The organism is Acinetobacter sp. YH12235, from assembly GCF_013417705.1.
GTDB lineage: Bacteria > Pseudomonadota > Gammaproteobacteria > Pseudomonadales > Moraxellaceae > Acinetobacter.
Map to the genome: position 1 here is coordinate 1 of NZ_VPDL01000023.1, position 56,745 is coordinate 56,745.

Below are 56,745 nucleotides of genomic sequence, written 5' to 3' on the forward strand. Positions count from 1 at the left end.
TGAATCAATTGCTGGAGTGGAGAGAAAAACCGTTAGTGATCCGATGCGATAATGGTCCCGAATTTATCAGTCACGAATTTGTGCGCTGGGCTACTGAGCACGGTATTCGTATTGAATATATTCAACCGGGTAAGCCACAGCAGAATGCGTATATTGAACGCTATAATCGGACTATACGTTATAGTTGGCTGAGCAAGCATTTATTTGATACTTTGGATGAAGTACAAGATTATGCAACAAACTGGTTGTGGCATTACAACCATGAAAGACCACATCAAGCTAACAAAGGAAAGCCACCTCTAATGGCTGCTTAACCTCTACTTTTAACTTCGGTTATTTATGGGAGGATTACCGATCACCTGAAATATTTAATACAGACAAAGGCAGTCAGTTCACGAGTGATGCATTTATTGATGTATTGAAATCAAATGGCATTCAAATCAGTATGGATGGTAAACTTGCGCAGTATACTGCTCATAGATTGATAATGTGATGGTTGAACGATTATGGCGGAGCGTTAAATATGAAGAGGTGTATCTCAAAGCTTATAGCAGTGTCACAGATGCAAAAAAGCAATTGAGTGCATATTTCAAGTTTTATAATTTGAAACGACCTCATTCGAGTCTAGACAAAATGACACCCAATGAGTTTTACTATGATCAGCTACCCCAACAAAACAAGGTGGCTTAACTAGAGCGGAATATCACTTATAGAAGTTGTTCAAATTTCCGGATCCATCTCTTTATTTACCGTTTGGACGTGAAGAAGCGAATCTGTTCTTTAACGTGATTGCCAAGCGTTATGAAAAAGGCAGTACGATATTGACGAGTAACTTACCCTTTAGCCAGTGGTCCAAATCCTTTGCAGATGATGTCACGTTGACCGCTGCGATGTTAGATCGGTTATTGCATCACTGTCATGTGGTACAAATATCGGGTGAGAGTTATCGTTTGAAGGATAAAAAAAGAATTGGGATTCAGCCCCAGGTTGAAATTTAATACGAGATCAAAGGGGTCAATTTTACTTTGCCATTTGTAAGGTGAAAGGGGTCAATTTTAGAATGCCGTTGACAACTTAAATAAAAAGTCTCCGACAAACCTGGTACGGTTCAGTCTGGTGAATTCCAGCAGTTGTTCATGGGTCAGTTGGCTTAAGTCAGGCAGCGTATTCATGACCGCAGTATGCCTGAGGTCATGAGAAGAATGAAATAGAACGTTTGGAGGATGGCAGAATGGTCGAGCTTGGTTTAGAGCATATTCACCACTTGCTGCAATCCAATTCTCTGCCAGGGCAAACCTTGGATCAGTGCCTGTAACTGTTCCGGGCTGAGGGCCACGGTTTCACCTTGGTGAACTTGAGCCCAGTGAAATTTGCCCTGTTCCAGCCGCCGGGCACACAGCCAGATGCCCAATCCATCATGTACCAACACTTTCATGCGATGGCCACGTTTATTACAGAACAGGTAAGCACAATGCGGTTTGATGTAGCCAAAGGCTCTCACCACCTGAGCCATGGTCGTATCCATACCTGCACGCATGTCCATGGGCTGAGTAGACAACCAGATTTCATCAATGCGGATCATGTTGCAAGTGCCTTGAGTAATTCTGCTAAAGCAGATATTTTCGATACTTGCCATTTTAGCTGAATATCATTATTCGTATGAGGCACGGTGATACACAACGTGATCCTCTCATCAATAGGTTGGCTGATTGCAGCAGTGTAAGGCAAAGCAATAAATGCTGGATTCACATGAGTAGGATCCTGCACGGCACCATCATGATGGCTGAAGATCCTGATCCAACGACTGACAAGGTTGGCATTAATACTATGTTGCAGTGCGACCGAAGCGATCGAGGTATTAGGATTTTTACAGGCATTGACAATACTGAGTTTGAATTCTTTGCTGTATGTTCTGCGTTTTTTAGCAACAGGAGGTGTTGCTGAATATATATCCATGTTCATGGATTAAGTCCCCACTTGTTTTTAGGTGGGAACTAAATTAAGGCTTATAGGATCGCTTGGTAAGGCTGTGTTAGCCGGATGCTTACCACTTACTACTCACTTGCCTTGTACCATTTTATGGCATTAAATGGCCTTAACAAGATTGAGAGGTGTTAAATGTCTAAGCTAATAAAAAAGAGAGTTCAATATTCTGTGGATGAGGCTATTTCTGAATCAGCAGAGTACATTATTAAAAAAGTTGGGCTAACCCCTGCATCTGTTTTTAGTATGGTCATGGCTGAAATAGCCAAAACAGGTCGAATCCCTGTAAGCAATCAAATAAGTGATGATGATTTTAATACAGCACAGCTCATAGCTCTTAGCCATAATATCCCAAGTGTAAAAGTATCTAATACAAAATCTGCTCAAGCATTTTTAAACGATGATGGTGGGTACTAATGGCACAGGATTTGTATTGGGCTTATGTTGGTTTGACAGATATAGTAGATGGCAAAACTCGCCCTGTTTTATATATTCGACAAACAAAAAAAGACTACATCGTATTCCGTTTAAGCAGTCAATATGACAATAAATCTGATTTTATTAAACGTAAATATATTGAAATTATAGATTGGGAATCGGTTGGACTAAGTAAAAAATCATGGATTGATACCGTACAGACATATCAGTTGCCAATTGATAAAACAAAATTAACTTACATTGGTAAACTTTCTAAAAATGACTATGAGCGATTAATTAATCATCTTAAAGAACAATAACTGTTTGTCCAATTAGCCGAATAATATCTGTCCAAGTTAGCACAAAATTTAATGATCATTAAATAAGAATTTGCACTTGGATCGCAGAATCCATAAATTGGCTGCAATCATCCAGGAACGTAGTGTTTCCACTGAAATATCGAATCCATGAATGGTAGTGAGCTTTTCATGAGCCAAGGTAGATCCAAATCCCAGCAGATGTTCAGAAATAATGGAAAGACATTTTGATTTTAATAAATCATCATGGCGACGATGGCCAGGTTGACCACGACTGGCATGCGCCATACCTGAAACACCATCTTGATTGAGCTTCTGTAATAACCAGGTAATTTGACGGGTTGAAAGATTAAGGATTTCAGCAGCACGGACTTGGGTAATACGATGATCTCGAACGTCTTGCAGAACAGCAAGACGTTGAATTTCTTTGTCAGACATAGTGATCAGCATCTATATTTCATATCCAGTCCATGATGTTTAAGCCATCATAAACTAGACATTTTTATTGGTGAGAATATAGACATTTTGAATGGGTTCTAACATGCCAATTGCGTATAATATAGATTATGTTAAATTAAGTACATAGTACTTTAAGTTCATAACTCTCTGTGTTTATAGATAAACAATATATAAAACAATGACTTATTAAAAAAATAATTCTAGGCTAATTTTATTTAAGTCTATATAGTGTTTACTTCATTTAGTTCTTCAATTGTGTAATGTTCTTCTTAAAGACAATCAAACTCTCAAAAAAGCATTCAACTCAAAATCGAATTGTTGTGCTGTTCAATGCTTCGACTACAACGGCATGTCTTTATCCATTACTCTATTCTTTATCTGTTTTGAGATTTCAAAGTGTAGCTACCCAACAATCAGATATGCTGTTAGCGGCAGTGTAAAAATGACCCCCTAATGGCATTTAAAAACTGACCCCCTTGGTTAATATAGCGGTCATTTTGGACTGCTCAACATGTTAACTTTGGAGCAAGCAGTGACAATCCAAATACTTCATCAACAAGGTAAATCTATTAAAGCCATTAGTCGTGAACTGGGGGTGTCCAGAAATACCGTACGTAAATATTTACGGCAAAACACCACACCTCAGTATCAGCGTATACAGCCTAGAATAAGTATCCTTGACCCATATAAACCCTATTTACTCCAACGTGTAAACGCAGCTCATCCTGAATGGATTCCTGCTGTTGTGCTCTACCAGGAAATTTTAGGGTTGGGATATCCAGGAAAGATCAGGATCTTGAGGGAATATCTTGCAACATTAAAACCAGTTGCTCAACCGGAACCGATCATTCGTTTTGAAACCCAACCTGGCCAACAAATGCAGGTAGATTTCACGACAATTCGACGCAACAACACGACTTTAAAAGCCTTTGTCGCAACATTAGGGTATTCCAGAGCGACTTTCGTGAAATTTTATGATCATGAACGTACGGATGCATGGATCGATGGTCTAGAAAATGCATTTCAGTTTTTTGCAGGAGTACCTCAAGAAATCCTGTTTGATAACGCTAAAACGATCATGATTGAACGGGATGCCTATCAGGAGGGGCAGCATAAATGGAATCCCAAACTGCTCGACTGCGCCAAGAAATACAGCTTTCGTCCTCGCGTATGTAAGCCCTACCGTGCACAGACCAAAGGCAAAGTTGAACGCTTTAATGGATACCTCAAATCAAGCTTTATTGTGCCATTGAAAGCAAGCCTGAAGACTTCGGGTTTACTGTTAGATGTTGATGTCGCCAATGCCCACATTGGCCGGTGGCTGCATGAAACCGCCAATCAGCGGATTCATGCCACCACGCAAGAAAAACCGGCTGTTCGACTGCAACAGGAGCAGCAAAAATTTACGCCATTACCGCAATCAGATACAGGTTCTAGCACTGTACCTGTTGCAGCAGCACAGCATGTCATGCCCTACGAGAGTTTGCAGCATCCCTTATCGGTATATGACCAGTTGCTGGGAGTTTCCTGATGAATCTGCAATACGACCGTATAGAGCAACTTTGCCAAAAGCTCAATCTGCCTGCCATCGCATCACAATGGTCACATCATGCACAACAAACATTAGGTCAAGATGGAAGTTATGCCGACTTTGTTGAAGCTATCTTGACGCATGAATATGCTGCCAGGCAACAGCGCAGCCAGCAGGTCCTGATGAAACTCTCAGGCCTGCCTCAAGTGAAAACGCTGGAAGGTTACGATTTTAATTATGCACTGGGTGCTCCCAAATCACAGGTGGTCGAGTTGTTCAACCTGAGCTTTATTGCTAGAGCAGAAAATGTGGTGTTTCTCGGGGCTAGCGGTGTAGGGAAAACGCACTTATCTATGGCATTAGGCTATAAGGCCATCATGAACAATGTCAAAACCAAGTTTATTACCGCCGCCGATCTCACGCTGCAACTGAGTACAGCCTATCAGCAAGGTAAATTGAAAACCTATATGCAACGTGCGGTACTGGGACCAAAGTTACTGATTATCGATGAAATTGGTTATTTACCGTTTGGACGTGAAGAAGCGAATCTGTTCTTTAACGTGATTGCCAAGCGTTATGAAAAAGGCAGTACGATATTGACGAGTAACTTACCCTTTAGCCAATGGTCTAAGTCGTTTGCGGATGATGTTACGTTGACCGCTGCGATGTTAGATCGGTTGCTGCATCACTGTCATGTGGTACAAATATCGGGTGAGAGTTATCGTTTGAAGGATAAAAAAAGAATTGGGATTCAGCCCCAGGTTGAAATTTAATACGAGATCAAAGGGGTCAATTTTAGAATGCCGTTGACAATGCTCGCACTTAAATTTTGGTATGAATTCTGGTTCCAGAAATTGAACCGTACCGGGTTTGTCGGAGACTTTTTTATTTAAGTTAGGCCACCTGACCTAACGGGTTAATCTTATCATAGTACATTGCTTCAAACTCAAAAGGCGATACATAACCCAGTGCACTGTGTACACGCTTTTTATTGAACCAATCTACCCTGTTTAGTGTCGCAAGTTGTACATCTGCTAAACCTTGCCAATCTGCTTTTAAATATTCAATCACCTCTGTTTTGTATAAGCCATTCACCGTTTCAGCCAGAGCATTATCGTATGAATCACCAGTTGTACCGACTGATGCTCGTAAATTTGCAGCTTCTAAACGATTGGTATAGCGAATAGAAAGATATTGCACACCTCTGTCGGAATGATGAATCACATTCTTTGGCATGCCTCGATCATGCAATGCTTGCTCTAATGCATCGAGCACCATATCTGTATTCATTCGTGTAGATACTTTCCAGCCAACAATTGCTCGTGAGAACACATCAATAATAAAGGCGGTATAGACCCAGCCTGAATTTGTTTGAATATACGTAAAGTCACTGACCCACAGTTGGTCAGGATGATCAGCAGTAAAATTACGTTTCACTAAATCATCTGCTCGTTTTTGGTCATCTCGGCTACGGGTGGTTTGTTTGTTCTTACCTCGCCAAACACCTTGTATACCTAGCTTTTTCATTAATCGAGCAACAGTACAGCGTGCAATAATATAGCCTTCACGTTTCAGTTTTTGCCAGACTTTACGTACACCATACCGACCTGAACTTTCCTTCCAAATTCGTTTAATCTCCTCAGCATGATGCAAGTCATGTAAATCTCGCTTTGCTCGATGTTCTGGATTTTCGCAGAGATCTAGAGTCCGGTAATAGGTTGAAGCTGCGATCGGTAAAATCCTACAAATCGCATCAACACCATATAAGTCTTTATTGTTATGGATGAAATCCACCATTATTTGTGTGGGCGGTCGAGCTCCGCCTTGGCGAAAAAAGCGGCTGCTTTGCGTAGAATTTCATTGGCACGCTTTAATTCTTTAATTTCACGTTCCATTTGCTTCATTTTTTCTTGGTCAGATATCTGTTGTACTTTAATAGGATTTTGCTGATCTAAATGCTTTTGATGCCAGGCACGAAGTGTTTCAGGAGTACAACCAATCTTAGGCGCAATTGCTGTGATTGCAGCCCAATTCGATGGATAATCTTTCTCGGATTCAATCAATAATTGAACCGCTCTTTCTCTGATTTCAGGGGTATATTTTAATTTTGTCATCGGGATAGTCTCTCAGAATATTGACTCTCCGACAAACCCGGTACGGTTCATTCAGTTCTTTGGACAATTCCCTTTTAGATCAATAATAGAGACTAATATCAATTATCTTATACATGGTATGTGGTTGATTCCATTAATAGTCCTTGGATTTTTTTTATTCACTGGTATTAAAATTCATCAGAAGAATATTAGTAAAATATCTAGATATTAACAGCCTAAAAATATTATCTAGCCCTATGCAAAGATATGCATAGGGTTATTACTTATTTAGAAATTAACGTAGTATCATTTTTTTTGGGAGTTTCAAAAGAGATTTTTTCAAAAATTATTAAACTAAAGATTAAGACTCCGATTAAGCCAATTAGTCCCATAATTAAGAAAGTTGCTCTAAATATCAAGCCATAAGTCAAAATTTTACTTAAATATTTTTTTCCCATATTAGCTCTAATAAGATTACTTTCTTCATTACAAAATATTCCAATATCAATTGAAGAATTTCTTTCTAATCTTTTAAAGACTTCTTCAGATTGTTTGATTAAAAAAGATGTTCTTTGATCTAGCTTCCAGAAAACAAATGCCGTAATACTTAAGAAAATGGATAAAAATATTCCTATGTAAGCAAAGGTACTTGAGGACTGAATGGAAACACCTATAGCGGTTCCTAATCCAGCAATGATAAAAAGAAAATAATTGAACATTGTTATTCTTTGGTTGGAATGTAATTCAAAGTACTTCCAGGCATGTTCAACAGCTTGTTCAGAATTAATCCTATTTGTCATATTAATATTACCCAATTGAAAATTATATGAATTATATAATTTATTCAATTGAATAAACTAATCTAAATAATTCTGCTTGATACTTTGCATCGTGCAAAGCATTATGATCTCCTTGTAAAGTAGGATGTACATATTTATCTATTGAACTTGACTTTGTATCGTACCAGCTACATTTTGTGGCTCCCATAAAAAGAGCTTTGATATCTATAGCTGATATACCAAAAGGATTTCTATTTAAATATTTTAGAAAATAAAAATTTATAAAAGACCAATCGAAAGGCGCATTAAGTCCTACAAATATAGGTCTAGAGTCCTCTGGTAAATACTTGAGTATCCAACTTTCAAATTGAGACATTGCTTCTATGGGGGGAATACCTTTCTTTCGTGCTTGGTCTAAAGTTATTCCTGACACTTTTAAAGCTTCTTCAATTGCTTGATCACTGATTGGTTGGAGCATTATTGTAAATTCTATATCAGGGTTATATACGAAACATGCTCCTATAGTCAGCATACTGTGTTCACCTACTATAGGACCTGCTGTTTCAATGTCTACAGAAATATAAACCTCTTTTTTATACATTCTTATGCTCCTTCCAATTAGAATTATGTTATCCAGCCATTATAGGTGAAGGCTTTAGCTTACTAAGAGCCTGATGGAAGTGTGAGATTTTTAATTCTGAATCAGGAAAAGCTAAAGAAACTGCCGTTGGATATAACCGTGTACGAATATCTGAATAAGTCCAACCTGGTTCTGCTCCGTGAGGAGCAGTTGCACTTACTAATTCGGCAATTTCATCTTCCGAAAAATCGATGTCAGACAAATCTTTAGTAAAAAGCTCATGTCGTTCTTCATTAGATGGGCGAACAAACTCTTCTACAATGGAAGCTCTACGCAAAACAGCTGCATCTAAAGCAGCTAATCGATTAGTACATAAAATTGCAAAGATACGGCCACCATGTTTTCTTAAATCATCTATTGCTTGAATTAAAGTATTCACACCAACTTTATCTTCATGATGACTATTTTCTTGACTTCGAGATGCTCCAAGCGAATCACCTTCATCAATAATAAGAAAAGCTCGACCATTTCCATGTCCAATAGACCGAGTGATTTCATCGAATGCTTGTGCAATGAGAGTACCCATTTCACCAACTTTACCAGTTCCTCTGACTTTATTACTAAGCTTAAATAGCAAAGCATCTTCTATTTTCGCATCACGAGCTAATCTATTAACAATTGCTTCAGCATTTGCAGTTTTTCCAGTACCTACATCACCATGAAAAATAGCTAAAGGATATTGATCGACAAGAAGATCAATAACCGCTAGTTTTTTCCCATGTTTTTGTTTACTCCATTGTTCTAACTCATCAGCCTGAAGCAAAAGTTGTACTTGTTTCTTAATACGGGAATATCTAGATTCAAAACCGAGTAATTTGTCAGCTAAATCATCAAATTGTTTAATTGGTAAATCTGTCTTAACTTCAAAAACTGTTGATTTACTCATGAGTAGTCGCTCCTATTAGCTCCATAACCATTACTGCTATAACCTCGCTCCCCTGATGCAGAAAGGCTACTGTGAGTGGTACTTTCTGTTGTTGAGACCCAAGTTATTTCCAATGGTAATTTGGAAGCTTTTTCTGATTCATTACGATATTTATCGGTATGTGACAATATAATTCTAATTCGTCCATCTGGTGTGTGGGGCCACATTACTCCGCCAGGTCTTTCAGTACCAGATGCACCTTCAGTTTGAAATATGTACTTAATAGCTCTAACTTCTGAACCATAGGAAGATATCAAAGTTACATCAACTTTAGATAAATATTCATTTTTTGCTAATAGTTCAATATCATGGGCATATTCTTTCGCTTTATCTTCAGTCATCGCTCTTGTGCTACTAGCGATCATAATTAAATCTGCTTTAATACTACGTACAACTTTTTCAACATCAGCTACAGTGTAAGTACTCGAATAAGTACTTGAGTATGATGAACTCATGCTTTAATCCTTAATTTTAAATTTATTACCGAATATTTCTTTCCAAATGTCGTTATCATCTTCTACTGATGCATAATTTGCAGTTTCCCAAGCTTGTAAGGCTATTTTGACGATTTGTTCTTTCTCTTCTATAGTTATTCGAGACGCTACATTATTTTCATGGTTAGCAGGATCAATAATTACAACAGGATCTGAAAAATATTTCTGCACCTTAGCCGAGTTCTCAGGGAAATCAATACGCTCATTTAATTCACTTTGAGCTATAAATCCTAAAAATTCTCTAAAACGTTGTTCAATATTTTGTGTTGGTCCATCACGATCTTGTAAATAAGCTAGTATCAACTCTAGATGAAAAGATTTAAGGCCCGGAGGGCACGCAAAATTTTTCCATCGTTTTGCCATACGCACTAAAGTGCGGTAATGCTTATCTGAATTTTTTCTATCACGAATAAATTGAATATGACAAGGAGCACAAGTTAGGTTTTTTTCTTTAGTTTTTAGATCATATTGCCAACCATGGTTTGGTTCTTGGGCATCTTGAATTACAGGAACTACATCTACACTCAGCCCACTTTTGACAAAAGTTACTGTAGCTGCTCTCCGTTGAATCTCAAAATCTTCAACAGCTTTAGTTGGATAAATTTTTGTGAGTAACGTGTAAATTAAGTCATTAAGATTGTCTAATGTCGAATCATCTACATTTTTATTACTGATATAAAATACAATATCTACATCGATAGGATCATCTACAGTTTTCTTCAAAATTGTATACTTTGCAAAAGAACCGGCTTTAACTACTTTTGCTATTTTTAAGTCAGAGTTTGAAGTGATATGTTTGCGTAACTCTGTTATTAAATTATCCACTTGTGCATGATATTCTGTACGTTTTTCTGAAGGTAAACGAAGTACATTACCATCATAATATTGAAGATCTGAATTTGTAAGTGACATTCTGATGTGTTTCCCCAAGTTAGTTATTAAGTGTTAAGCCATGAGTAATATAATCTGCTGTTACTGCAGCAGCTGCTTTTGCGGCTAAGTCATGAAAGCGATTGTCTTTTGTGGAATCACCAAAGTCACTAATTCCTCTAATCATTAACACGGGTTTTTTATGTAAAGCACAAGCCGCAAATACTCCTGCACCCTCCATTTCAGCAACTTCAATTTTTCCATTAAGTTCTTTTAAGGCTTTAAATTTTTCAGGATCTCGAAGAAGCTTCTCACCACTTCCAATAGTGACTGTTTTAGGCATAACACTTTTAGTTACTGGGCCAATTTCAATACTATCTGGAAGTATGATTTCTAAGGCTTCATAGCTCTTTATTAAGCGACTTTCTAAAGAACTTTTGTTAGATAAATATGTGCTAACATCCTGTCTAACTTTAAGATCTAACACTGTGCTTTTAGGCCGGTGTTCTGTAGCGCCACCTTCAATGAGAGCTGCTCCTTCGTATGCAACGACTTGTTCAGATAAAACAACTTCGCCTAAAGCACATTTTTCGCGCATTCCCGCAGCAATACCTAACATGATTACATTTTTAGGTTGTAATTCAATTAGTAATGTGGTGGTGATTGAAGAAGCATCTACATTTCCAGCGCTAGAAAAACATGCTATTGCGCAATTAGCCCGTATACCATCATTGCGAATTATTTCTGTTTTCCATACATGGAGACCCGTACTTGTAACTATAGGCTGTACACCTTCATTAATATTTAATGCTTGCCTTGCAGCTGATAATTCAATTGGTAAAGCTGTCAAGACTAATACATCTGGCGGAAGAGCTGCGTGTCTAGCTTGTTCCTCTTTATAAAAGATCGTAATAATTCTCTTTGCAATTTGAGAAAATTCTAATACAGGTTCTTCTAAAGAGAGTGCTGAAATACTTTTTACCACAGTAGAACCGGTATTTTGCAAATAAGTTTGAGGAGTGTCTCTAAATTTTTTTAGCAATCCTAATGCACCATTTCCATCTTCTTTATTTGATCCGATTTGTAGATCTAAAGGCAAAATAGGCAACCCTTTTTTTACCATTTTGTGAGCTCTATCTAATACTCCTTTACCACCACCTAGTGCAATCATTGCTGTAGCATGCTCAATTTGTTCTTCACCTACATTGCTACCTGTTAAGATTTCGTCATCAATACAAATATGTTCAGCAACCCCACGAGCAATCATGCTATTTAAAAGCCGTCGCTGTTCGGAATTGGTTTTGCATTGCAACCGATCATTTGATGCAACAATCTTAAGAAAGATTTTGTTTTCTATCCCTTGAGTTAGTTCGTTTATTTTTCTAGCAATAGTCCAATCAAAAACTAAAGATTTTTGAGTTTGATTTACAGGCTCTGCTGAAAAATAACCGATAAAGCTGCCTCCAGCATTAATAACTTCTGTTACAAGAGCTTCAACAAATGAATGAGCCTTATCGATTTGGTCATCATTTGTAGTAAGAGAAATGCTACCTGCAAGGAGAATACAACTATTTGAAAGAGAAACTGGATTACTCATTCTCCCCTTACCCCCTAAAAAATATAATAATTTTTAATAGATGAAGGTTACATTAACTATTGCAAGTGTTCTTTGAAAATTTATTTAGCTTTGTAATTTTAGTATGCAAGTAGTTTAATTGTTCACTCCTCCAGGTATCACTGCAAATATGGCTGTACAGTGGTAAGAACCCTACAAACGCGATTGAATGAGATAAAGTAATATACTGTAGTACCAGCTGTTAAAAGGAAAAACCACCAAAACACCTAGATTACTAATTGTTACTGAAGGAATATCCATAATTTTGGAAAAAGTTGTCTAGATAGAAGAAGAACTCCTAATAAAGTCGCAATTATTGCACGAGCATGCTGAGAAAGGCGGCACTCAAATCTACAGTTGCTATGTGAGTTGTGAGTTATGACCCGGCAAATATGATAACTCCAATAAAATCATTAATCTAAACATTTGCTGAATCTTCATTAAATTACTAACCACTGAATTAGATGGATGAAATGGTAAATATATAGTTGTGAAGGGCTTTGTTGCACAAACCTATCTGTAAAGGCTTTTTCAGCGATATAATTTTCAAATGAAGAAGCCTACACACAAAATCTACCGCACAACCAATTGGCCCGCATATAACCGAGCACTCATGAGTCGCGGAAATATTGTCATTTGGTTTGATCCTGCTACGCAATGGTATGCTCCATCAAAAGGCAAACAAGGGCGAAATCAAACCTACTCCGACGCAGCTATCCAATGCTGCTTAATGATTAAATCCTTATTCCGTCTATCTTTACGTATGGTCACTGGCTTTGTGCAAAGTCTGATTGAACTTTGCGGATTAAATTGGACCGCACCAGATTACAGTACGCTTTGTAGAAGACAAAAGCATATTGATATTGCAATCAGCTACCAAAAAAGTAGCGATGGGCTGCATCTACTCGTAGACTCTACAGGCATGAAGTTTCTAGGTGAGGGCGAATGGAAACGCAAGAAACATGGAGCTGAATATCGTCGCCAATGGCGTAAACTACATATTGGTATAGATGCCAAAACCCTACAAATACGCGCTATTCAGCTCACAACCAATAATGTCAGTGATTCACAGGTGCTTGGTGATTTACTTAATCAGATTCCACAAGATGAGCAGATTGACTCTGTTTATACCGATGGAGCTTATGACACCAAGCAATGCCGTCAGGTCATTGCAGATCGGCAAGCACATGCGGTGATTCCACCTAGAAAAAATGCGAAACCATGGAAAGATACAAAGATCAGCTCGCTAGAGCGAAATGAATTACTTCGAACAGTTAAACGTTTAGGCAGGACATTATGGAAAAAATGGTCAGGCTATCATCGCCGCAGTTTGGTGGAAACCAAGATGCATTGCATCAAATTATTAGGCGATAAATTAATGGCAAGAAGCTTTCCTAGTCAGGTGAATGAAATTCATGCACGTGTAGCAGTCCTCAACAGATTTACGGAATTAGGTCGACCACTTACCCAAGTTACGCCTTAAATTTGGCTCAATTAGGGGCGCTTTGCATTTCAAATCTTTGTGCAACAAAGCCGATGGAAAGTATCTACACGGATGAATACAGATATGGTGCTCGATGCACTTGAGCAAGCATTGCACGATCGAGGCATGCCAAAGAATGTGATTCATCATTCCGATAGAGGTGTTCAATATCTTTCTATTCGCTATACCAATCGTTTAGAAGCTGCAAATTTACGAGCATCAGTCGGTACGACTGGTGATTCATACGATAATGCTTTGGCTGAAACAGTGAATGGCTTATACAAAACAGAGGTGATTGAGTATTTAAAAGCAGATTGGAAAGGTTTAGCGGATGTACAACTTGCGACACTCAACTGGGTAGATTGGTTCAATAAAGAGCGTGTACACAGTGCATTGGGTTACAAGTCGCCTTTTGAGTTTGAAGCAATGTACTATGATAAGATTAACCCGTTAGGTCAGGTGGCCTAACTTAAATAAAAAAGTCTCCGACAAACCCGGTACGGTTCAGTCTCAATTTTCACACTTCATGCAACAGAGTCGTTTTTATCCTAAGGTCCTTACCACTTGTATTCTTTACGAACATATATCAAAAAAAGTGTAGCAAGTTGCTACACTTTTCGCTAGATCAACTCTTTACCAAAAATATCATTCAGTCTTTCACGAATACTATGGACGAATTCCGGATTACTTTTAAGTTTATGCTTCATATTTCGTTTAAAGTCATTCAACCCCATACCAATTTCAGCAAAATCCATTTGGAATAAAGTGTCATTAATGACAATATTTGCTTGAGAGTCAGTGAGGCATCCTACTTTTTTAAACCACTTCTTGAACTGCTGATAATTTTCATCATTATTAAAAATATACCAAGAACGTACATTCATATCGAATTTAGCCCCTAATTCTTTTACGGATGCATTGTCTTCAAATGGAACATCAAGATAGATTTTTTCAATCACTGCAAATTCATCCAGTGCCTTATCAGCAATCCGATGATGCAGTTTAAAATTCACACCTACAATTGGACGGCCTTTCTTAACGGTTTCATACTCTAATTGTAGATCTGTATTTTCGTTAATTTCTGCCACTATTTTGTCTAATACATAGCGTCTAAAATCTACCCAGCGATCATATTTGGTTTCATTAATATCAATCAGTGCTTTCAAGTTTTCTAAAAGTAATGGCACTTCATAACTCTTTTGATTGGCGTACTTAAATTCATTTTTAATGAAATAAGTATAGAGACTCATACTGGCAACAGAATCTAGGGCAAAAAGATGTTTTAGCTGATAGGTAGTAAAATTACCCCCAGCCAGTTGAGTGAAATACGGCAACACCTCACTGGTAAAACGAATCTGAATCGCATTTTTAGAATCATCTTCCCATCTTAACTCACGGATAATGGGAACGACAGAATGTACTTTTTTAGTCTTTCTTTTACCATTATCAGCAGGCTCCTCAATAATAAAATGAGCTACCCGGGATGAAAGCTCTTTGTAGATCCGATCTATTGCAACATTAATTGAATTACGTTTATTTAATCCTAGTAAATCTGCCAAATCATCCTTATACAAATAAATATAAGTTTGTTCGGTAATTTCACCATCTACCCTATTTTTCTCACTATAATTCGCAACCGCCATTGCATATAGAAGTGCCTTATATTCATTGGCTGATAATTCGATTGGGCGAATTAAACGGTTACTGGTACTGACAACGCCATTATGGCGAATGTTGCCTATACAGTAAGGAATATAATTCGATTCTTCTTGCAATGGTTCAGATTCTGTCATAACCGTGATATTTATAATTTAACTTAGTTTTTATATACAAAAGTGGAAAAACTTTCAAGACTTTCACCACAAGATTCTAAAAGTGGAAAGTTTGTCATCAAAAAGAAGCATTTTAGCCGGTTTTCTGCATTTAAAGTGGAATTAATTATAATCTTTCCACCCTATGATGACAGACCTTCCACCTTTAGTCTCGAAATTACAGTTCAGAAGGCCTATTTTTACTTTTTTCATTCAGATCTAGTTAGGTTAAGTCAGATAAAAACCCTGATGTGACAAGGCTTCCACCTTTTTGTTAGATTTAAAAGGTATAACTGCACATATAATCATCAGGAAATATCCAATAAAAAAAGATTATCCACAGGTTAAGAAGATACAGTGACAATCTTTCCACCTTTAAAGCTTAGTTATGAGACTTTATTAACAGCTTAAATATTTGTTTTTGCAATTATTTTTAAATAAAAATAGCAGATATAAAAATAGCAGTGACAAACTTTCCACCCTAGTGACAGACCTTCCACTTTAGAGTGACAAACCTTCCACTTTAGAGTGACAGACCTTCCACTTTAGAGTGACAAACCTTCCACTTTAGAGTGACAAACCTTCCACTTTAGAGTGACAAACCTTCCACTTTTAAATCTATAAGCATTTGTTTTATATAATAAAAATATGATCCTAATTATTAATTAGCTAAATAACTAATTATTCTAATTTTTAATTAAGCTAGCTTAGTTAAAAATTTATTTTTTAAACTGTTTTACAGCTGAATAAATAGGATTTATAAATTTAAAAACTATAGTAAGATGAATGAAAGTTATTTATATTACTAAACATTCAAATAAGGAAGCATCTGACACGCATGTCTGCAAAAATTATTACTGTTGCTAACCATAAAGGCGGATGTGGCAAAACAACGACTGTTGTACACCTAGCCTCAGAACTTGCCAATCTGGGCAACAAAGTTTTAGTCATTGATTTAGATCCTCAAGCAAACGCAAGTTTACACATTGGGATCCAACATCCAAGCGAAATTGCTGTCACTACAGCAGAATTACTAGTGGGCGATATTTCGTTGTTGGCAGATGCATTACAAGAAGAAACGAACTTTGAAAAAGTATCATTAATTTATGGTTCCTTGAATTTAGGAAAAACTGAAGATCAACTAAAAGAAGAAGCTCCCCGTCCTTCAGAAGAGTTAAATATCAAGTTAAAACTATTAAAAGATCTATATGATTTTATATTGATTGACTGCCCACCTAGCCTTAAATTATTAACCAGCAATGCCCTGGCATCCTCAACACATGTCATTATCCCTATCGAATCAGGATCACAATATGGATTATATGGGGTAACAGATCTTTTAAATCATCTTGAAAAGATCAAACGTATTAATCCAGATTTAGAGCTTTTAGGCGCTTTACTAATTAAGCATGATGAACGTCAGAATGTCTGTAAGCTGATTCGGGATGAAGCCTTGAAACAAGTGGGTAAAATTTTAGAAACCACAATTCCTCAAAGTACTAAAGTCAATCAAGCAGCCATTCTGCAACAACCACTTTTGAAAGTAGAAAAAAATTCAAAAGTACGTAAGGCTTTTGAAAGCCTTGCCAATGAAATTGTATTGAAAATTTAAACCTGAGAGCATTATGGCAAGCACCAAAGAGCTTTTAGCTCAGAAACTGAAACAGAATACAGAAAAACATCAGCAAGCACAGAAAGACAATATTAAAGAGCTGAAAGAGTTTAGACGTAATGTCCCTATTGAGGATATCAGCCGAAGTCTAAACCAGCCGCGTAAAATATTTGAAGAATCACAGTTAAAAGAACTGGCGGATTCTATTAATGAAATCGGCCTTTTGCAGCCCATTACAGTGCGTAAACTGGATAATCTGAAATATGAACTGATTGCAGGCGAGCGACGCTTACGGGCACATCAGTTACTCGGAAAGTCTGTGATTGAAGCCATTATCATTGATGCAAATAATGTAGAAGCATCTTTGTTAACCCTGGCCGAGAATTTAAAGCGTCAGGATCTGACAGATTATGAGATTTTTATTGGCCTGAACTCACTTGATGAGAAATTAAAGAAAAACAAGCAACGTTTAGCCAATTCACTGGGTTTAAATCGCGAAGATATGTACAAGTATTTAGCATACGAAAAACTGCCGCAAGCAATTTTAAATGACCTTGATGTGGAACCAGGCTTGCTAGGCCGTACTGCTGCAACTGCATTCAAAAAATTTCTATCGGATCATCTTGAACAACTCTCTGAAGCCGAAGTGGCCTTACTCGGAGCTTGGGAAAAATTAAAAGACAAAAAACTCGAGCAAAGCAAAGTTACTACTTATGCTGAAAAACTATTGAGTCAGAATCCAGAAAAACTGACCACAACATCCGTGGTCAGAAAAATTGAATATGCCGGTAAGATTGCGGGGAATATCAAACTGAATCAAAAACAGCTTAAGGTTTCTCTGAATATCTCGGAAATTGACGAAGCCAGTCTCTTACAATTAGAAGATTTCTTAAAACAGCTGATTCAAAAAAGCGAAAAAGTGTAGCAAGTTGCTACACTTTCTTAGCACCCTGAAACTAATTACATCCTCATGCATTATTGAATTTTATTTTCTTAAGTATGCTTCTTTACATTTGGTCTTTGAGAGTACTGTTACTTCGGACTGAGATTAAATTCTGCCTTTCTTCTTGTGGAGTAGTTTTATATTTATCCGGAAATATTATATATGTCCATATAAGCACTCCCAGTTTTCAGGTTTTGTATCAAAATAATCAATTCTTATCAGATTTTTCGATAGGGAAGTATATATGCTGGTGGAACATAAATAATTTGGTGGTGTTTCAAAAGGTATGCTGCCGTTAAAAAAATACGTTATTAAGGTAAAAGAAAGTAAGCATCCAGCTAACACAGCCTTACCAAGCGATCCTATAAGCCTTAATTTAGTTCCCACCTAAAAACAAGTGGGGACTTAATCTATGAACATGGATATATATTCAGCAACACCTCCTGTTGCTAAAAAACGCAGAACATACAGCAAAGAATTCAAATTCAGTATTGTCAATGCCTGCAAAAATCCTAATACCTCGATCGCTTCGGTCGCACTGCAACATAGTATTAATGCCAACCTTGTCAGTCGTTGGATCAGGATCTTCAGGCATCATGAGGGTGCCGTGCAGGATCCTACTCATGTGAATCCAGCATTTATTGCTTTGCCTTACACTGCTGCAATCAGCCAACCTATTGATGAGAGGATCACGTTGTGTATCACCGTGCCTCATACGAATAATGATATTCAGCTAAAATGGCAAGTATCGAAAATATCTGCTTTAGCAGAATTACTCAAGGTACTTGCAACATGATCCGCATTGATGAAATCTGGCTTTCTACCCAACCTCTGGATATGCGTGCAGGTATGGATACGGTCATGGCGCAGATTATGAAAGCCTTTGGCTCAATCAAACCGCATTGCGCCTACCTGTTCTCTAATAAACGTGGCCATCGTATGAAAGTGTTGGTACATGATGGACTGGGCATCTGGCTGTGTGCCCGGCGGCTGGAACAGGGCAAATTTCACTGGGCTCAAGTTCACCAAGGTGAAACCGTGGCCCTCAGCCCGGAACAGTTACAGGCACTGATCCAAGGTTTGCCCTGGCAGCGCATTGGACGGCAGCAGGTGGTGACGATGCTTTAAAACAGGCTGTTCCATTCTGCTATTCTCCAAACGTTCTATTTCATTCTTCTCATGACCTCAGGCATACTGCGGTCATGAATACGCTGCCTGACTTAAGCCAACTGACCCATGAACAACTGCTGGAATTCACCAGGCAGTTGGCGATGCAGCATCAGTCTCTGGCACAATCAAATCAAGAATTAGAAAAATCAAACCAGCAATTAGATGCCAGAGTTCAACATCTTGAAGTCATCAATCAGCAATTAGATTCTAAAGTTCAACATCTTTCTATTCTCAATCAAAAATACGAGCATGAACTCGCACTATTTAAACAGCACAAATTCGGCAGTAAAAACGAACATCTCACTGCAAAACAAATCCACCTGTGGGATGAAGCGGTCGAAGAAGATATTGCAGCCGTTGATCTGGAACTGGAACGGCTGAATGCAGATAAAACCGATGCAGCGACACACAAAGCCAAAGCAAATAAACCTAAACGTCGACCACTGCCAGATCATCTACACACCATCCGTATTGAGCATGAACCTGCATCAACCCAATGTGCTTGTGGCTGCCAACTCCGTCGTATCGGCGAAGATGTCAGTGAAAAACTGCATTTCAGACCGGCACAGTTCTATAAGGAACAGCATGTACGTGGCAAATGGGTCTGTGATCAGTGCGACACCCTGACTCAGCAAGCGATGCCCGCCTATGTGATTGATAAAGGTATTGCCAGTCCTGAACTGCTCAGCCATGTGCTGGTATCGAAGTATGCCGATCATTTGCCGCTGTACCGTCAGCGCCTGATCTATCAGCGGGCGGGCATTGATCTGTCCAGATCCACGTTATCTGACTGGATTGGTCGCTGCGGTGTGGAACTGGAACCTCTGGCCAATGCCTTAAAACAGGTGGTGCTGCAACAGCGGGTGATCCATGCCGATGAAACGCCGGTCACCATCATGCGGATGGGTGAGAATGAGAAAAAACCGAAGAAAGGTTATGTCTGGGCCTATGCCACTACACAGTACAATCCAGTTCAAGCCGTGATCTATGACTTTCAGGATAGTCGTTCAGGTCAGCATGCTGAAGCGTTCCTGAAAGACTGGCAGGGCCATCTGGTCTGTGATGATTACAGCGGTTATAAAGCACGCTTTAAATCAGGTCAGGTCATTGAGGTGGGCTGCATGGCGCATGCGCGTCGTAAATTCCATGAACTGCATGTGACCAAAAAAAGTCAGGTCGCTGAACAGGCATTAGTGCTGATTCAGAAACTGTATGCCATAGAAGCAGAACTCAGGAAAAAGACCGATGGTACAGCAGAACAGCGCCGCGAATACCGACAACAGCATAGTCAACCGGTGATGCAACAACTGTATGAATGGCTCAACCAACATCAACTGACTGTGCCATCGAGTTCTCCAACCGCCAAGGCGATCAATTACACTCTGAAGCGTTGGCCAGCTTTAAGCCGCTATCTGGATGATGGCAATCTACCGATTTGCAATAACTGGGTGGAAGTGCGACACGAAGTCGCTTAATGAAGTTGTTCCCCCTGCGGGAACCACCCGTGTCACCGGGTGAATCTAGAAGGCTGAATAAAGAGCGCCTTCGACAATGTAACGAGGCACCGCAAGGTGCGGGGTATCAATCGTGAGAGACGTACCCTTCTGGCAGCCATAGCCGGACAAGGGCTAGATAATCGGTATGGTGAACACATGTGAATCTGCGTAACGATCGTTAAGTTGAACGAGCGGAAATGGCTGATACGCTCGAACCAAAACGGTAATGGAGGTGGGAATTGCGTCTTTCGACTACGCATTCGTGACCCATACGCCTCCCGGTCGATAGCAGGCACCTAAGCCGATGTACTTCAGTAAGCGGAACGTGGAAATCCCGTATTACTCCCATTGGGAAAGCAGTTTGCAAAAACTGCCCATGGTGATGCGGGCGAAGGAACGAGGAAAAAGCGAATGCCAGTCTGTAATGGGTTGGATAGAGGTTGAAACATTACCCCACGCGAAAGCGGGCTGACGTCCTTATGGTCTCTCATCACAAGAGAGTGTGTAGAACCCTTTTAATGGAGGGAGAGCAAATGAATGCAGCAGTATCAGCGTGTGCACCTTCCAGCACATCGTGGGACAGCATCGATTGGATTGCTGTACAGCGTCATGTCAGAGGGCTGCAAGCGCGTATTGTGAAGGCGGTACAAGACGGCAGGCATAACAAGGCGAAAGCTTTGCAATGGCTGCTGACTCACTCGTTTAGTGGCAAAGCATTGGCCGTCAAACGAGTGTCTGAAAACAAAGGCAAAAACACGGCTGGGGTCGACAAGGTGACTTGGAATACACCCAAGGCCAAGACCGGTGCGATGATGTCGTTGAAGAGGCGAGGTTACACGCCCCTTCCGCTTCGGAGAGTCCTTATTCCGAAGAAAAATGGCAAGATGAGACCTCTCGGGATACCCACGATGAAATGCCGGGCCATGCAGGCGCTCCATCTGCTGGCTTTGGAACCCATCGCGGAGACCATCGCTGATCGGAACTCTTATGGATTCAGACCACAACGCTCAACCGCGGATGCTGCAGCACAGTGCTTTGGTGTGCTGTCAAGAAAAGTAAGTGCGGAGTGGGTGCTAGAGGGTGACATTCAAGGCTGTTTCGACAATATCAGCCATGACTGGATGATCGCCAACCTCCCAATGGACAAGGTGATTCTACGGAAATGGCTCAAAGCCGGTTACGTCTACCAAAGCAAGCTGTTTCCCAGTCTTTCCGGAACACCGCAAGGAGGTATTATCTCCCCGGTGTTGGCCAACATGACCTTGGACGGACTGGAAACGATGCTGGCGAAGAGGTTCCCTAACGCCAAATGGACAGGCAAAAAGCTGCAACTGGTACGGTATGCGGATGATTTCATCATCACGGGGTATTCTAAAGAGTGGCTCGAAAATGAAGTTCGCCCTGCCGTGGTTGAATTTCTGGCGCAGCGCGGTCTCGTGCTCTCTCAGGAAAAGACCAAAATCACGCACATAGGGAACGGGTTCGATTTTCTTGGGTGGAACGTACGCAAGTACAATGGCAAGCTACTGATCAAGCCGTCAAAGGCAAACATCAGTGCTCATCTCGATAAGCTGCGAGCATTAATCAATGCAAACAAAGCGACACGACAGGCCACTTTGATCGGTTTGCTCAACCCTATTCTAAGGGGTTGGGCCAACTATCATAGTTATGTCGTTGCCAAGAAGGTTTTCAACCAGGTAGACAGCGCAGTGTGGGAAATGCTCTGGCGATGGGCGGTACGTCGCCACCCTCGCAAAACACTCCGATGGGTCAAAGATCGGTATTTCAAAGTACAAGGAGCGCGTCGATGGGTGTTCTCATGTGATGAACAGTCCGCCGATGGTCGGAAGCGACAATACACATTAGTGTCTGCCTCGGACACGCCAATTGTGCGACATATCAAGATCAAGGCTGCTGCTAACCCTCATGACCCCGCATGGGATGAGTACTTCGAATCCCGATGGGGTAAAAGAATGCTGGTCTCCGCAAAGGGGCGAGCCAAGCTGTATCGGGTGTGGCTAAAACAAGGTGGTCGCTGCTGCGCCTGTCTTAAACCAGTCACCAAAGATACACCATGGCACAGCCGTCATATTGTGAAGCTAAGTCATGGTGGAACGGATGCAGTTGCTAATCTTGAGATTTACCATCTGTATTGTCCGAGGAGTGTTCAGTTTGCCAATGTCAACGATGTATAACCGGGTGCCGAATGGCGCCTTAGCAGAGGCTTGAGCCGTGTGCTGGGAAACTCGCATGCACGGTTCTTAGGGGGTTGGACGTAGGTAACTGCGTCTGACTACCCGACAATCAAATGCGACCTTGGGCGTTGGGACGTAAGAACTGGCTGTTTGCAGGTTCGCTGCGCAGCGGCCAGCGAGCGGCGAATATCATGACTTTAATCCAGTCAGCAAAGCTGAATGGCTTGGATCCGTATGCTTATTTAAGTGATGTGCTGAAAAGGCTACCGACACACAAAGTGACCCAAATTGAAGAATTGCTGCCGCACTGCTGGAAACCTAAATCGAATTAAAAATTGGTATGGGATTCAGCGGACGCTTACGACTCAAATATCTCTTGCCGTAGATAAAATTATAGATTGAATCTTTGAGCGCATATTGAGCAACAACTTGTGGCGTATCACCTGTATCCAAAAAAATGTAGCAGCTCTTAATTTCTTCTTGCATGGACAGATTTTTAGAAGTCATCACTCATAGCCTCTGATTTATTATTAGCGCGTACCCGAATTTTTTTGGTAGCAAGTGTTTTCCAACTTCGTCATTTTGTGGGTTCGCAATATTAAGCAAACTATTTTCCAAGCCAAATACAACGAGAATGGAAATAAGATTTTTTAGGTTAGAGCTGGGTTTGCCGCTTTCAAGTCGTGAGATTGTCTTTTCATCCACATGCACACGGTTAGCCAATTCGCTAATCGTCATATTCCGGTTCATGCGTGCTGTTTTGATTTAGTATAAAATAAAGTTAGTAAATAAATCATATAATTCAGATACTTTTTTAGTAAATATAAAATCTATTTGATTCTATTTTGTTAAATTTGAGACTTTTATATTCTATTATTTTAACGCTAAAAATAATTTACCTGTGCAGAAAAAAAATGATGACACCATTGCTCATTGATGCATTAACAATATCTGAAGGTAGGTTTGAAAAACCATGCCCAGCTTTAGTTTTGAAAATGATGTTACTCAATGGGGAAATAAGCAGTGAGTTTTCAGAAAAAATTAAAAATCAAGCATTACTACTGCTCGCGATATCGTAAGTTACTGCTTGCTGTCGATAGGGATTTATGTAAGGTAATAAAAAGTCTAAAGGACAGTGTGAAAAGAAGACACTGGGGAAAATGGATAAAGCACAGGACAATATGGTGGTTGTAGACCAACTTCGGCTAAAGCGTTTAGATCCAGAAGAAATGATTTTATTTGGCGGATTCAAGCGGCAAGTGCAACAGTATAAAAACCAGCCATCACTTCACTCGGTGTATACTAACCTAGGGTTTTTCTAGGACGATGGTTGGGTGCAAATTCTATCTACTCTATTTGTTCCTTTGACACGTCATCAAACGATGATGATTTTGGCAGATATTGACGGATTAAACCATTCGTATTTTCATTTCTAGCTCGCTGAATAGACTTGTAAGGATCAGCAAAATACGTCTCTATGCCAGCATCAGTAATTCTTTTGTGTTCGGAAAATTCTTTGCCATTATCAAATGTCACACTATAAGCATGGCTCATTTGTAAACGATCTAATGCACAAGTAATCGTTTGAGAGGATGCTCTCGTTGGCCCTAAATGAACAATATGTACATACAGGCTCTTTCGATCAACGAGAGTCAATAAAGCACCTTTATGATGTTTACCAATCACCGTGTCACCTTCGAAATCTCCTAAACGTTGTCGTTGATCAAGGTACATCCAGCCAACCGCGTTGTGTTAAAGCACCTGAAATTTGTTCTGGTGACCAGTCCAAACCAATCAAATAATCAATATAAGCGAAGGCAAATGCTGTCATTGATGATGAAGGACGGTACCGTCTTTGACTTGCAAATTTAGCTGCCTGTTGAGCTCTATATCCACGTTGCCCAGTATTTCTTTTTAATTCACGGTAGATGGTTGATCGTGAAAGTCCTAACTCCCGAGCAAGGGTAGCGACTGAACTTTTACTTTTCAAATTTGCCAAGGACAAAATTCTTGAGGAATATCACGCCATGTGGCGCATGTACGCAGTTTCCATAAGATCGCTTCCATGATATTTCTACTATTCTTTGAACGGTAGCAATCATGTAATCGCATAGTATCTTGAATTTGCTGACAGATATCATCGGTAAGAAGAGTACGTGCCATTGAAAATATAGAAATAAAAATAAGTCAAAGGAAGATTTTAAGTATTTAAAACCAATTCTTCAAATGAGGACACGCCCTAATAATATTTATTAAGTCGATAATCGAGCTTTGCTCGACTAATACCCAACAAACGGGCCGCTTCAGACACATTGTGTTTGGCTTTTTGCATCGCGGTGATAATCAGTTGTTGTTCATGTTGTTCTAAAACCCCAACCTTGGCAAGGTCACCGAGATTTATTCCATTAAATGACCTTAATTATAAGTATATGATTTGATTACTGGTATATAGTTTTTGGTGGAGTAAAATTTTGATCAATTTAGATCATTTAATGTGGTTTTGGTCACTTCATTTTAGACATTTTAGTTTATAAAAGTCACCTATGTTTTGATGCTGATTTTCGTGAGAAATAACAACAATATATAGTTTAATATAATGATTATTAATAATTTATAAATCGACTACAACATGTAGTAGCGAAGATGCTCAAAATGCACTTACTACGTAACATCAGTTAAATAAAAGTCTCCCACAAACCCAATACGGTTCACTTGGGCCTATGCAGTCTGAAATAGGTTTATAAACTTAATCTGATCTTAAGAACTTAATGTTAGCTTTGTAGAGAAAATCTCTTGAAGGATGAAACGAGTGGATCAGCGAGTAGATGTACTAAATTTTAAAAAACTATTATATCTAATGAGCGTCTTGATCTTGATTAGCCTTGGGCTATGGTGGGGAAGTAAGCTGCTCTCGAATAAAAATATAGAGGCTAAAGTAGAGAGACAGGTTTCAGAGGCTGAGAGGAGTCCTGAAGTCTCAGAGCAACAAATCTTAATTTCTTCAAAACAAATTGAGCAAGTTGGGATCAAATTACACACATTAGGTGCTTCTTCTACTAACATACAAAAACAAATTATTTTACAAGGGCAAGTACAGTGGTCACCAGAAAGCAAAGTTGTACTGACTAGTCCTGTTTCAGGAATGGTGCAGCAAGTTTTGGTACAACCCTTGGCAGAAGTTACCCGGAATCATCATGTACTTGCTGTACATAGTCCAGATTTAATTCAGATTCAAAATGAAATATTGCAGCTTCGTGCTCAACAACAATTAGCCCAGCAAAATTTAACACGTGAACGTAGCTTATATGCTGAAGGCATTATTGCCGAGAAGCGTGTGCAAGAGGCACAGAATCAAGTACAGCGTCTTAATATTAACTTAGGTGCAAAACAGCGAATGCTGCAATTTATGGGAGGAGGGCAGGTAAATAGTCTAAATTCCATTGTCTATGTTAAAAGCCCAACAAGTGGTTATATAGAAAACTTACAGGTTTCTACAGGTCAGTATGTTGAGGCTGGTACAGTATTAGGTCAACTTGTAAACGCTGATTCACCGTTACAATTGTTATTACAAGCTAATTTAGCTGACAGTAAATATGTGCATATTGGGGATGTTGTTCAGGTTGAAGGTTGTGATATTACAGGGCATATACAAAATATCGCTCCAGCACTTGTAGGGAATACACAAACTCAAAATATCATCGTACAAATGGATACCAAACATAATTGTTTGCGGGTGCAACAATTTGTCAAAGTTCATGTTCAAAGTAAGCAGCCAACAGTAATTGCAGCATGGCCAGTACCAAGTACTGCCATAACCTCACAAGATGGTAAACACATTATTTTTGTTAAAAATCAGAAGGGGTTTGAAGCTGTAACGGTTGAAGTTCTATCAGCTGATCAGCAGCAAAGTTATATTACAGCTGAAAAATTAAAACCCAAAATGCAACTTGCTATCAGTGGTGTAGAGCGTCTCAAGGCGGTGTGGTCTGGCTTTGGTGCAGAGCAAGCACCTATTAGCACTACAGAACGTTGAGGTGAGACATATGTTAAAACGTCTTATCGCCTTTTCACTTAGTCAGCGCATTTTAATATTATTGCTCACATTGGCGATCAGTGTGGCAGGCTACATTGCTTTTACGAAACTACCAATTGATGCTTTTCCTGATGTGTCAAGTACGCAAGTACAAATTGTGATGAAATCGCCCGGCATGACGCCCGAAGAGGTGGAAAGCCGTATTGTTGTACCCATTGAACAAGAAATGTTGGGAATATCTCATCAGACAGTAATGCGTTCGCAATCTAAATACGCGATTGCGATTATCACATTAGACTTTGCTGAAGGCACTGACCCTTATTGGGCTAGACAACAGGTGAATGAACGTTTAAGTAATGTGATGTCTGCATTACCAAGTAGTACGTCAGGTGGAATTGCACCCATGACGACCCCATTAGGTGAATCTTTTATGTTTACCTTACATGGGCCACTCAGTGATATGGAAAAACGAACTCTACTTGATCGGGTGGTTCGTCCACAACTTCGTAAAATTGAAGGGGTCGCCGATGTTAACGCTTTGGGGGGACTTGTTCGTACATTTGAAGTGACCCCTAATTTAGAGGCCCTGGCGGCACGAGGCTTATCTTTAACACAGCTACAACAGGCAATCGAGCTAAATAATGCCAGTGATGGTGCTGGGCGGCTTAATGAAAATGGAGAGTCATTACTGATCCGAAGCGATAGCCGCGTCAGAAACCTTGAAGAGTTAGGCGATATTATTGTTTCTAGCCATCAAGGAACATTGGTGCGGGTTAAAGATGTTGCACAGGTACATACTGGAGCACTCACACGCTATGGTGCAGTGACTGAAAATGGCCAAGGTGAGGCTGTCCAAGGTATTGTATTAACTTTAAAAGGTGCGAATGCACGTCAAGTCGTTCAACATGTTCGTGAGCATTTGTCCGACATTGAAAAAACTCTGCCACAGGGTACAACGATTGAACCATTTTATGATCGTGGTGAGTTGGTAAACCGAGCCATTCATACCGTAAGTAAAACGTTATTAGAAGCTATTGTCTTAGTCTTGATTTTACTTTTATTGTTCTTAGGAAACCTAAGGTCTGCTTTAGTGGTTGCGGCAGTTTTACCATTATCTGCACTAAGTACTTTTTTGATGATGCACCATTTTGGTTTAAGTGCCAATTTAATGTCTTTAGGTGGTTTGACGATTGCGATTGGTTTATTAGTGGATGCTGCAGTTGTAGTGGTTGAAAATATTGAAATGCAACTTGCTGAAGCAAAAGAGTCACCGCAACGTTCTTTTTTACCGCCATTAAATATGATTTACCGCGCAGTGTCTGAGGTTGCAGTACCAGTCACAGCAGGCATGATCATTATTATGTTAGTGTTTATTCCATTGGTCACGCTTGAAGGATTGGAAGGGAAGCTCTTTTCACCTGTGGCTTTAACAATTGTATTTGCTTTATCAAGTTCACTAATTTTTTCTTTGACAGTGATTCCTGTACTGTGTTCATTCTTTCTAAAACCGAAAGCACATCACACACCCTTTTTAGTAGCTAAATTAGAAACTGGTTACCGAAAACTTTTGAATCTGAGTTTAGCCCATCCTAAACAGATTTATGTCTTAGCAGGTGGTACCTTACTTCTGGCTGCATTGATTTTCCCATTCATTGGAAAGTCATTTATGCCAACCATGGATGAGGGAGATACTATTTTACAGTTAGAAAAAATCCCTTCGATTAGCTTACAAAACTCAATTGCATTAGATCTGGATATTCAAAAACGTATTTTGGAACAAGTGCCTGAAGTTGAAAGAATTGTGGCACGTACAGGTTCTGATGAATTGGGATTAGACCCTATGGGGTTAAATGAAACAGATAGTTTCATTGTGCTAAAACCACAAACGCAATGGCAAGTCAAAAATAAAGAGCAAATTTTAGAAAAAATTCGTCTTGTACTTCAAGATGTTCCTGGCGTGAACTTAACATTTAGTCAACCCATAGAGATGCGCACTTCAGAAATGTTGTCTGGAGTACGAGGAGATTTGGCTGTCAAAATTTTTGGAAGTGATTTAGACCAGCTTAATGATTTATCAAAGCAAATTGCAATAGTTCTACAAGGCATTGAAGGCAATGAAGATGTCATGACACTCGAAAATTCGGGAGTACAGTATCAAGAGCTGCGAATCCATCGTGATATGGCTATACGAAATCAATTGGACAGTCAAAATGTTCAAGCCCAACTCAAGATGCTCGTGGAAGGCAAAGAAATAGGTTCCATTATTGAACAGGGGCGCCCTGTTCCATTAATGATGAAAGGGGATCCACGTTTGGGAGAGTCGAGTTTTGAATTTTCCAATATTGCCTTGCCAATTGAGAATGCAGCTGCAGTGCCATTGTTATCTTTAGCAGAAGTGGTTAAGACTGAGGGTGTCGTAAAAATTGATCGTGAAAATGCATCACGAATGTCAGTGGTACGTGCCAACGTACGTGATCGTGATTTAGTTAGTTTTGTAGATGAAGCAAAACAATTGGTTGCAGAGAAAGTCAAGTTACCAACCGGCTACTCACTCAAATGGGGGGGGCAATTTGAAAACCAACAACGTGCGGCTGCTCGCTTAATGCTTGTTGTACCTGCTGCATTAACAATGATCTTCTTTTTACTATTTACGACTTTGGGTTCGGTGCGTCAAGCCGTATTGGTTTTCGTCAATATTCCCTTTGCGTTAGTCGGTGGAGTATTTGCATTAGCATTAACAGGTGAGTATTTATCTGTTCCTGCATCAGTTGGTTTTATTGCCTTGATGGGGATTGCTGTACTGAATGGTTTAGTGATGATTAGTTATTTTAATCAACTGATTTCTCGTGGTGTTGCAATTGAGGAAGTTGTTCGTGAAGGTGCTATGCGCCGTTTACGTCCAGTCATGATGACCGCGAGTATTGCAGCTTTAGGTTTGATCCCATTGTTATTTACTACTGGCCCTGGTGCCGAGATTCAACGTCCATTGGCGATAGTTGTGATTGGAGGGCTTATTTCTTGTACTTTGCTGACTCTGATTTTACTTCCTAACTTGTTTAAAAAATTTGGTTTAGCGCGAGATCATCATGTCTGAAATATGCCAACTCTCTATTAACGTGTCCTCTGATATTGCTGAAGAACTTATGGAGCATTTGTGGTTAATTCCTGAGTTGATTTCAGGGTGTACTTGTGTCAACGCACAAGGGTTTGGTAATCGCCAACATTATCGTAATGTTCAGGAAAAAATTCGCGGAGCAACTGAACGGAATCTTATATTGCTGATTGTACAACACGAATTTGTATCATTGGTTTTGGCGCATATTCAGCAAAAATTTAAATCAAGTGATTGTTTTTATTGGGTCATACCTACATTAATTTCTGGTTATATGAGCCAAGGAGCACTTGACTAATGACATTAAATATCAAATTTAAATCAACACTTCTAGGCCAAATTTGGTATCTGTTTGGGTTGGGCTATTGTTTTACAGTGGCTTCGACAGCAATTGCAAAACCTCAACTTGAAGCTGCTTTGCCACCACTTGAAGCAGTACAACAGAGTCTAGTAGAACATCCGAATGTGCGTGCTGCAATATCAGAGCAAGATTATGCAGACTTTGCCCGACAAGGATTAAAAGTAGGGCAAAATCCGTGGACTGTTACAGCCGGTATGCAAGTACGTAAGACGGATACACAACTAGAGCGAAAACAAGCCAATAGTTATGAACCTAGTTTGGGGATAGAAAAACAAATACGTTTGCCTAATAAATACCGGCTAGATCAAGATCTAGCACAACGTATTTCAAGTATTGCAGAACTGAAGTATGAGAATGCTCAACATCAAGCATCTAAAATGTTGTTAAATAGTTGGTTTGCTTATATGCGAAGCACATTGCATTTGAAGCGACTGCAAGAACAGCTGGATCAAATTCAGCAATTTATCCAAGTGACTGAACAACGTATTCGAGCAGGAGATGCACCACGACTTGAGCTAATGCTCTTGAAGAATGAGTACCAACAACTTGAGGAACAATATATGCAAGCTAAAGCTGCATATATTCAAGCTCAGCAATTGTTGGCCCGCGATTATAGAGGAAAGATCCCTGAACAGTGGAGCAGCGATGTTATACAGCCTAGCCCTATACAGTATAGTCAAGCAGAGTGGGTACAGAAAATTTTGTCAGTTAATCATGAGTTAGCACTCGTAAGGATGCAAGCTACACAGCAATACGCAGTATTAAAAAGAGAGCAGCTTAATAGACTGCCAGATCCTACGATTGGTTTTGGTTACAGTAGGGAGCAATCGGGAGAGGAGAATTTATTAGGGGTTAGTGTTTCAATTCCTTTGACTGCGCGACAAGTCGGTATTGCTTCAGGAATGGCAGCGGCAGAAGCAAAAAAAGCGGATTTGGAGGTATTGCGTGTAGAAAAACGTCTGCGTCAAGAAATACAGGGGTGGGTGATTCAAATGGAGTCAGCGACTGTACGGAATACGAAGGCGCAAGAAAACTTACAACTGTTGCAACAACAACATCACTTGATGCAAAAAGCGTATAAATTAGGTGAGTTGAATCTCAATGAGCTTTTGTTGCATTCGCAGCAATTGATTGAAGCACGTAGCCGAGTCGATCAAGCTAAAGTAGATTATGCAGAAAGTATGAGTTCCTTATTACTTGATTCTCATCAATTGTGGCCTTTACATGAGATGGATAGAATTTAACAGTAATATTTACGAGCATAGTAGGGATTATAAATTTGCGCTGTAGTTTGGTAAGCAAGAGAAAAAGGTGTTATGAGAGTTCTATTGGTAGAAGATGATAGCTTGTTGGCAAAAGCAACTGCACGTGGTCTAGATCAAATGGGCTTTGTAGTTGACATTGCGAGCACAGCAGAGCAAGCGTACCATTTTTTAGTGAGTTATCATTATCACTTTATTCTACTAGACTTAGGTTTGCCTGATCGAAATGGGATTGAAATTTTAAAATCACTACGTCGCAAAAAGAATCAAGTTGGAATTATTATTCTGACTGCTCAAGATCAGGTTGATGATCGTATTACAGGTCTAGAGGCAGGAGCTGATGATTTTGTTGTTAAACCTTATGATTTACATGAGGTCGTAGCAAGGATTCATGCTGTATTACGCCGAATTTCAGGAGAGGTAGGGGACCTAATTCAGGTTGGAAATATTAGTATTAACAAAGCGAGTAAACAAGTACTGTTAAATCAAGTCGAAATTGAGTTGACACATAAAGAGTTTCATTTATTGGAGTTATTTACTCTCAATCGTGGTCGTGTAATTTCGCGTGAAAATATAGAAAATTCATTTTATGCTTATGACGTTGATGTGAGTAGTAATGTTGTACAAGTCTATATTCATAACTTGCGTCGGAAATTAGGTAAAAATATTATCCGTACAGTACAAGGTTTTGGATATATCATGGATGAACAGCATTAAATGGCTGATCCAATTCGCAGCTATTCATTAACCCAGCGCTTATCTATAATTTTACTGGCAATTACCACTAGCGTTTGGTTGGGTAGTTTAGGAAGTATTTATTGGGGAATGCAAAACACTGCCAATAATATTTTTGATAAGTCATTAGCAGAAACTGCTCATGCTTTATTGTCTACGACTCTAAGTACCCTAGATGGAAAAGTACCGCAGCATACAGTGATTGAAAAAGCTAAGGGTGAGCATTATGACCAAATTGTATTTCAAATTTGGCATCGTGATGGACAATTAATTTATCGTTCTATTGGTGTGGAAACACAGCCATTTGTTCAGCAAGATAATTTTGGTTGGATTAAACTGAATAATAATACTTATCGTAGTTATTCTGTTTGGGATAGTACGCATACAATACAGGTACAAATTGCGCAGGTTTGGACAATTCGAAAAGATATTCAGCAAGATATGTTGCTGTTTTTGATTTTGGTTTCAATCATATTTTTGCCATTATTATTATGGTTGATTATTTGCACGATCCGTCGTCATTTATTGGCTGTATATAGCATTAGTCAAAACTTAGAAAAACAATCCATTGAACATTTAAATCCAATTAAGCCAGTTGTACCGAAAGAAATAGAACCTTTAGTGAGCTCTTTAAATACCTTACTTAGTGAGATTGCTGAAAGTATGCAACGTGAAAAACGTTTTACCTCAAATGCCGCTCATGAACTCCGTACACCATTAGCTGCTATACGCTTACATGCCCAAGTACTTCAAAATGCACGTTCCAATGAGGAGTCTAAGGAAGCTGCACAGGACATTATTACAGGAGTAGACAAAGCATCAAGAATGATTACTCAGTTGCTTACATTAGCGAGGCTTGAACCGAATGCCACACAAAACAAAAGCAATATTGATTTGGTAGATATTGTTAAAGGTACAGTTGAAATGATGGGTATTCAGTTCAGAAAAGCAGGTGTAGACTTACAATTGCATCTCACCTCAGTGTGCGTTTGGGGGCAGTCAGATCAGTTGGAAATTATGTTGAGAAATATACTCGAAAATGCCATTCTTTATCGTAGTTCAATACATAAACCTATTATTAAAGTCAGTTGTGGAAGTATTGGAAATGGTAGTTTTATACAGGTTGAAGATAACGGCATAGGTCTAGATGAAGCACAAATCCCATTTATATTTCAGCGTTTTTATAGAATAAATCAAGCCAGTTCTGTAGTAGGAAGTGGTCTGGGATTATCTATTGTGAAGCAGATTATTGACTCTCATTTAGGCAAGATTACTTTACAACGTGCAAATGCAGTTGGAGGATTGATTGTCAGAATTGAATTTTTCAAAAAATTGAATATTTATTAAAACGATAGTCAAAAAAATAGATTTTATCATATTGATTTATATATTTAATTTAAATGCTGGCGTATATCGTTGTCCACTCATAATGTTCTCTCCTATGCAAAAAGAATAGACGAAATTTGTCTAGGAGACTTGCCGAGACTTATAACATCTCGCATGATAGTGTAAATCGCTTTCTAGAACGTGAAGACTACACACCTCACGACCTATATCAAGAAGCAATTCAACATATTGATAATAATAAACTTATAGTCAGTATTGATGATACTGTTTTAGATAAACCCTATAGTCAACATATGGACTTGGTTAGCTATTTTTGGTCAGGCAAACACCACCGATCCGTCAAGGGTATTAATCTCATTACCTTGTATGCGACAGATCAGAATGGTCAAAATATTCCAATTAATTTCCGAATTTATGACAAATCTGAAAGTAAAACCAAGAATGATTACTTTATGGATATGTTAAGTGAAGCACTCAGTTGGGGTGCAAAGATTCAATTTATTACAGGTGATAGTTGGTATTCATCGACTGGAAATCTAAAAACCATAAGAAAATATGGTATTCGATTTATGTTTGGTATCGACTGTAACCGTAAGGTTTCCCCAGAAAAAGGACAATGGTTTCAACTGCGTTTATTGCCAAATTTCCATCAGGGTCAAGTGGTCTGGCTCAAAGATTTTGGCTTTGTACAATTATTTAAGACTCAGTTAAAAGAACAGCAGAGGTTTTATATTGTGCATCAAGATGAAGATGATTTATTGTCCTTTGAGGGTTTTCATGAATTACATTCAAGTCATTGGAAAATAGAGCAATATCACCGGGTGATTAAACAGGTTTGTCATATTGAAAAGTTTCAAGTAAGACGATCTAAACTGATTTTGAATCATATTTTTTCAGCCTTGATGGCCTACGTCGAGATACAAAAGAACCAGTTTGAGCGGATCTTTGAAAATGTATATCGTTGGCAGAAGAAATTATTTAGACCAGTTATCAAAAACTTCATTGATGACTTTATTCTCGATAAAAATCATCTGCTACCACAGAGAATCTATAAATAATAGTGCGTAAGTCCTATATATTATCTTTCTCACAATTTCATAAATATCAATTATCTAATAAGTTGACAAAAACAACTAATCATGCGAAAAAGTTTTTTTAGTTAACAGATGTTCACACATGCCTCGAATTGTTTCTGTACCACTTAGTTTAGAACAGCGAGAACGACTCATTTTTCTGGCCAAGCATGCAAAACATTGGCGTGAAAGACAACGTGCCCAAACTATTCTCTGGCTTTCTGAAGGTAAAAGTGTTGCGGAAGTTGCCACTCTACAAGAACGTATCCCAGAAACCATAAGGCTACAACGCCGACGTTGGGAATTGTATGAGTTTGAATCGATTAAAGAAGGTCATCGCTCAGGTCGGCCCAATACATTGATCTCAGACTATCAGGCGAAAATCCTAGATTGGGTCAATACAAGTCCACTCAATGCAGAACAAATCCGAGTCAAACTACATGAAGAATACGAAGTGTCCGTGTCTGTTGAAACCATTCGTAAGTTTTTACGTGATTCAGGTATGGTCTTCAAGCGTACCCGTCATAGCTTGAAAAAAAAGAGATCCGATTGCATTTGAACAAGCAACACAGCAGATTGAAAAATTACGAGAGCAAGCGGCACGTGGTGAAATTATATTAGGTTATGTTGATGAAACAGGGTTTTCATCTACACCTGATAACACTAAATATAAAAAAAATGGAAGAATAATTTACTAAGTTATTGTTTTTAAGTTGATCCTTGTTTTATATGGGGGTGATAATAACTTCTGATTACTAGTTTTTACCTTAAATATACCGATTGAAAGATTCATTTAAAGGCTATGAATACATGAGTTTTACAGTTTGGCTAGGTCAGCATGAGTACTTTTCACAAGATTTAAGATCGACCATGAACGTGATTAAGTTATAGGGGATTGATGAAATAGTTTTTATGAATTTCTGGCTTTCTGGGCTGATTTTATCAAATTCATGTCTATGCAAAATTGCGACATATTTCTCGTGCTGGTAGTTATCCAGAGTTTGGTCTGCATCTATCCATAGTGCAGACCTTTTTTTGGTGACAGTTTTTTCTTAGTGATTTTCGATCTGGATGTAGTGATTTCACGTTTGCAGAATATATCTTGGCGGTGATCCATCTAATATTCGTGATTATAAAGAGAGCTAATTCACAGGTTCTACAGATTATGTAGCGACTAACTATATCAAAGTCTATTTGCAGTTGATGGTTGGCGCTTAGTTTATATTTACGCTTAGGTTTCAGTTAAAAAATCAATATTCTGTTGAATCCGTGATTGAATCATCTGTAGGGTAGATTCTCGAATTTGATGGGGATACAGGCGCTGCGCAATTTGACTAAATTGAAGTGCAATTTCACGCATGGTCAAGATGATCTCATCGACTTCTAGAGTAGTCAGATTAGCTTCTGAAGTACCGAGTTTATGTATGTCATTTCGGGAAATATTGAGCGCTTCTCCCATAATGTCCATTTGATGATAACCACCTGGACCCTCGCAGAAGGTCACATCATAGGCTGGAGCCAATTTCCATTGACCATTTTTCTCCATGAGAAATGAAAAGTTCTTAGTATGGTCATCCCGATTATTGAAAAGCACATTAAACACAGCACGTTTAAAAGCATGCAATCTTTCTCGTACATCTTGCGTACACATCAAGGTTGCCCGGAGAAAATTGCGATAGTCTAGGCTACCTGGAACTTTATAGTCTGCTCCTGTATATGCAGCCAAACTCTGCATTGGAATCCGCATACCATTTTGACGATCGAATCGTTTAGAAGCAAAAGCCGTTAAACCATTGGGCAAATTAAAGAAATGGGTATCTGGAGTCTCAATTGCACAAAGTCGCAAACATTCTGCATAGACGGCTTCAATGGCGCAGACTTCAGGATGCTCTTGCTGAGCAGGAAACTTAATCAGCCAGGCTTCATGTTGATCAGAATCTTGAGTCGAAAACTCTAAATTGACAGGATCTCGGTAAACCAACGCTTTTGGTCTGGCACCTTGAGGGGAGCCACCCATGACCAATAAATGCTGTAGAAATTCACCACCTTCACCTTTGAGTACTTCTTGAACTTCCTGGGCCAGTTGTTGTAAAGGGATATTTTCTGAGGTTTGCATGTCAGCAACACAAGGTTCAAAGGAGAGGGCACCCATTGCGTGACTACTAATATAGGTCAGACGCTCCAAAGGTCCAATTCGTGCTGAATTTAAGCCAATTTTTTTGAAATATCGATCCATCAACATCATGCCCCAACCATCTGGTAAAGCGTCATAGACTGGACCTGGGAGTCCCATTTGATGAGTAGGAAAACCTTGTCTGAATGGTAGACCTTTTAAAGGCAGCAAGTAAGAAGAGAGCTCAACACCTTGCTGTATTGCTTCTGGACTATATTCAAAAGCAATGGTGGGTCTACCTGTCGTGGCTGTTGAACTAATCAGCGTTCCCCATAACCATGATTCGCCCCAACCGTTGTAATAAACATTAAGTCTATTGAGCATTATCCCTTCCTCTTAATACGGTGGCGCTTACTTTGACTCTCATAGCGAAGAATGTCATTCACACTGTTAAGCTGAGGTTTAAATAGTTCCTGAAGTTCGTTTAATCGACCCAAGACCATTGCAATACGGACTAAATTTTCAACAGATACATTTCGTCCCGCTTCAAGATTCGAAACTGTATTCACGCCGACACCAGCGCGTGCTGCTACCTCAGCTTGAGACATCTCCAGAAAGAGTCGTTGCTTACGTAAACGCTCACCTAAAAGAGTCACAACTTCTTCTGGTTTAGTGAAATATAAATCCATTAAATTGGGTCTTAAGAATGAATAATTTAATTAAATCACAAAATAATGGAATTAATCTATAGCTATAGTGTGGCTAAGGAGGGCTTTGTTGCACAGCACATCAGAAGGGTAGGTATAGTCCTTGGGTATCTGTTACAGAAAATCATCAGGATGTACTTTGACTGATTGTTGATACGGAGATTTCAGTATTTTCATTTTTCCTAATAGGTCACATTACTTAGAAAGGGTTCTTCGAAAATTAGTTCATACTTTAAAAATCCTATAAATATTGAGGATATTTTCTTAATGCTTTCAATATAGCATGCGGCTATATGTAACTCGAACGGGCTTAATCTGCCTTTCAGTATAAATTTTTTGGGCGTGAGAGGGGAGAGGTGTGAGGGCAAGCAATTTATATCGTGGATACTTCTAAATTACTTATGTAATAGAAGGTGGTAAACATGGATTTAGAGGTAATAACACTAAATATAAAAAAATTGGAAGAATAATTTATTAAATTATTGTTTTTATATGGTTATTGGTGATGTTATGAATAATAATAACTTTTTTCTTGATGAATTTTACCTAAAAAAATTGATCAGATAATTTTCTTTAAATGTCATGCATACATAAATTTGACAGTTTGAAGGGATCGGTATGTGCATTTTTCACAAGGTTAAAGATCGACCATAAATGTGATAAACGGCAGAGGATCATTGAAAAATGAATGGATTTAAACACTACATGTATGCACGAAAAAAAGTATCGCTGCGGTTCTGCTGACAGGCTGTATTGAGCATTGAATGCAAATGATGTAGTAATTGTCTACAGGCTATAGGACCAGCATGAAGAAGAATGAAATGTAGTTGCCAATTTATAACCTTGGTTGAAAAGCATAGCATTGTTATTCGGAGAAGTGAGGTAAGCCATCCTTCTCTTATTCATTTAAAATGATTCTTACTCAACTGATCTCGACTCATGGGCTGGTTCCAATTAGACGGATAATAACTTCCATCCCCTATCTTTTTCTTACCACATTTCTTGCATTTAATCCCTTCTTTGGAGATTTGATTCAGCATCACTGTTGTCGGTTGAATCAAATCAATGACATAGTTCGTTGGTTCAGGAAAAGCAGAAGAGGCTGCTTTATTGCAAAAGAGAACATTCGGATCAAATGGATTGGATTGCACAAAAGCCATGATACAGCCACAGAGTAATTCACCTGCATGTAATCTGTAACATCCATTCAGGTCATCAGACGAAGATTAATCTGAAATTTAAGCACTAAACACCATAAATCTATGTATGGGCAGACTTTTTTGAGACATATGTTGATAAACATGCGGCAAGTTACATTGCTTAAAAGTCTATCTAAGTTAACGATCTATTCAATTCTGGATAAGTAATCTGAATATTACGATCCTAAATTACCCGAAGAGTATTAAGATTTCTAAGAATCGTGATTGTTGGTTTATTTGGGAAATTAATCAGTGGATTGAAGCAAAGATGATGGCTCATTAAGGATTGTGGGCTTCGACTACTTAAATTTTAGGTATTTTGAATAAAGCATATTTCAAAAATCTTAATTAATGGATTTAAATTACCATAAAAACCTTCAATATTGGCTTGAATCCATTGTTGTTGAGAGTCAATGCGAGACCAATCAATACCATAACCACAATGAGCAATCAGATGCTCAAAGAAAATCCGTTGTGTACGTCCATTACCTTCACGGAATGGGTGTATGACATTAAGCTCACAATACAAGTCGGCAAGTTGAGGAATCAGTTGTTGTGGTGCTAAGCCTTGAAAGTATTTTTTTTCTTGAAGCGGTTTGAGTAGTTTATTGGTTTCAATTTCAATACGGGAAAAATTACAAAAACGGGTGTCACCTTTGGAAATATCGATTTGTCTTAACTTTCCTGCCCAGTCGTATAAGTCGCCAAAGAGCTGCGCATGAATTGATTTTAAGTATTGTAAGTCGTAAGGTGGTTCAGCATATTCAATTAAGTTACTTGCCAATCCAGACAGTTCTAGTTCAGCTTGTTCTAAAATTTGTTCATCATGAATATTGAGTTTGTTCTTTAGGATATTTGTGCCAGGGTAACAATACAGGCTGTCACCCATTTCCCCATATTTATCCATACATGCACCTGACTAAGTTTCGGGTTGCGAATACTTCTTATATTTTTGCAAGATTTCAGCTTTACTTTGTTGAGTTGTTTGAGCTGTCGTTGTAATGCCTTCAAGCTTTAGGCTGGCTTGATAGTTTTGCGCACGTGTCGCTTGAATATATTTTTTTTTCTGTTCAGTGGTTCTGAGCATTTCGAAACTCCATTGATGCTACACGTGAAGTAAGTATAGCAGAGAATCTTTTTGATCAATGCTGCATACACAGCATTTCAAAATGTAATACAACGGTATTGTTTCATGTAATAACAGAAAACTAAAAAAAAGTGGAAGAATTTTTAAAATTTAGACCACCCATGATAAGTAAACCATATGTATTTGTTGATAATTGTAATTTTGAGAAAATTTAGTTGATAAATTAAATGAATTTTAATATACAAAGATATGCTCATTTTTTATATCGATAAAAATGTTAAAATTTGACTATTTAGTAAAAAATATAGAGATATTTATGGGGCAATTTATCATGCCCTTTTGCTTTGAGCGACAAAATGTTCAATTTAAGATAGTAAAAATTAACTCAGAACTACTGAAAATCAAAAAGATTAAACAGAGCCAGAAAGTAGTAGTACAAGCAAAGTTCAAAATAATCTATGTGAAAATTTGGCAAAAAATATTGCTATTAATGCAAACGGAGCCATGCTTACGTGTACATTCTAATTATGTTGCAATCTTACAGTTGATACATAATCTTGATGATTTTATCGAAAAATCACAGCAACACTTGTGCTTTGAGAGAAAAGCTCAGAAAGAGCTGGATGCTAAATTTTTTGCTAGATTTTTTAAGCTGACAAAGAGTTCAATAAAAGATCAACTTTTACCAAATTGTTCAGATCGTAATGAATTTAACCAATGCAATTTGATAAAAAATTAAGCGAAAGCGAATATGCCAAAGATTGAAACAGAAGAGCAATTCTTAGATTTAGCAGAAAAATTCCAAAAAGATTATTGTTTATTACGCAATCATGTTGTGAATACACAATTTGTCGATCTATCAGATGATTTACGTGAAAAAGCCCATGCTCTATATAAGGAAGCACAACAGATATATGGCTATATATCTAGTTCTAGACAATTAGGTAAATATTATTATCTAGCTTCTTTAAGTTATTTTGCATGCCCGACTACTAGTAATACTCAAGAGCTGTCGTCTGAACGTTATTTGATTCTACAAGCGAGTTTTTTAACATATCGGCAGTATCAAGAATTTGCAAAAATTGATAAAGCTGAGAATAAGCAAAAACATGTTTGTGATCTCTTTCGCTATGTATCACGATATGTTCTGGATTCTAATCATGCTGAATTATTTCAAGAATGCAGTGAGCTACTAAATCGCTATGTCATGTACGAACGTAACTTGAAAAAGGAGGATCGTAATCAACTTTTTAATATTAAAGATTTCAAACAAGTACAAGCCATAGAGTATTTATCGGCTCTATTAATAATTTTTAAAAGACTTGATGATCGTCGTGTTGTTCATCGTCAGCGTAAGTCAAAAAAAAGTAAAGTTTTGCAATGGCCGACGAAAAATGAACTCAAAAAATTTCGTGAAATTAAAACGGGTAAGCAAGTAGATATTGGACATAACGCAAAGATCAGTATTTATGATGCCGCTCTTCACAAAGATGAAGAGGGTGAAGTTGATCTATTAGATCCTGAAATGGAGTTTTATTCAGAAGATGAAAAGTCTAAAAATTTAAATTATATACTCAGCGATAATGCGACGCATCTAATGCGGCATCGCCAGCGCCGTCATGCTCCTTTTGTTACAAATCCACATTATTTGGCGCCAGATATACTGAAGCAAATTGTTTATGTGTTGAGAACCGAGTTATCCGGGCACTGGAGGGATGCTGCAATCGCTGCAGCATGTTTATTGTCACTTTTGACGGGATTATCACCCGTCGCACTGATGGATTTTAACGAGCTTATTCAAGATGGAATTTTGATCCAGAATGGTTCAAGTAGACGTCGCGAATATTTACTCAAATTAAATCTTAAAATTACAGAGCAGAAGATTAAGAGCTTAAATCATGTGCGGTGGAATGAAGTGATGACACATCAACTACATTTACCTTCTGCTTGGTTTGACTATATAGAACAAGCATCGAATCCACTAATTTCATCAACACACATTAATACGAAACTTAAGAATTGGCTTGATAATCGGTTTGTAGGTTCGATCACTGTAGAAAAACTGCAGGCTCAATTATATTTTCATATATATTATGAAACATATAATGAATATCTTGCTCATGTAATTGCTGGGCGGGATAGTCAGCATCACATGCCTGGTATCTATTATGGCGGGCTACCGAAAACTCAACTCAGTAGCACATATCTAGCCTTTTTAGAAAAAGCACTTACACCACATTCCACACATTTTACTGAAGACACGGCTGAACTAAAAATATTGCAACAACAATTCAAAGTGCAATCTGCATTATCTATAGGAAGGATAGGGAGCCAACTGGCACTTGAACCCAATTTTGTGAAAGAGCAATTCCATATTTTACATAGACATTGTCACGAAAACATCCAAGAAGATAAGCACATTATTAATCAACTTAATGCATATGCGTGTTGGATGTGGCATATCAGTTTGTTGAGTTTGGCAAGTCGGCCTAAAAAAAACCTGTTGGGGAATTTGGATGATTATTGTGTTGAGCTCAAGCTTTTATATGTGAATGATAAAAAAAATAGTAAAGCAAGAAAAGATGGTCGTTTTATCCCTTTATCTGATTTTTTCATAAAAACACTGCAAAATTACACTGCCTTTTTAGAACAAATTATTGAAGCGTACGGTTCATTTTTTAGACAAGTCTTTGCAAAGAAGAAGATAACTGTAAATGATCTTTTTGGTAAGGTCATTTTTAGTAAAGATATCTTGCCGATAACTGTCAAAGAATGGCAGAGCAGGAAAATTAAGTTAATCCCTTTATCGAGAAAATGGGTGAATTCATATATGCAAGGAGTCTTTCCAAAGAATATGTATTCGAATTGGTTACGTCATTTTGACATGAACTTTTTGATGCATGAGCAGCAAGAGGGTAAACCAGCATTAGCTTTTCACTTAATTCAGGCCCTGTATGGTCATGACCAACGTGACCGAGAGGCTTTTCATCCGCATTCTTCACTTATCCCGAATGTCTATGTACAGCAAGCCCGCCAGCAATTGCAAGATAATGTCAAATCTTTATCGATTAAACACTTAGAGCGAAAATAGTTGTATGCAAAAAATCAAAGAACTAATAAAACCACAACTAGATGATCTATTTGTTGATATTCATAAAATGGTGAAAAAGTCGCTAGATAGACAGCCTTCTCCACCTGAAGTATTGACGAAAGAAATGCAGCAAAAACTTGATCAGCAGATCGCTGAAAAATGGCATGACATTAAAGATAGTGTTGATTGTTTGAGTCAAAAGTTGAGCCGAGACGAACAATCAAAACTGATGCAATTTACTGAAGATGAATTTAATAAAAGAAGGAAGCAATTCAACCAGAATGTAGATAAAAAATCATACAGAATTAAGCTAAATCCACATACTAAACGGATCGTACTGCCTAGAAAAATTGAGAGTACAGAGTCACGGTTAGAACAGGGGCATCTACATATCCATGTACTTAAGGAATTAAGGCAGTATTGGCAAGATTCATTTGAATATTGGAATGAACCAAAGTACTTATGGGGAAATTTATGCTTAAGTTTTATATATATTTCAGGCTGTGCAGATGAACAGCATTTGATTGCTATTCAGAAGCAATTGCAGGAGGCCATTGAGCTTGGTACAGATCTGAATTGTTTTCGGTTATACCATTCGGACTACAAAAAAATCACTAATCCATTGTTACTACATTATCGTGTTGAAAACTCTCAATATGGCAACGATGTAGAACAGGGAAAGTTGTACCAATGGAAACATGTTTTTTTTAACCCATATGCGCAGTTCATTTTGCAATATTTAAAAAAGTTGAAAGCTGCTCAGAAAGAATTTTGTCTGCAACATTCAGTTGAAGATTGTATTTTAGAAAGCTTGAGTAAGATAGGCAGGAAAAAAAGTCTTGGGGATCTGCAATATCAAATTAAACGCCGTGGATTTCGTGCATTTAATGATGTGCAAATGGTACTCGAATTTAATCCAAACCTCAGCATAGATATATTTTTGAGTAATGTGCTTCAGCAAGAGATTAATACTGTTGCTTTAAGGCCATCCGAATTTAGATTGCTGTGGAATAATGATTACAATCAAGTCACAGAACCAGATAATCGCCCTATTCATTTTGAACAAGAGCAGTTACTTCCTGAAGTTCCGACTGTTCAAAGCAAATTACAAACGATTCCGTATGAGTTGATGTTGTTTGGTCAAAAGAAACGTAAAGGTCAAAAAGTTGAGCGTTTAGATAAAAAGAGGAATAAAGAAGAACGCACGCTACGTTTTTGGCAAGAAACTAGAAGGGTGTTAGAGGAGAAGATAGTTGATGCTAATACGGAGGAAAAGTCTTTAATTGATGCTCAACTACGCTTAATTCACTGGTTAATGCATTTAAAAAAACGAGGGCTTCAATTATCAACTATTGAAAGCTACTTAGGATCGTTTGGCAAAGAATTTATATTTGAGATTTGGCTCAATAAATTAGATTTAAAGCAACAATCCATAGATGACTATGAGGATTTATATCGGCAGCTATTGAAATACAGCAGTGAACGTGATGAAAAAGCAGTTCAACGAGATTCGGTGAAAGGAAAAACCTCTCGTAAGATGCACCAAAGCGCAGAATACCGTTTTGGTCGCCTAAAAGATTTTCATCAATTCTGTATAGAGAATTATGATGCTCCAGGGGTATTGGTGTTACAGAATTCAAGTTTTAAGCATTTACAAATTTGCAATGCACGGCTAGTGAGTCCTTTGCTATTTGGCAAATTATTGGAAAAACTAGAAAATTTAAGTCAAGAGCCAACGGCATCAGAGTGGGTCGATCATCTGAGTTGTTTAAAGCTGATGTATTTACTAAGTTATAGAACTGGACTTCGATTAAATGAAGTTCGTTGTCTTAAAATACAAGATATTATTTGCCCAGAGCTACTTTATAAAGAAAAAGAAAATACAGTTTTTAATAATATCACGCTTCATATCCAAGACAATTCATATCGCCGTCTGAAAACGCGAAGTGCGAATCGTCAAATACCATTGAAAATTGCATTGTCAGAACATGAGTTTTTAGTAGTACAACGTTACATACAACATCGTTATGAGCAATATTTGGTTAATCAGCAGGATGATCTACTTTTTAGTGTGAATCATCGTGTATTAACTGATCAATGTATCAGCAAAATTACAGTAGATTTGTTTAGTCAAATATTAGGTATGCATCATGGCTTTAGTTTTCATACATTACGCCACAGTGCTGCTAACTATCTAGCAATAACTTTGCTCGGTTCAAAAGAAATGATCAAGACCTACACAGATTGTCCTTGGGTAAAAGCAAAAAAGATGAGGGATTTATTGTTTGGTATGAAAGCACGTGCTCAAGAAGAGATTATTCAACATAAATGGCAGGTGCTCGCCTCTTGGATGGGGCATAGCAGTATTGAGCAAACGGCTTCAAATTACCTTCATGTTTTGGATTTATTAGCAGTCGATCGAATTTATAATTCGCCGTGTATCATTTCAAAAAAAGTATTAGAACAGTGTTTTAGTCCAGTGAAGTCAAGTACAGACTACATAAACCTAAATCGTTATACTCAGCAGCAGAAATGGTTTAATTCTTATCAGCAAACACAGCCAGTTACGATGGCTGGCCGACAAGAAAAGAAGTTTAGTATAGAGAAGAGTACTCTGACACCTTTTCAACGTTTGATAAGTTTTAGAGAAGGTCGATTAAGCGAAGATACCCAAGCTCAAGAATGGATGCAACGATGTCAATGGATGAGCACTAAATGGATGGATCGCCAAAAATTTAATTTAAAAACGAATTATGTTTATAGTAAGAATTTAGAAGAGAGTTGGTTTGATGAACTTTACGAAAAGGCTAAAAAACTGACTCGTCCAGATGAAATAATTCCTCTCCTTGATTTTCATTATAAAGATGATAGGCAGCAAGATGCACTGAAAGAAAAGAACATGGTTAAGGCGCTTAAAATATTATTATTATTTGGAAAACTGCGTAAGAATTTTCTACATTTTCAATGCCGAATGAAAGGTGATGAGCAACAAATTGTTAATTTTATTACTGGTATAGAGCCAATGTTAGGAGATCATCTGTATTTAGAAAAACAAAACTACCCAGTTAATTTGGATGCTCCTGAGCGAACCGTTAAATTTAGTTTTCAAAGAGTTGTCGGCTCTAACAAAAAAAATGTTACTCCGCTGGTTATATTTAATTTAATGTTAAAAATGATGCAAAAAGATGAACTCTGGATCAAATAGCCTAAGCATGTTAAAGGGGAATTGTTTAGAAATTTCCCTGTTTATAAGTAAACTGCCTTTATGAAAAGCACCATGCTGACTTGGATTAATAAGCGGAATGTAGTATCACAGTTTGATCGCTGGATTTACGAAAATGGTGTGAAGATTAGCGGTATGGTAAATCGATGAGCTAAAGTGTTGTAGTCCAAACTCGATCTGACAATTACCCATTTTTTAGTGTGCCCGTCAGGTTAAATTTGAACTGAATTTTTCTCAGCCCAAATTCATTTCCAATCAAGTTATGTTTCAAGTGGCGTGCGAACACTGCACAATTTAATTCACGGTGCCTAAGACAGGTATCAACTTCGGACCAGCCATTCTAGCTTTGCTAATGATTTCCACCAGCTCATCATAAGTCAGTTCAAACTTATCCTCACTATCAAATACATAGACCATATTCTTGCCTTCATGTTCAGGTGGAGTAGGTGGTACAAATCGTTTCGGGATAAGAATTTGTGCGAGTTGTTCGTCAGTTAATTTAAATAAGTGCATGTTTTTATCCTACTGTTCCTTAAAATGTATTCAAACATACTCAAGGACTAATTCGCACTCTGTTAATGTCTTGTTGCCAAGCGTGTAACTAGAGCCTGAGTCGGTCAGTTCCGACTTGTAGCGGTCAGTCCGTTCTTGCAATATACGCTTTACAGTTTTGTAAGGCGTATAACGACTTATCTCATTGTCGTTTAATCTTGCAAGCACGTTTCTCGCAGCATTCCAATCAGCTTGCACAACTTCCCCATTGAAACGGTGAAAACGATCTCCCTTACGTGTACCTATTAAAAGGCCATGCAAGAAAGAATCACTTTGCGAAGTATATGCAGAATTGACTAGATGCACCGTAGAACCTCTACGGTGAGATATAGAAGTTAGGGCATTAGCTAACAAACCTTTAGCCCATGTATTTAAGCGTCTATTGGTGTTTTTGCCATAGTTGCGTTTACTTTGAATTGGGGATGTTAAATCTTCCGCAACAATCACTTTGGCTTTATCAACCAACTTGTGAGTTGCTGTAAATATTAATGTTTTGAGCTTTGCTTTTTGAGTATCTTGTCGCTTATCTAGTTTTTTTCGACCTAGATTATTTAACTCAATTTTCTGTTTCTTGTGTGGTTTAGCTTTAGCAATCGCTCTGAGCTTGTTTCTGTGCTTGTACTTTTGATTTAAATAATCTGATTCACTTGAGATCAGCTTGCCTAGACCACTCCCATATACATCGCCATCAGAGTCCACAAAAGCTTCTGAGTACCCTTTATCAACACCTACGGTTTCCTGACCACAATCCTGTGTTTCAACTGCATCATAAGTTGAGTGAACTTCAACATTACCGTTTTTTAGAATGATTCTAAGTGTGCCTTGTGGCGCAAAATCAACAGTCGTATTTAATGGGATTTTAATGGTTTGTCGAGGGATTAGGCTTGGTACTTTAAGCCAACATTGACCATTTAACTCAAAGGTTTTACACATATCCGCACGAACAATAATTTGATTATGTGTGTGATTAACACCATGCTTAAAGTGATTACGCATTTGACGATGGAGGAAATTATCAGTCATCCATTCATCTTTTTTAAGCAAGGTGTATAGTCTTTTTTGTTCATTATTACAGGAGGTGCGTTTTCGGATCGCCTGCTTTACTTTGTCTTTTGATGCTTCTCGATAGGCTTTAATATCACCTATGCAATCACGTAGCGTTTCTTTCCACGCATTTGCAGAAACACCAAAGTCACGACTTTCTTTCATCCACGCATCACGAATAGCTCTGTCACTGATATTCAAACCTGAAATAGCACCATATTTAGCCCACACCTCGCTACGAATACGACCAAGTAAAACAGCTTGTTTCTCAAGCTGTTTGTACTTTTGCACATTCAAGTTTTTACAGTGATGAATGCGTGTTAATTTCACAAAGTCATGCCTAGGTTAAGGGATTGGATAATCAATAGATATGGATGCTAATATACCAAGACACTCACCTAAAATACAAAAGATAATCATTTAAATCTCTAATAAATACCCACCTTGCCACTACTGAATCGACATAGACAAAATGAGAACTTATGCAAATATTTGTCTATATTTTTAGTTATAGTTAATTACTCTCGTAAAACAGCTGACGAAGTCCGAGATAGAATCATTGCGTCAAAACAAACGTGATGCTTATGCACTTATGATGAAAATGAATTAATTATTATTTAATTAAGTTAAAAGACTGCTATATAGCGGTCTTTTTTGTTTTTGAGCTCTACAAATTTTAATGAGTACATATAGTTACTTTTATAAAAATGATAATAAAGGGTAGAGGAGGTCATCTAAGAATTTAAAGCACAAGACTTATTTAACATTGATGACAGAAAAAGTGAGTTGTTGGGAACTTAAAGAAGAGGTGGTACTTATAATGGTTACTAAAATACAAATACTTAAAATATTAAATATATAAAACAATATATTACAAATATATATGATGCGTAGTGTACGCATCATACATAAAGCGTTCTATTTTGATATAATTGATCCAATCAACCCATTGTTAGGTTTCATTTAAATTCCATGAGTCTTACTGAAATTAAAGTTCGCCAAGCTCATTGTAAGGAAAAAACCAGTTTTTTATCCGATGAAGATGGGCTTAGCCTGAAGATTGAGCCGAGTGGAAGAAAATCTTGGTGCTATCGCTATACAGATCCACAAACTAAAAAACGTCGACGCATTCAGTTAGGTCGTTATCCTGATTTATCGCTGAAAAAGGCACGACAAGTCAGAGATGACTTTAAAGACAATGATTTCTGTTTTGAACAAGATACTGCCTCTAATGTCATCACCTTTGGTAAGGTCGGGGAGGAGTGGTTACAGTTCAAACTGAAAAATGCCTTCAACGATCTACCCCGCTGTGGTGTACTACAGTTAGCAGAAAGATGCTTACAGCAAGATATTTATCCAGACCTTCAGGATCTACCTTTTCAAAACATCAAGCGTTATGACCTGGTTTCAGTAATCAAAAAAATAGAGGGACGCCAAGTAAAAGAACCTGTCAAGAAAGCTTGTAGTTATTTGAACCAAATTTATGACTACGCTGTAGCGATGGGTTATTGTGAATTCAACATCGCGCATGGTTTAAATAAAATCGCCATTAACAGTAAAATCAAGAAAAATTATCCGTATTTGAAAGCGGAGGATATATCTGATTTTAAGTATAAATTACAAAAATTGGATGCCCATCCGATTATTAAAAAAGCACTGCTGTTCAAATTACATACTGGCGTGCGAGGGGCTGAATTGTTATTGGCTGAGCCTCATCATTTTGATTTAAATGAAAAAGTCTGGAAAATACCTGCCTTGCATATTAAACAGTTTCGACGAAAAGTCATATTAGGCCATGAGATTCCCGACTTCTTAGTTCCACTTTCAGATCAGGCTTTAGATATTTTAAAAGACGTCATGCAATGGTCATACGGTGAAAAGTACATTTTTGCTAGCCCACGGAAACATAATCAACCGATTCATTTTAATACATTAAATATGGCTATACGTAAGATGGGCTATGGAAAACATCAATTATCCTCTCATGGACTACGTTCCACTTTTAGTACCATTTTGAATGACTCAGGTTTGTTCCAGGATAACTGGATTGAGGCACAACTTTCACATATTGATAAGAACCGTACCCGTGCCAGCTATAATCACGCTGACTATTTAGCCCAGCGGACTGAAATGATGCAGTGGTGGGGTGATTATTTAAGTACTGCTAAGTGAAAATCGTACTTTTATACATAGACTTAAAACATTATGGGGTTTCAAATGGATAGTAAACAATATACTTGCCGTGTTACATGGTCAGCAGAATATAATGAGTATGTTGGGTTGTTCGAACCACAAGCACTAGCCATTTGTTGTAATTCAGCTTTAAGCGCCCTTAATTCTTTCATGCGTTTATTCACTAGTGCAAGTTGCTGATCAATTAATGCATTAACGCTAGAGCAGCTTTCTTCTGGCTTATTTTTTAATTCGATAAGACGTTTAATATCATTGAGTGATATATCTAGGCTGCGACAATGCTTTACGAATTCCAATTGTTTAAGTGCTTTGCTATCATACAGCCTGAAATTACCTTCTGAACGATTTGGATTTAACAGTAATCCTTCTCTTTCATAATATCTAATCGTTTGTATTGAACAGCCCGATTTTTTTGACAATTCGCCTATTTTCATCAATTTCCCCCAGACATTTGACTCTATAGTTACTATAGAGTCTATAGTATAAGTATGCAACGAAAAGGATATATAAAAAATGACTGAGAAATATTTAAACAATACGAATATCGTTAATTTTGAACACAAAGATATCCAATCCTTGATCGATCAACGTAGGTGGAAAAACTTGGATAACTTCAACAAAATTGGTGCCGCTTATCAGTTTGTAAAAGATGAGATTTTCTTTGGTTATAATGAAAGCGATGATATTGCAGCAAGCGATGTGCTAGCAGATGGTTATGGACAATGTAATACTAAGGGTAATCTGTTAATGGCACTATTGCGTGGACTAGGCATTCAATGCCGATTTCATGGGTTTACCATAGACCAGCAACTACAAAAAGGTGCTATCCCAAGCTATGTATTTTGGTTAGCACCTAAATACATCATTCATAGTTGGGTAGAAGTTTACTTTGAAGGGCGTTGGATAAACTTAGAGGGCTTTATATTGGATGAGCAATACTTAAGCTCTCTACAGGAGAAATTTGACCAAGTAAAAGATGATTTTTGTGGTTATGGTGTTGCAACAAAGTGCTTTTCATCACCAGATACAGATTGGCGTGGAGAAAATACCTATATTCAAAAAGAAGGTATTCATGATGACTTTGGGCTTTATGATTCCCCTGATGAGTTCTATCTCGAAAAAGGGACTAACTTGTCGGGGTTCAAACGCTGGATATATCAACGCTTGATACGTCACTTGATTAATATGAATGTATCAAAACTAAGAAATAGAAAAGTACTAGAGGTACAAAATGCACAACCATAATCATAGTCATCAACATGGTAAAGATGACCGTATTGGTTGGGCATTTTTCCTTAATGTGACATTCACTATTATCGAATTTATAGGTGGTTGGCTCACTAACAGTACGGCGATAATGGCAGATGCAGTTCACGATCTTGGTGATAGTCTTTCAATAGGTTTTGCGTGGATTTTAAGTCGTTTTTCAGATAAAGAAGCATCAGATAAGTTTAGTTATGGTTATCGTAGACTTACTCTCTTTGGCGCATTGATAAACAGTATTGTTTTAATCATTGGCTCAATTTGGATTTTATTTGAAGCAATTCCAAAGCTGTCCAATCCTGAAATGCCTGTAGTCGAGGGGATGTTAGGGCTAGCGATACTCGGCGTTGCCGTTAACGGATATGCTGTATTAAAATTAAAAGCGGGTGAAACATTAAATGAGAAAGTGCTGACATGGCACCTTCTTGAAGATGTACTTGGATGGGTTGCCGTTCTTATAGTCTCTATCGTACTGTTGTTCGCTGAACTGCCGATATTAGATCCCCTTTTATCAATAGGGTTCACGCTGTTCATCTTGTTTAATGTTTTCAAAAACCTGAAATCAACACTCGTTTTATTTCTTCAAGCTGCACCCGATAAAGAGACTCAAAAGCGTATTAAACTATCACTAATGGAATTTCCTGAAGTTAATGGTATCCACCACATGCACTTTTGGTCACTAGATGGTGAAAGTCACGTTTTAACAGCGCACCTTGAGCTGAGTGACAACTTTGACGTTAAAGAATTAATTAGGCTTAAACAAGAAGTTGCAGCTAAATTATCTTCCTATCATTTATCGCATACAACGATAGAGTTTGAGTTTTTAAATGAAAATTGTCGGGATGAAGCGCAGTAAGCTTTATCAATAAAATGTTGGGCATACAATATTAAAAGCAGCTTAATTAGGCATAACCTAGTAATTAAGCTGCTTTTTTTGATTTTAAATTTCGTCGGATTGCTGTTTGCTACTCTCAGAGCCATGCGCCCATTGATATAAAATAGGCAATACAAACAAAGTTAAAATTGTAGAAGATACAATACCGCCGATAACAACTGTTGCTAGTGGTCGTTGTACTTCTGCACCAATTCCAGTGTTTAACGCCATTGGAATAAAACCTAAACTTGCGACCAGTGCCGTCATTAAAATAGGTCTTAAACGAATGATGTGCTGAGTTTCCATCATTGTCTTGGCTTGATGCGGATCAGTCTAAAGCATTCTCAGGAATAGAGGAGCTCGTTGCTGATGTTGTCGCTGATATGATTAGCAATAATGAAAAAGTTCCTACACCACTCTCCGGGAAAATATAGTAGGCAGTTTGTTGTCCTTGTTCTCAGTGGTTCAACAAAAACTAGCCCTCGAAGCCGCAGAACGTGGCGTGGACATAAATTGTTTAGTATCAGTAAAAAGAGCGATGTAATTTTAGTACGAGTGAGTGATAGAGCAGGAACCTATGCTTCATATATTCAGTAAATGGTATGTTTTTGAATTAATAGGTATTTTTAAATAAAGCTTTCTTTGATTTAGTGCTTTTTATTTAATAAATTAATTTTAAAAACAACTTAGGCTAATTGATAAACACTATCTGGAAAGATTAAAAGAAAATATTTTTTAATTTCTGCTAATTCATTTAAGGCAGGTTCCCTTTCAAGCAGTTGAAATGTCCAAATAAGTACAGCCTGATGATTATCATAGCAAGTATTTACTCCAAGAAAATTAGCCATTCCATAACTTCTATTGATGTTCATTTCTTTAATTAATTGATTTCCTAAGTCACGAGCTTGCTGGCTGATCAATAACTCATTTGGTAACACGGCGGTCATCTCCACAAAATAATCTAATGCAGGTTCAATCCTTATATTTAAAAAGTTATAATTTAGTTGAAATGGATAAAATATACTTTCTATAAGTTGTAATAACCTGCTGTAGGTTAATTTTAGCAAAGTATTACTCAGTCAACAACTTCAAATAACCCACAGCAAGTTATTTTTTGTAAATTAATTTAAATATGATTACTTGTAAGTTATCTAGCCTCATGGGCGATAGAAAAATTTTAAAATTAAGTGAAGTGGTGCATGCAACAGGTATCAATCGCAACACGCTCACAAGTATGTATTATGACCGTGCTGTACGTATTGAATTACCAGTCGCCGATAAGTTGTGTAAGTACTTTAACTGTACGATGAATGATTTGTTTGAGTTTAAGGAAGAAGTTGAAGAAAAAGATTAACTTAATACTTCGTTTGATAAGTTTTTCGAAGAAAAAGACTAGCCAATACTTAGTTTGATAAGTTTTTCTCTGCAGATCTAATATTGAATTTTATAAAATATCATTACAAACAGAGGTGGTTCCACTTGTTTGAACAACTAAAAGCGTATTTATAAGTGATATTCCGCTCTAGTTAAGCCACCTTGTTTTGTTGGGGTAGCTGATCATAGTAAAACTCATTTGGTGTCATTTTGTCTAGACTCGAATGAGGTCGTTTCAGATTATAAAACTCAAAATATGCACTCAATTGCTTTTTCGCATCTGTGACACTGCTATAAGCTTTGAGATACACCTCTTCATATTTAACGCTCCGCCATAATCGTTCAACCATCACATTATCTACCCATCGACCTTTACCATCCATACTGATTTGAATGCCATTTGATTTCAATACATCAATAAATGCATCACTGGTGAACTGACTGCCTTGGTCTGTATTCAATATTTCAGGTGATCCATATTTTTCAATCGCTTCATTTAAAGCCGAAATACAAAAATCCACCTCCATACTAATCGATACCCTATGCGCAAGTACCTTGCGGCTATGCCAATCAATCACAGCACATAAATAAACAAAGCCTTTTGCCATAGGGATATACGTTATATCAGTAGACCACACTTGATTACTGCGCTGAATAGCCAATCCTTTGAGCAGATATGGATATTTACGGTGAGCTTGATTAGCCTGGCTTAAATTTGGTTTGCAATATAACGCCTGAATACCCATTTTCTTCATTAAAGTACGTGTATGACGTCGTCCTATATGATGCCCTTGACGATTCAACAAATCACGCATCATACGACTGCCTGCAAAAGGATATTGCATATGTAATTCATCAATACATCGCATCAGCTTCAGATCTGATGAGCTAACAGGTTTTGGGCGATAATAATAACAACCACGAGAGACTTTCAGTAACTTAGCTTGTTTAGATACTGAAATCTGAAGTGAGTGATCGATTAACTTTTGTGGTTGAAGCGGCCCAGTTTCTTCAACACACCTTCTAAAAAATCAATTTCTAATGCCTGCTCACCGATTTTTGCATGTAACTTTTTAAGATCAATGGGAGGTTCTGATGGAGCTTTTGATTGATCGAAAGCTTGTGAGGAAGCTGAGATCAATTGATTTTTCCAGTCAATAATTTGGTTTTGATGAACATCAAACTCAGAACTCAATTCAGCAAGTGTTTTTTCTGCTTTGATCGCAGCAAGTGCTACCTTAGCCTTAAAGTCGTTTGAATGATTTCTTCTTGGTCTACGTGCCATAAAATACTCCATATATTGATGTTTATAACATCATTTGAGGAGCAGAGTATCACTTATAGGAGTTGTTCAAATTTCCGGATCCATCTCTAAGTGAGGAGGAAATGACTCTTACTATTCAGATGTTGTTTCAAGCTTTTTTTGATTGATAGAGTTTTATGTATTAAACTCTATATTGAAAGTAAATATATTGTAAAAATAGTATGTTATTTACTAATTGATTAAATTATTTACACTTATTCTGTATAATGCTCTATGAATTCATTACTTATTTTTTTAAATTAAAAATCATATGCAAAGCTTAAATGATGAAGAGTGTCGCCAAGTTGAAAGTGTAAAACAGCTTTTACAAAAAAATTTTAAAGATAAGCTTTATGCTATTTATTTATATGGTTCGTATGTTGATGGTGGTTTAAAACATAAAAGTGATCTTGATATTTTAGTTATTATTGAACGTGAAATTACCGATCAGGAAAGAAAACAATTAGCGCAGAATTTTCTAAATATATCTGTTCCGATTGGTCATGCTACAGCGCGTGCCTTAGAAATTACGATATTAGAAAAAGGGAGTATTACCAATAAAAATCATCCATATACATATCAGCTACAATATGGCGAGTGGTTGAGAGAAGAATTACTCAAAGGTGAATTACTTTATAGTCAATCTGATCCAGATATTAGTATTTTACTTAAAACTGCCCAATTACATAACATTACTATCTTTGGACCTGATATTTGCGATTGGTTAAATCCAATTAGCTATGAACAATTAATATTTGCCATGCAAAAAACTTATCCACAAATTATTGCTCATTGGAAAGACGATCAGGATGAATGTAATCAAATTTTAGCGCTATGCCGTATAGCTTATACATTAGATCATAAAACAATAGTTGCCAAGGATGTTGCTGCGACATGGTTTTTAGAATTCTTAAGTCAGATAGATCAAGACATTTTGCAACTCATAATAGATGAATATATTGGGCAAGGTCATGAGCAATGTTGGTTAGTTTTACATGATCAGCTTGCTAAAATTGTTAAAGAATTACAGCATAAAATTGAACCACTACTTTTTAACTGATGTGGAAGTAATGGATATGCTTCTTAGATTATTACCTCACTATATCTCTAAATACCGAAGAGACTTGATATTGCAAAGGGGGGCGTGGTTGGAGTTGCATGAAGATTTTAAATAAAAGCGGAGGAACTAGGGTAAAAGTTGCCAAAAAGTTTCTTCTGAAATGACTTTTATATTATGACGTTTAAGCAAAGCGGAGGTAACTCCATTGCCATAGATCTTATTCCCATTAAATTGACCATCGTAAATCATTGAACTACCACATGAAGGGCTATTTTCTTTAAGCACTACCAGAGTAGCTTTTAATAATTGAACTTTTTTTAAAGTTCTATATGCCCCTTCAATATAGATTGAAGTCACATCCTTTCCTGATTTTTCAATTACACAGGCTTTTCCATCTAAGACATCATCGCCATTACCTCCCGAAATCTCGGCAGGTTCGCGTGGTGTTGATAAACCGCCAAGAATCTCTGGACATACCATAGTAGCTTTTCCATCTTTGACTAATTTTTCGATTTTTTCGTTTAAGCTATGCGTCCCGTTATAACGTACCTTTAAGCCAGCCAGACAAGAACTTACTAAAATCATATTTCCTCTATGAAAAAGATATGTATCGATTTGCTATTTAGCCAGTACCTATTATTTTTTAAAATTAATAGGTTAGTGCTATGGATAAAACAAGAATTTAAATATGATCAATGCAAAGTGAGTTATTTTTTTTCTAACCCACAAAGCTTATAGATTAGTTTGATCCTTTTTGTTTAGAAAATTTATCAACAGTGGGAGTGACGGGCACTGGCTGGCAATGTCTAGCAACGGCAGGCATTTCGGCTGAGGGTAAAAGAACTTTCCGCTAAGCGATAGACTGTATGTAAACACAGTATTGCAAGGACGCGGAACATGCCTCAT

At 37.8% G+C, this 56,745-nt stretch carries 51 protein-coding genes, 11 pseudogenes and 1 other annotated feature; of the genes and pseudogenes, 35 read left to right on the forward strand and 27 right to left on the reverse strand.

From position 1 onward, the window contains the following. The 3 genes and pseudogenes from FTV13_RS11765 to istB (FTV13_RS11775) all read left to right on the forward strand — a co-directional run. Nucleotides 1–314, forward strand: a 314-nt coding sequence (locus FTV13_RS11765; RefSeq protein WP_180012147.1) for an integrase core domain-containing protein, incomplete at its 5' end; no start/stop codon positions are given. 35 nt (nucleotides 315–349) lie between these two features. Further along, a pseudogene (locus FTV13_RS11770) lies at nucleotides 350–690 on the forward strand (transposase); the annotation flags it as partial. Between the two features lie 53 nt (nucleotides 691–743). Continuing rightward, nucleotides 744–998: pseudogene (istB, locus tag FTV13_RS11775) on the forward strand (IS21-like element ISAba8 family helper ATPase IstB); the annotation flags it as partial. 248 nt (nucleotides 999–1,246) lie between these two features. Here the strand turns inward: istB (FTV13_RS11775) and tnpB (FTV13_RS11785) are convergent. Together tnpB (FTV13_RS11785) and FTV13_RS11790 are read right to left on the reverse strand one after the other, a co-directional pair. After that, entirely contained in the window at nucleotides 1,247–1,582 is a 336-nt protein-coding gene (tnpB, locus tag FTV13_RS11785) for an IS66 family insertion sequence element accessory protein TnpB (RefSeq protein WP_004780063.1), read from the reverse strand. Beyond that, nucleotides 1,579–1,962, reverse strand: coding sequence for a transposase (locus FTV13_RS11790; RefSeq protein ID WP_180009508.1), 384 nt, complete (start codon nucleotides 1,960–1,962; stop codon nucleotides 1,579–1,581). The genes tnpB (FTV13_RS11785) and FTV13_RS11790 overlap by 4 nt, the downstream gene beginning before the upstream one ends. Before the next feature lie 156 nt (nucleotides 1,963–2,118). Here FTV13_RS11790 and FTV13_RS11795 point away from each other — a divergent pair, with 156 nt between their 5' ends. Both FTV13_RS11795 and FTV13_RS11800 read left to right on the forward strand, forming a co-directional pair. Then, nucleotides 2,119–2,400, forward strand: coding sequence for a type II toxin-antitoxin system RelB/DinJ family antitoxin (locus FTV13_RS11795; protein WP_127800960.1), 282 nt, complete (start codon nucleotides 2,119–2,121; stop codon nucleotides 2,398–2,400). Next, nucleotides 2,400–2,720, forward strand: coding sequence for a hypothetical protein (locus tag FTV13_RS11800; RefSeq protein WP_127800962.1), 321 nt, complete (start codon nucleotides 2,400–2,402; stop codon nucleotides 2,718–2,720). The genes FTV13_RS11795 and FTV13_RS11800 overlap by 1 nt, the downstream gene beginning before the upstream one ends. 75 nt (nucleotides 2,721–2,795) lie before the next feature. Here FTV13_RS11800 and FTV13_RS11805 read toward each other — a convergent pair. Further along, nucleotides 2,796–3,167, reverse strand: a pseudogene (locus FTV13_RS11805) (ISNCY family transposase); the annotation flags it as partial. 520 nt (nucleotides 3,168–3,687) lie between these two features. Here FTV13_RS11805 and istA point away from each other — a divergent pair. Both istA and istB (FTV13_RS11815) read left to right on the forward strand, forming a co-directional pair. Beyond that, the gene (istA, locus tag FTV13_RS11810) at nucleotides 3,688–4,707 is read left to right on the forward strand and encodes an IS21-like element ISAba8 family transposase (protein WP_159153814.1); all 1,020 of its coding nucleotides are present in this window, start codon (nucleotides 3,688–3,690) and stop codon (nucleotides 4,705–4,707) included. Further along, nucleotides 4,707–5,480, forward strand: coding sequence for an IS21-like element ISAba8 family helper ATPase IstB (istB, locus tag FTV13_RS11815; protein WP_159153815.1), 774 nt, complete (start codon nucleotides 4,707–4,709; stop codon nucleotides 5,478–5,480). The genes istA and istB (FTV13_RS11815) overlap by 1 nt, the downstream gene beginning before the upstream one ends. 121 nt (nucleotides 5,481–5,601) lie before the next feature. Here istB (FTV13_RS11815) and FTV13_RS11820 read toward each other — a convergent pair. From FTV13_RS11820 to FTV13_RS11850, 7 genes are all read right to left on the reverse strand, one after another. After that, a protein-coding gene (locus FTV13_RS11820) for an IS3 family transposase (protein ID WP_159153816.1) occupies nucleotides 5,602–6,821 on the reverse strand; the annotation gives its coding sequence in 2 pieces (ribosomal slippage) (nucleotides 5,602–6,545 and nucleotides 6,545–6,821; 1,221 coding nt in all). Then, nucleotides 6,430–6,546, reverse strand: a sequence feature (AL1L pseudoknot). (Overlaps the previous gene by 117 nt.) A 263-nt stretch (nucleotides 6,822–7,084) precedes the next feature. Beyond that, on the reverse strand, nucleotides 7,085–7,600 hold the full coding sequence (locus FTV13_RS11825) for a hypothetical protein (RefSeq protein ID WP_127798922.1): 516 nt from the start codon (nucleotides 7,598–7,600) through the stop codon (nucleotides 7,085–7,087). 40 nt (nucleotides 7,601–7,640) lie between these two features. Continuing rightward, entirely contained in the window at nucleotides 7,641–8,180 is a 540-nt protein-coding gene (locus tag FTV13_RS11830) for a 3'-5' exonuclease (RefSeq protein WP_127798920.1), read from the reverse strand. A 28-nt stretch (nucleotides 8,181–8,208) separates the two neighbouring features. Then, a complete protein-coding gene (locus FTV13_RS11835; protein ID WP_127798918.1) occupies nucleotides 8,209–9,105 on the reverse strand; it encodes an ATP-binding protein in 897 nt (298 codons plus the stop codon). Further along, entirely contained in the window at nucleotides 9,102–9,599 is a 498-nt protein-coding gene (locus FTV13_RS11840) for a four-carbon acid sugar kinase family protein (protein ID WP_151208077.1), read from the reverse strand. Before FTV13_RS11840 ends, FTV13_RS11835 begins: the two co-directional genes overlap by 4 nt. Before the next feature lie 3 nt (nucleotides 9,600–9,602). Continuing rightward, a complete protein-coding gene (locus FTV13_RS11845) occupies nucleotides 9,603–10,550 on the reverse strand; it encodes a CBASS oligonucleotide cyclase (protein WP_151208075.1) in 948 nt (315 codons plus the stop codon). A 19-nt stretch (nucleotides 10,551–10,569) separates the two neighbouring features. Further along, nucleotides 10,570–12,105, reverse strand: a complete 1,536-nt coding sequence (locus FTV13_RS11850) for a phosphorylase (protein ID WP_159153817.1) — start codon at nucleotides 12,103–12,105, stop codon at nucleotides 10,570–10,572. Between the two features lie 568 nt (nucleotides 12,106–12,673). Between FTV13_RS11850 and FTV13_RS11855 the strand changes: the two genes are divergently transcribed. Both FTV13_RS11855 and FTV13_RS11860 read left to right on the forward strand, forming a co-directional pair. Beyond that, nucleotides 12,674–13,606: an IS5-like element IS17 family transposase gene (locus tag FTV13_RS11855; RefSeq protein ID WP_104852498.1), complete on the forward strand. Its 933-nt coding sequence runs from the start codon at nucleotides 12,674–12,676 to the stop codon at nucleotides 13,604–13,606. A gap of 54 nt (nucleotides 13,607–13,660) precedes the next feature. Next, nucleotides 13,661–14,074: pseudogene (locus tag FTV13_RS11860) on the forward strand (integrase core domain-containing protein); the annotation flags it as partial. A gap of 152 nt (nucleotides 14,075–14,226) precedes the next feature. Here FTV13_RS11860 and FTV13_RS11865 read toward each other — a convergent pair. Continuing rightward, nucleotides 14,227–15,399, reverse strand: coding sequence for a replication initiation protein (locus tag FTV13_RS11865; protein ID WP_127800989.1), 1,173 nt, complete (start codon nucleotides 15,397–15,399; stop codon nucleotides 14,227–14,229). A gap of 856 nt (nucleotides 15,400–16,255) precedes the next feature. Here FTV13_RS11865 and FTV13_RS11870 point away from each other — a divergent pair. From FTV13_RS11870 to FTV13_RS11900, 7 genes and pseudogenes are all read left to right on the forward strand, one after another. Then, nucleotides 16,256–17,029 (forward strand): ParA family protein, encoded by a 774-nt coding sequence (locus FTV13_RS11870; RefSeq protein WP_127800991.1) that lies wholly within the window; start codon nucleotides 16,256–16,258, stop codon nucleotides 17,027–17,029. Nucleotides 17,030–17,042: 13 nt separating this feature from the next. Then, the gene (locus FTV13_RS11875) at nucleotides 17,043–17,954 is read left to right on the forward strand and encodes a ParB/RepB/Spo0J family partition protein (protein WP_127800993.1); all 912 of its coding nucleotides are present in this window, start codon (nucleotides 17,043–17,045) and stop codon (nucleotides 17,952–17,954) included. A 430-nt stretch (nucleotides 17,955–18,384) separates the two neighbouring features. Beyond that, the gene (locus FTV13_RS11880; RefSeq protein ID WP_180009506.1) at nucleotides 18,385–18,768 is read left to right on the forward strand and encodes a transposase; all 384 of its coding nucleotides are present in this window, start codon (nucleotides 18,385–18,387) and stop codon (nucleotides 18,766–18,768) included. Then, entirely contained in the window at nucleotides 18,765–19,100 is a 336-nt protein-coding gene (gene tnpB / locus FTV13_RS11885) for an IS66 family insertion sequence element accessory protein TnpB (RefSeq protein ID WP_159153866.1), read from the forward strand. The genes FTV13_RS11880 and tnpB (FTV13_RS11885) overlap by 4 nt, the downstream gene beginning before the upstream one ends. 74 nt (nucleotides 19,101–19,174) lie before the next feature. After that, a pseudogene (locus FTV13_RS11890) lies at nucleotides 19,175–20,596 on the forward strand (IS66 family transposase); the annotation flags it as partial. Between the two features lie 575 nt (nucleotides 20,597–21,171). Then, nucleotides 21,172–22,833, forward strand: a complete 1,662-nt coding sequence (gene ltrA, locus FTV13_RS11895; protein WP_127801007.1) for a group II intron reverse transcriptase/maturase — start codon at nucleotides 21,172–21,174, stop codon at nucleotides 22,831–22,833. A 104-nt stretch (nucleotides 22,834–22,937) separates the two neighbouring features. Next, nucleotides 22,938–23,165: pseudogene (locus FTV13_RS11900) on the forward strand (transposase domain-containing protein); the annotation flags it as partial. A gap of 178 nt (nucleotides 23,166–23,343) precedes the next feature. Here FTV13_RS11900 and FTV13_RS11905 read toward each other — a convergent pair. Then, nucleotides 23,344–23,598, reverse strand: a complete 255-nt coding sequence (locus FTV13_RS11905; RefSeq protein ID WP_370530233.1) for a helix-turn-helix domain-containing protein — start codon at nucleotides 23,596–23,598, stop codon at nucleotides 23,344–23,346. Nucleotides 23,599–23,747: 149 nt separating this feature from the next. Between FTV13_RS11905 and FTV13_RS15780 the strand changes: the two are divergent. Further along, nucleotides 23,748–24,074: pseudogene (locus FTV13_RS15780) on the forward strand (hypothetical protein); the annotation flags it as partial. Between the two features lie 61 nt (nucleotides 24,075–24,135). On the opposite strand, the pseudogene FTV13_RS11910 reads toward FTV13_RS15780, so the two are convergent. From FTV13_RS11910 to FTV13_RS11920, 3 genes and pseudogenes are all read right to left on the reverse strand, one after another. Continuing rightward, a pseudogene (locus tag FTV13_RS11910) lies at nucleotides 24,136–24,841 on the reverse strand (IS30 family transposase). Next, nucleotides 24,820–24,996, reverse strand: coding sequence for a transposase (locus FTV13_RS11915; protein WP_155757414.1), 177 nt, complete (start codon nucleotides 24,994–24,996; stop codon nucleotides 24,820–24,822). The pseudogene FTV13_RS11910 and the gene FTV13_RS11915 overlap by 22 nt, the downstream one beginning before the upstream one ends. A gap of 76 nt (nucleotides 24,997–25,072) precedes the next feature. Next, nucleotides 25,073–25,201: pseudogene (locus FTV13_RS11920) on the reverse strand (helix-turn-helix domain-containing protein); the annotation flags it as partial. A gap of 441 nt (nucleotides 25,202–25,642) precedes the next feature. On the opposite strand from FTV13_RS11920, the gene FTV13_RS11925 reads away from it, so the two are divergent. The 8 genes from FTV13_RS11925 (at nucleotide 25,643) to FTV13_RS11960 (ending at nucleotide 35,315) form a co-directional block, all read left to right on the forward strand. Then, the gene (locus FTV13_RS11925) at nucleotides 25,643–26,866 is read left to right on the forward strand and encodes an efflux RND transporter periplasmic adaptor subunit (RefSeq protein ID WP_004974297.1); all 1,224 of its coding nucleotides are present in this window, start codon (nucleotides 25,643–25,645) and stop codon (nucleotides 26,864–26,866) included. Nucleotides 26,867–26,876: 10 nt separating this feature from the next. Then, on the forward strand, nucleotides 26,877–29,960 hold the full coding sequence (locus FTV13_RS11930) for an efflux RND transporter permease subunit (RefSeq protein ID WP_004974298.1): 3,084 nt from the start codon (nucleotides 26,877–26,879) through the stop codon (nucleotides 29,958–29,960). Further along, the gene (locus FTV13_RS11935; protein WP_159153751.1) at nucleotides 29,953–30,276 is read left to right on the forward strand and encodes a DUF3240 family protein; all 324 of its coding nucleotides are present in this window, start codon (nucleotides 29,953–29,955) and stop codon (nucleotides 30,274–30,276) included. Before FTV13_RS11930 ends, FTV13_RS11935 begins: the two co-directional genes overlap by 8 nt. Next, on the forward strand, nucleotides 30,276–31,583 hold the full coding sequence (locus FTV13_RS11940; RefSeq protein ID WP_004974304.1) for a TolC family protein: 1,308 nt from the start codon (nucleotides 30,276–30,278) through the stop codon (nucleotides 31,581–31,583). Before FTV13_RS11935 ends, FTV13_RS11940 begins: the two co-directional genes overlap by 1 nt. Before the next feature lie 84 nt (nucleotides 31,584–31,667). Then, nucleotides 31,668–32,318: a response regulator gene (locus FTV13_RS11945; RefSeq protein ID WP_249920782.1), complete on the forward strand. Its 651-nt coding sequence runs from the start codon at nucleotides 31,668–31,670 to the stop codon at nucleotides 32,316–32,318. Continuing rightward, entirely contained in the window at nucleotides 32,319–33,683 is a 1,365-nt protein-coding gene (locus FTV13_RS11950) for an ATP-binding protein (protein ID WP_004974307.1), read from the forward strand. A gap of 116 nt (nucleotides 33,684–33,799) precedes the next feature. Then, nucleotides 33,800–34,741, forward strand: coding sequence for a transposase (locus FTV13_RS11955; protein WP_159153750.1), 942 nt, complete (start codon nucleotides 33,800–33,802; stop codon nucleotides 34,739–34,741). 118 nt (nucleotides 34,742–34,859) lie between these two features. Next, a complete protein-coding gene (locus FTV13_RS11960; RefSeq protein ID WP_004973749.1) occupies nucleotides 34,860–35,315 on the forward strand; it encodes a helix-turn-helix domain-containing protein in 456 nt (151 codons plus the stop codon). Nucleotides 35,316–35,987: 672 nt separating this feature from the next. Here FTV13_RS11960 and FTV13_RS11965 read toward each other — a convergent pair. The 5 genes from FTV13_RS11965 to FTV13_RS11985 all read right to left on the reverse strand — a co-directional run bounded on the left by FTV13_RS11965 (nucleotide 35,988) and on the right by FTV13_RS11985 (nucleotide 39,862). Beyond that, on the reverse strand, nucleotides 35,988–37,253 hold the full coding sequence (locus FTV13_RS11965; protein WP_000934717.1) for a type II toxin-antitoxin system HipA family toxin: 1,266 nt from the start codon (nucleotides 37,251–37,253) through the stop codon (nucleotides 35,988–35,990). Beyond that, a complete protein-coding gene (locus FTV13_RS11970) occupies nucleotides 37,253–37,558 on the reverse strand; it encodes a helix-turn-helix domain-containing protein (protein ID WP_000366814.1) in 306 nt (101 codons plus the stop codon). The genes FTV13_RS11965 and FTV13_RS11970 overlap by 1 nt, the downstream gene beginning before the upstream one ends. Nucleotides 37,559–38,478: 920 nt before the next feature. Beyond that, the gene (locus FTV13_RS11975) at nucleotides 38,479–38,736 is read right to left on the reverse strand and encodes a hypothetical protein (RefSeq protein WP_004726728.1); all 258 of its coding nucleotides are present in this window, start codon (nucleotides 38,734–38,736) and stop codon (nucleotides 38,479–38,481) included. 349 nt (nucleotides 38,737–39,085) lie between these two features. Further along, a complete protein-coding gene (locus FTV13_RS11980; RefSeq protein ID WP_004658347.1) occupies nucleotides 39,086–39,682 on the reverse strand; it encodes a putative adenosine monophosphate-protein transferase Fic in 597 nt (198 codons plus the stop codon). Between the two features lie 12 nt (nucleotides 39,683–39,694). Beyond that, nucleotides 39,695–39,862: a YhfG family protein gene (locus FTV13_RS11985; protein ID WP_002125865.1), complete on the reverse strand. Its 168-nt coding sequence runs from the start codon at nucleotides 39,860–39,862 to the stop codon at nucleotides 39,695–39,697. Between the two features lie 274 nt (nucleotides 39,863–40,136). Between FTV13_RS11985 and FTV13_RS11990 the strand changes: the two genes are divergently transcribed. From FTV13_RS11990 to FTV13_RS15880, 4 genes are read left to right on the forward strand one after another with little or no spacing between them, the layout of a single operon-like run. Beyond that, complete coding sequence (locus FTV13_RS11990) at nucleotides 40,137–40,601, forward strand: hypothetical protein (protein WP_000911011.1); 465 nt, start codon at nucleotides 40,137–40,139, stop codon at nucleotides 40,599–40,601. A gap of 12 nt (nucleotides 40,602–40,613) precedes the next feature. Next, nucleotides 40,614–42,953: a hypothetical protein gene (locus FTV13_RS11995; RefSeq protein WP_002058482.1), complete on the forward strand. Its 2,340-nt coding sequence runs from the start codon at nucleotides 40,614–40,616 to the stop codon at nucleotides 42,951–42,953. A gap of 4 nt (nucleotides 42,954–42,957) precedes the next feature. Then, nucleotides 42,958–46,158 carry a site-specific integrase gene (locus FTV13_RS12000; RefSeq protein ID WP_127800785.1) on the forward strand — a complete coding sequence of 1,067 codons (3,201 nt, stop codon included), beginning with the start codon at nucleotides 42,958–42,960 and terminating at the stop codon, nucleotides 46,156–46,158. Nucleotides 46,159–46,218: 60 nt separating this feature from the next. After that, entirely contained in the window at nucleotides 46,219–46,326 is a 108-nt protein-coding gene (locus FTV13_RS15880; RefSeq protein ID WP_372551473.1) for a hypothetical protein, read from the forward strand. Nucleotides 46,327–46,470: 144 nt separating this feature from the next. Here the strand turns inward: FTV13_RS15880 and FTV13_RS12005 are convergent, their stop codons facing one another. Both FTV13_RS12005 and FTV13_RS12010 read right to left on the reverse strand, forming a co-directional pair. After that, nucleotides 46,471–46,689 carry a hypothetical protein gene (locus tag FTV13_RS12005; protein WP_000550047.1) on the reverse strand — a complete coding sequence of 73 codons (219 nt, stop codon included), beginning with the start codon at nucleotides 46,687–46,689 and terminating at the stop codon, nucleotides 46,471–46,473. Between the two features lie 30 nt (nucleotides 46,690–46,719). Further along, nucleotides 46,720–48,102, reverse strand: coding sequence for an IS200/IS605 family accessory protein TnpB-related protein (locus tag FTV13_RS12010; protein WP_159153749.1), 1,383 nt, complete (start codon nucleotides 48,100–48,102; stop codon nucleotides 46,720–46,722). 642 nt (nucleotides 48,103–48,744) lie between these two features. Here FTV13_RS12010 and FTV13_RS12015 point away from each other — a divergent pair. Further along, nucleotides 48,745–49,944 (forward strand): integrase arm-type DNA-binding domain-containing protein, encoded by a 1,200-nt coding sequence (locus FTV13_RS12015; protein WP_005245164.1) that lies wholly within the window; start codon nucleotides 48,745–48,747, stop codon nucleotides 49,942–49,944. Between the two features lie 41 nt (nucleotides 49,945–49,985). Here FTV13_RS12015 and FTV13_RS12020 read toward each other — a convergent pair whose 3' ends face one another. Then, complete coding sequence (locus tag FTV13_RS12020) at nucleotides 49,986–50,399, reverse strand: Cd(II)/Pb(II)-responsive transcriptional regulator (protein WP_005245163.1); 414 nt, start codon at nucleotides 50,397–50,399, stop codon at nucleotides 49,986–49,988. A gap of 79 nt (nucleotides 50,400–50,478) precedes the next feature. On the opposite strand from FTV13_RS12020, the gene FTV13_RS12025 reads away from it, so the two are divergent. Together FTV13_RS12025 and FTV13_RS12030 are read left to right on the forward strand one after the other, a co-directional pair. Then, nucleotides 50,479–51,210, forward strand: coding sequence for a transglutaminase family protein (locus tag FTV13_RS12025; RefSeq protein WP_005245162.1), 732 nt, complete (start codon nucleotides 50,479–50,481; stop codon nucleotides 51,208–51,210). After that, nucleotides 51,197–52,084: a cation diffusion facilitator family transporter gene (locus FTV13_RS12030; protein WP_127800877.1), complete on the forward strand. Its 888-nt coding sequence runs from the start codon at nucleotides 51,197–51,199 to the stop codon at nucleotides 52,082–52,084. Before FTV13_RS12025 ends, FTV13_RS12030 begins: the two co-directional genes overlap by 14 nt. An 84-nt stretch (nucleotides 52,085–52,168) precedes the next feature. On the opposite strand, the pseudogene FTV13_RS12035 reads toward FTV13_RS12030, so the two are convergent. Beyond that, nucleotides 52,169–52,393 (reverse strand): annotated as a pseudogene (locus FTV13_RS12035) (efflux RND transporter permease subunit); the annotation flags it as partial. Between FTV13_RS12035 and FTV13_RS12040 the strand changes: the two are divergent. Next, nucleotides 52,393–52,536, forward strand: a pseudogene (locus FTV13_RS12040) (antitoxin HicB); the annotation flags it as partial. The pseudogenes FTV13_RS12035 and FTV13_RS12040 overlap by 1 nt on opposite strands. A 252-nt stretch (nucleotides 52,537–52,788) precedes the next feature. On the opposite strand, the gene FTV13_RS12045 reads toward FTV13_RS12040, so the two are convergent. Continuing rightward, complete coding sequence (locus tag FTV13_RS12045) at nucleotides 52,789–53,040, reverse strand: hypothetical protein (RefSeq protein ID WP_004658363.1); 252 nt, start codon at nucleotides 53,038–53,040, stop codon at nucleotides 52,789–52,791. 194 nt (nucleotides 53,041–53,234) lie between these two features. On the opposite strand from FTV13_RS12045, the gene FTV13_RS12050 reads away from it, so the two are divergent. Beyond that, nucleotides 53,235–53,456, forward strand: a complete 222-nt coding sequence (locus tag FTV13_RS12050) for a helix-turn-helix transcriptional regulator (protein ID WP_004658364.1) — start codon at nucleotides 53,235–53,237, stop codon at nucleotides 53,454–53,456. A 172-nt stretch (nucleotides 53,457–53,628) separates the two neighbouring features. Here FTV13_RS12050 and FTV13_RS12055 read toward each other — a convergent pair. Then, nucleotides 53,629–54,773, reverse strand: a protein-coding gene (locus FTV13_RS12055; RefSeq protein ID WP_099046175.1) for an IS3-like element ISAba14 family transposase whose coding sequence is annotated in 2 segments (ribosomal slippage) — nucleotides 53,629–54,509 and nucleotides 54,509–54,773 — 1,146 coding nt in all. Because the reading frame shifts where the segments join, the coding sequence is not laid out codon by codon here. Nucleotides 54,774–55,050: 277 nt separating this feature from the next. Between FTV13_RS12055 and FTV13_RS12060 the strand changes: the two genes are divergently transcribed. Beyond that, nucleotides 55,051–55,839, forward strand: a complete 789-nt coding sequence (locus FTV13_RS12060) for an aminoglycoside adenylyltransferase domain-containing protein (protein ID WP_038350081.1) — start codon at nucleotides 55,051–55,053, stop codon at nucleotides 55,837–55,839. A 126-nt stretch (nucleotides 55,840–55,965) separates the two neighbouring features. Here the strand turns inward: FTV13_RS12060 and FTV13_RS12065 are convergent, their stop codons facing one another. Beyond that, nucleotides 55,966–56,424, reverse strand: a complete 459-nt coding sequence (locus FTV13_RS12065; protein WP_077170035.1) for a DUF523 domain-containing protein — start codon at nucleotides 56,422–56,424, stop codon at nucleotides 55,966–55,968. Between the last annotated feature and the right edge of the window lie 321 nt (nucleotides 56,425–56,745).

What these genes read in the sequence shown, in the direction of transcription:
- FTV13_RS11970 (WP_000366814.1), bottom strand. Translation starts at nt 37,558, where the DNA reads ATGGATTTATATTTCACTAAACCAGAAGAAGTTGTGACTCTTTTAGGT.
- FTV13_RS11835 (WP_127798918.1), bottom strand. Translation starts at nt 9,105, where the DNA reads ATGAGTAAATCAACAGTTTTTGAAGTTAAGACAGATTTACCAATTAAA.
- FTV13_RS11865 (WP_127800989.1), bottom strand. Translation starts at nt 15,399, where the DNA reads ATGACAGAATCTGAACCATTGCAAGAAGAATCGAATTATATTCCTTAC.
- FTV13_RS11960 (WP_004973749.1), top strand. Translation starts at nt 34,860, where the DNA reads ATGCCTCGAATTGTTTCTGTACCACTTAGTTTAGAACAGCGAGAACGA.
- FTV13_RS12030 (WP_127800877.1), top strand. Translation starts at nt 51,197, where the DNA reads ATGCACAACCATAATCATAGTCATCAACATGGTAAAGATGACCGTATT.
- FTV13_RS11880 (WP_180009506.1), top strand. Translation starts at nt 18,385, where the DNA reads ATGAACATGGATATATATTCAGCAACACCTCCTGTTGCTAAAAAACGC.
- istA (WP_159153814.1), top strand. Translation starts at nt 3,688, where the DNA reads ATGTTAACTTTGGAGCAAGCAGTGACAATCCAAATACTTCATCAACAA.
- FTV13_RS11995 (WP_002058482.1), top strand. Translation starts at nt 40,614, where the DNA reads ATGCCAAAGATTGAAACAGAAGAGCAATTCTTAGATTTAGCAGAAAAA.
- FTV13_RS11985 (WP_002125865.1), bottom strand. Translation starts at nt 39,862, where the DNA reads ATGCTCAGAACCACTGAACAGAAAAAAAAATATATTCAAGCGACACGT.
- FTV13_RS12065 (WP_077170035.1), bottom strand. Translation starts at nt 56,424, where the DNA reads ATGATTTTAGTAAGTTCTTGTCTGGCTGGCTTAAAGGTACGTTATAAC.
- FTV13_RS11830 (WP_127798920.1), bottom strand. Translation starts at nt 8,180, where the DNA reads ATGTATAAAAAAGAGGTTTATATTTCTGTAGACATTGAAACAGCAGGT.
- FTV13_RS11965 (WP_000934717.1), bottom strand. Translation starts at nt 37,253, where the DNA reads ATGCTCAATAGACTTAATGTTTATTACAACGGTTGGGGCGAATCATGG.
- tnpB (WP_004780063.1), bottom strand. Translation starts at nt 1,582, where the DNA reads ATGATCCGCATTGATGAAATCTGGTTGTCTACTCAGCCCATGGACATG.
- ltrA (WP_127801007.1), top strand. Translation starts at nt 21,172, where the DNA reads ATGAATGCAGCAGTATCAGCGTGTGCACCTTCCAGCACATCGTGGGAC.
- FTV13_RS11940 (WP_004974304.1), top strand. Translation starts at nt 30,276, where the DNA reads ATGACATTAAATATCAAATTTAAATCAACACTTCTAGGCCAAATTTGG.
- FTV13_RS11870 (WP_127800991.1), top strand. Translation starts at nt 16,256, where the DNA reads ATGTCTGCAAAAATTATTACTGTTGCTAACCATAAAGGCGGATGTGGC.
- FTV13_RS12005 (WP_000550047.1), bottom strand. Translation starts at nt 46,689, where the DNA reads ATGCACTTATTTAAATTAACTGACGAACAACTCGCACAAATTCTTATC.
- FTV13_RS15880 (WP_372551473.1), top strand. Translation starts at nt 46,219, where the DNA reads ATGAAAAGCACCATGCTGACTTGGATTAATAAGCGGAATGTAGTATCA.
- istB (WP_159153815.1), top strand. Translation starts at nt 4,707, where the DNA reads ATGAATCTGCAATACGACCGTATAGAGCAACTTTGCCAAAAGCTCAAT.
- FTV13_RS11790 (WP_180009508.1), bottom strand. Translation starts at nt 1,962, where the DNA reads ATGAACATGGATATATATTCAGCAACACCTCCTGTTGCTAAAAAACGC.
- FTV13_RS11795 (WP_127800960.1), top strand. Translation starts at nt 2,119, where the DNA reads ATGTCTAAGCTAATAAAAAAGAGAGTTCAATATTCTGTGGATGAGGCT.
- FTV13_RS12050 (WP_004658364.1), top strand. Translation starts at nt 53,235, where the DNA reads ATGATTACTTGTAAGTTATCTAGCCTCATGGGCGATAGAAAAATTTTA.
- FTV13_RS11975 (WP_004726728.1), bottom strand. Translation starts at nt 38,736, where the DNA reads ATGGCTTTTGTGCAATCCAATCCATTTGATCCGAATGTTCTCTTTTGC.
- FTV13_RS11825 (WP_127798922.1), bottom strand. Translation starts at nt 7,600, where the DNA reads ATGACAAATAGGATTAATTCTGAACAAGCTGTTGAACATGCCTGGAAG.
- FTV13_RS12025 (WP_005245162.1), top strand. Translation starts at nt 50,479, where the DNA reads ATGACTGAGAAATATTTAAACAATACGAATATCGTTAATTTTGAACAC.
- FTV13_RS11935 (WP_159153751.1), top strand. Translation starts at nt 29,953, where the DNA reads ATGTCTGAAATATGCCAACTCTCTATTAACGTGTCCTCTGATATTGCT.
- FTV13_RS11850 (WP_159153817.1), bottom strand. Translation starts at nt 12,105, where the DNA reads ATGAGTAATCCAGTTTCTCTTTCAAATAGTTGTATTCTCCTTGCAGGT.
- FTV13_RS12000 (WP_127800785.1), top strand. Translation starts at nt 42,958, where the DNA reads ATGCAAAAAATCAAAGAACTAATAAAACCACAACTAGATGATCTATTT.
- FTV13_RS11800 (WP_127800962.1), top strand. Translation starts at nt 2,400, where the DNA reads ATGGCACAGGATTTGTATTGGGCTTATGTTGGTTTGACAGATATAGTA.
- FTV13_RS11950 (WP_004974307.1), top strand. Translation starts at nt 32,319, where the DNA reads ATGGCTGATCCAATTCGCAGCTATTCATTAACCCAGCGCTTATCTATA.
- FTV13_RS12015 (WP_005245164.1), top strand. Translation starts at nt 48,745, where the DNA reads ATGAGTCTTACTGAAATTAAAGTTCGCCAAGCTCATTGTAAGGAAAAA.
- FTV13_RS11855 (WP_104852498.1), top strand. Translation starts at nt 12,674, where the DNA reads ATGAAGAAGCCTACACACAAAATCTACCGCACAACCAATTGGCCCGCA.
- FTV13_RS12020 (WP_005245163.1), bottom strand. Translation starts at nt 50,399, where the DNA reads ATGAAAATAGGCGAATTGTCAAAAAAATCGGGCTGTTCAATACAAACG.
- FTV13_RS11980 (WP_004658347.1), bottom strand. Translation starts at nt 39,682, where the DNA reads ATGGATAAATATGGGGAAATGGGTGACAGCCTGTATTGTTACCCTGGC.
- FTV13_RS11840 (WP_151208077.1), bottom strand. Translation starts at nt 9,599, where the DNA reads ATGAGTTCATCATACTCAAGTACTTATTCGAGTACTTACACTGTAGCT.
- FTV13_RS11845 (WP_151208075.1), bottom strand. Translation starts at nt 10,550, where the DNA reads ATGTCACTTACAAATTCAGATCTTCAATATTATGATGGTAATGTACTT.
- FTV13_RS11990 (WP_000911011.1), top strand. Translation starts at nt 40,137, where the DNA reads ATGTTAAAATTTGACTATTTAGTAAAAAATATAGAGATATTTATGGGG.
- FTV13_RS11930 (WP_004974298.1), top strand. Translation starts at nt 26,877, where the DNA reads ATGTTAAAACGTCTTATCGCCTTTTCACTTAGTCAGCGCATTTTAATA.
- FTV13_RS11915 (WP_155757414.1), bottom strand. Translation starts at nt 24,996, where the DNA reads ATGGCACGTACTCTTCTTACCGATGATATCTGTCAGCAAATTCAAGAT.
- tnpB (WP_159153866.1), top strand. Translation starts at nt 18,765, where the DNA reads ATGATCCGCATTGATGAAATCTGGCTTTCTACCCAACCTCTGGATATG.
- FTV13_RS12060 (WP_038350081.1), top strand. Translation starts at nt 55,051, where the DNA reads ATGCAAAGCTTAAATGATGAAGAGTGTCGCCAAGTTGAAAGTGTAAAA.
- FTV13_RS11875 (WP_127800993.1), top strand. Translation starts at nt 17,043, where the DNA reads ATGGCAAGCACCAAAGAGCTTTTAGCTCAGAAACTGAAACAGAATACA.